Annotated in this window: 47 protein-coding genes and 1 pseudogene (2 of these 48 cut by a window edge); 27 read left to right on the top strand and 21 right to left on the bottom strand. The window is 69.0% G+C overall.

Annotated features, from left to right (window positions below; translation table 11 throughout):
• From DAT35_RS46300 to DAT35_RS46270, 7 genes are all read left to right on the top strand, one after another.
• Positions 1 to 554, top strand: the 3' portion of a protein-coding gene (locus DAT35_RS46300; RefSeq protein WP_233262104.1) for a phytoene/squalene synthase family protein. Its footprint begins 487 nt before the window's first position; 554 of the gene's 1,041 nt are visible here — the last part of the coding sequence; its start codon lies beyond the left edge, outside the window; it ends in the stop codon at positions 552 to 554.
• Positions 555 to 635: 81 nt separating this feature from the next.
• Positions 636 to 2,078, top strand: a complete 1,443-nt coding sequence (locus DAT35_RS46295; protein ID WP_108075760.1) for an alkaline phosphatase — start codon at positions 636 to 638, stop codon at positions 2,076 to 2,078.
• Between the two features lie 36 nt (positions 2,079 to 2,114).
• Entirely contained in the window at positions 2,115 to 3,536 is a 1,422-nt protein-coding gene (locus tag DAT35_RS46290) for a sigma 54-interacting transcriptional regulator (protein ID WP_199243209.1), read from the top strand.
• An 84-nt stretch (positions 3,537 to 3,620) separates the two neighbouring features.
• Positions 3,621 to 7,532 carry an SUMF1/EgtB/PvdO family nonheme iron enzyme gene (locus tag DAT35_RS46285; protein WP_108075759.1) on the top strand — a complete coding sequence of 1,304 codons (3,912 nt, stop codon included), beginning with the start codon at positions 3,621 to 3,623 and terminating at the stop codon, positions 7,530 to 7,532.
• A 119-nt stretch (positions 7,533 to 7,651) separates the two neighbouring features.
• Positions 7,652 to 9,364, top strand: coding sequence for an ADYC domain-containing protein (locus tag DAT35_RS46280; protein ID WP_146210154.1), 1,713 nt, complete (start codon positions 7,652 to 7,654; stop codon positions 9,362 to 9,364).
• Positions 9,365 to 9,522: 158 nt separating this feature from the next.
• The gene (locus DAT35_RS46275; protein WP_146210153.1) at positions 9,523 to 11,130 is read left to right on the top strand and encodes an ADYC domain-containing protein; all 1,608 of its coding nucleotides are present in this window, start codon (positions 9,523 to 9,525) and stop codon (positions 11,128 to 11,130) included.
• Positions 11,131 to 11,232: 102 nt separating this feature from the next.
• Positions 11,233 to 12,696, top strand: a complete 1,464-nt coding sequence (locus tag DAT35_RS46270) for a mechanosensitive ion channel family protein (RefSeq protein ID WP_108075756.1) — start codon at positions 11,233 to 11,235, stop codon at positions 12,694 to 12,696.
• 53 nt (positions 12,697 to 12,749) lie between these two features.
• Here DAT35_RS46270 and DAT35_RS46265 read toward each other — a convergent pair whose 3' ends face one another.
• The 3 genes from DAT35_RS46265 to DAT35_RS46255 form a co-directional block, all read right to left on the bottom strand.
• The gene (locus DAT35_RS46265; protein ID WP_108075755.1) at positions 12,750 to 13,172 is read right to left on the bottom strand and encodes a hypothetical protein; all 423 of its coding nucleotides are present in this window, start codon (positions 13,170 to 13,172) and stop codon (positions 12,750 to 12,752) included.
• A gap of 176 nt (positions 13,173 to 13,348) precedes the next feature.
• Positions 13,349 to 14,050, bottom strand: coding sequence for a head GIN domain-containing protein (locus DAT35_RS46260; RefSeq protein ID WP_158502157.1), 702 nt, complete (start codon positions 14,048 to 14,050; stop codon positions 13,349 to 13,351).
• Positions 14,051 to 14,148: 98 nt separating this feature from the next.
• A complete protein-coding gene (locus DAT35_RS46255) occupies positions 14,149 to 17,037 on the bottom strand; it encodes a serine/threonine-protein kinase (protein ID WP_108075753.1) in 2,889 nt (962 codons plus the stop codon).
• Between the two features lie 96 nt (positions 17,038 to 17,133).
• Between DAT35_RS46255 and DAT35_RS46250 the strand changes: the two genes are divergently transcribed.
• The 5 genes from DAT35_RS46250 (at position 17,134) to DAT35_RS46230 (ending at position 22,781) form a co-directional block, all read left to right on the top strand.
• A complete protein-coding gene (locus DAT35_RS46250) occupies positions 17,134 to 17,700 on the top strand; it encodes a hypothetical protein (protein WP_108075752.1) in 567 nt (188 codons plus the stop codon).
• 68 nt (positions 17,701 to 17,768) lie between these two features.
• Positions 17,769 to 18,203 (top strand): GFA family protein, encoded by a 435-nt coding sequence (locus DAT35_RS46245; protein ID WP_108075751.1) that lies wholly within the window; start codon positions 17,769 to 17,771, stop codon positions 18,201 to 18,203.
• Between the two features lie 441 nt (positions 18,204 to 18,644).
• Entirely contained in the window at positions 18,645 to 19,430 is a 786-nt protein-coding gene (locus tag DAT35_RS46240; RefSeq protein WP_146210152.1) for a hypothetical protein, read from the top strand.
• Positions 19,431 to 19,433: 3 nt separating this feature from the next.
• Positions 19,434 to 20,063, top strand: coding sequence for an ankyrin repeat domain-containing protein (locus tag DAT35_RS46235; protein ID WP_108075749.1), 630 nt, complete (start codon positions 19,434 to 19,436; stop codon positions 20,061 to 20,063).
• A gap of 654 nt (positions 20,064 to 20,717) precedes the next feature.
• A complete protein-coding gene (locus DAT35_RS46230; protein ID WP_108075748.1) occupies positions 20,718 to 22,781 on the top strand; it encodes a PilZ domain-containing protein in 2,064 nt (687 codons plus the stop codon).
• Positions 22,782 to 22,817: 36 nt separating this feature from the next.
• Here the strand turns inward: DAT35_RS46230 and DAT35_RS46225 are convergent, their stop codons facing one another.
• The 10 genes and pseudogenes from DAT35_RS46225 to DAT35_RS46185 form a co-directional block, all read right to left on the bottom strand.
• The gene (locus DAT35_RS46225; protein WP_146210151.1) at positions 22,818 to 23,918 is read right to left on the bottom strand and encodes a hypothetical protein; all 1,101 of its coding nucleotides are present in this window, start codon (positions 23,916 to 23,918) and stop codon (positions 22,818 to 22,820) included.
• Positions 23,915 to 24,730, bottom strand: coding sequence for an Imm49 family immunity protein (locus tag DAT35_RS46220; protein ID WP_108075746.1), 816 nt, complete (start codon positions 24,728 to 24,730; stop codon positions 23,915 to 23,917). The genes DAT35_RS46225 and DAT35_RS46220 overlap by 4 nt, the downstream gene beginning before the upstream one ends.
• A gap of 6 nt (positions 24,731 to 24,736) precedes the next feature.
• The gene (locus tag DAT35_RS46215) at positions 24,737 to 25,312 is read right to left on the bottom strand and encodes an imm11 family protein (RefSeq protein WP_108075745.1); all 576 of its coding nucleotides are present in this window, start codon (positions 25,310 to 25,312) and stop codon (positions 24,737 to 24,739) included.
• 13 nt (positions 25,313 to 25,325) lie between these two features.
• On the bottom strand, positions 25,326 to 26,210 hold the full coding sequence (locus DAT35_RS46210) for an AHH domain-containing protein (protein ID WP_108075744.1): 885 nt from the start codon (positions 26,208 to 26,210) through the stop codon (positions 25,326 to 25,328).
• Positions 26,211 to 26,235: 25 nt separating this feature from the next.
• Entirely contained in the window at positions 26,236 to 26,703 is a 468-nt protein-coding gene (locus DAT35_RS46205) for a DUF4150 domain-containing protein (RefSeq protein WP_108075743.1), read from the bottom strand.
• 12 nt (positions 26,704 to 26,715) lie between these two features.
• Positions 26,716 to 28,044, bottom strand: coding sequence for a TIGR02270 family protein (locus DAT35_RS46200; RefSeq protein WP_108075742.1), 1,329 nt, complete (start codon positions 28,042 to 28,044; stop codon positions 26,716 to 26,718).
• A gap of 2 nt (positions 28,045 to 28,046) precedes the next feature.
• On the bottom strand, positions 28,047 to 28,217 hold the full coding sequence (locus DAT35_RS59500) for a hypothetical protein (RefSeq protein ID WP_158502156.1): 171 nt from the start codon (positions 28,215 to 28,217) through the stop codon (positions 28,047 to 28,049).
• 87 nt (positions 28,218 to 28,304) lie between these two features.
• Positions 28,305 to 28,541: pseudogene (locus DAT35_RS62545) on the bottom strand (DUF6484 domain-containing protein); the annotation flags it as partial.
• 174 nt (positions 28,542 to 28,715) lie between these two features.
• Complete coding sequence (locus tag DAT35_RS46190; RefSeq protein WP_108075740.1) at positions 28,716 to 29,546, bottom strand: N-acetylmuramoyl-L-alanine amidase; 831 nt, start codon at positions 29,544 to 29,546, stop codon at positions 28,716 to 28,718.
• Positions 29,547 to 29,675: 129 nt separating this feature from the next.
• On the bottom strand, positions 29,676 to 31,145 hold the full coding sequence (locus DAT35_RS46185) for an MDR family MFS transporter (RefSeq protein ID WP_108075739.1): 1,470 nt from the start codon (positions 31,143 to 31,145) through the stop codon (positions 29,676 to 29,678).
• A 161-nt stretch (positions 31,146 to 31,306) separates the two neighbouring features.
• On the opposite strand from DAT35_RS46185, the gene DAT35_RS46180 reads away from it, so the two are divergent.
• The gene (locus DAT35_RS46180; RefSeq protein ID WP_108075738.1) at positions 31,307 to 31,813 is read left to right on the top strand and encodes a YkgJ family cysteine cluster protein; all 507 of its coding nucleotides are present in this window, start codon (positions 31,307 to 31,309) and stop codon (positions 31,811 to 31,813) included.
• A 1-nt stretch (position 31,814) separates the two neighbouring features.
• On the opposite strand, the gene DAT35_RS46175 is transcribed toward DAT35_RS46180, so the two are convergent.
• Positions 31,815 to 33,272: a hypothetical protein gene (locus tag DAT35_RS46175; protein ID WP_108075737.1), complete on the bottom strand. Its 1,458-nt coding sequence runs from the start codon at positions 33,270 to 33,272 to the stop codon at positions 31,815 to 31,817.
• Between the two features lie 201 nt (positions 33,273 to 33,473).
• Here DAT35_RS46175 and DAT35_RS46170 point away from each other — a divergent pair, with 201 nt between their 5' ends.
• On the top strand, positions 33,474 to 33,896 hold the full coding sequence (locus DAT35_RS46170) for a hypothetical protein (protein ID WP_108075736.1): 423 nt from the start codon (positions 33,474 to 33,476) through the stop codon (positions 33,894 to 33,896).
• 9 nt (positions 33,897 to 33,905) lie between these two features.
• Here DAT35_RS46170 and DAT35_RS46165 read toward each other — a convergent pair whose 3' ends face one another.
• On the bottom strand, positions 33,906 to 34,463 hold the full coding sequence (locus tag DAT35_RS46165) for a Uma2 family endonuclease (protein ID WP_108075735.1): 558 nt from the start codon (positions 34,461 to 34,463) through the stop codon (positions 33,906 to 33,908).
• Positions 34,464 to 34,679: 216 nt separating this feature from the next.
• On the opposite strand from DAT35_RS46165, the gene DAT35_RS46160 reads away from it, so the two are divergent.
• Positions 34,680 to 35,054, top strand: coding sequence for a hypothetical protein (locus DAT35_RS46160; protein ID WP_108075734.1), 375 nt, complete (start codon positions 34,680 to 34,682; stop codon positions 35,052 to 35,054).
• A 31-nt stretch (positions 35,055 to 35,085) separates the two neighbouring features.
• Here the strand turns inward: DAT35_RS46160 and DAT35_RS46155 are convergent, their stop codons facing one another.
• Positions 35,086 to 35,688 (bottom strand): malonic semialdehyde reductase, encoded by a 603-nt coding sequence (locus DAT35_RS46155; RefSeq protein ID WP_108075733.1) that lies wholly within the window; start codon positions 35,686 to 35,688, stop codon positions 35,086 to 35,088.
• Between the two features lie 190 nt (positions 35,689 to 35,878).
• On the opposite strand from DAT35_RS46155, the gene DAT35_RS46150 reads away from it, so the two are divergent.
• The gene (locus tag DAT35_RS46150) at positions 35,879 to 36,229 is read left to right on the top strand and encodes a helix-turn-helix domain-containing protein (protein WP_108075732.1); all 351 of its coding nucleotides are present in this window, start codon (positions 35,879 to 35,881) and stop codon (positions 36,227 to 36,229) included.
• A 91-nt stretch (positions 36,230 to 36,320) separates the two neighbouring features.
• Here the strand turns inward: DAT35_RS46150 and DAT35_RS46145 are convergent, their stop codons facing one another.
• A complete protein-coding gene (locus DAT35_RS46145; protein WP_108075731.1) occupies positions 36,321 to 36,881 on the bottom strand; it encodes a hypothetical protein in 561 nt (186 codons plus the stop codon).
• A gap of 177 nt (positions 36,882 to 37,058) precedes the next feature.
• On the opposite strand from DAT35_RS46145, the gene DAT35_RS46140 reads away from it, so the two are divergent.
• From DAT35_RS46140 to DAT35_RS46110, 7 genes are all read left to right on the top strand, one after another.
• Positions 37,059 to 38,150 (top strand): glucose 1-dehydrogenase, encoded by a 1,092-nt coding sequence (locus tag DAT35_RS46140; RefSeq protein ID WP_108075730.1) that lies wholly within the window; start codon positions 37,059 to 37,061, stop codon positions 38,148 to 38,150.
• Positions 38,151 to 38,330: 180 nt separating this feature from the next.
• Positions 38,331 to 38,927: a head protein gene (locus tag DAT35_RS46135; RefSeq protein ID WP_108075729.1), complete on the top strand. Its 597-nt coding sequence runs from the start codon at positions 38,331 to 38,333 to the stop codon at positions 38,925 to 38,927.
• Between the two features lie 154 nt (positions 38,928 to 39,081).
• The gene (locus DAT35_RS46130; protein WP_108075728.1) at positions 39,082 to 40,710 is read left to right on the top strand and encodes a hypothetical protein; all 1,629 of its coding nucleotides are present in this window, start codon (positions 39,082 to 39,084) and stop codon (positions 40,708 to 40,710) included.
• Between the two features lie 14 nt (positions 40,711 to 40,724).
• Positions 40,725 to 41,357, top strand: a complete 633-nt coding sequence (locus DAT35_RS46125; RefSeq protein ID WP_108075855.1) for a hypothetical protein — start codon at positions 40,725 to 40,727, stop codon at positions 41,355 to 41,357.
• A 340-nt stretch (positions 41,358 to 41,697) separates the two neighbouring features.
• Positions 41,698 to 42,342 (top strand): cyclase family protein, encoded by a 645-nt coding sequence (locus tag DAT35_RS46120; RefSeq protein ID WP_158502155.1) that lies wholly within the window; start codon positions 41,698 to 41,700, stop codon positions 42,340 to 42,342.
• 106 nt (positions 42,343 to 42,448) lie between these two features.
• Positions 42,449 to 44,299 carry a glycoside hydrolase family 15 protein gene (locus tag DAT35_RS46115; protein WP_108075726.1) on the top strand — a complete coding sequence of 617 codons (1,851 nt, stop codon included), beginning with the start codon at positions 42,449 to 42,451 and terminating at the stop codon, positions 44,297 to 44,299.
• 121 nt (positions 44,300 to 44,420) lie between these two features.
• A complete protein-coding gene (locus tag DAT35_RS46110; RefSeq protein WP_158502154.1) occupies positions 44,421 to 49,262 on the top strand; it encodes a CHAT domain-containing protein in 4,842 nt (1,613 codons plus the stop codon).
• Between the two features lie 18 nt (positions 49,263 to 49,280).
• Here the strand turns inward: DAT35_RS46110 and DAT35_RS46105 are convergent, their stop codons facing one another.
• The 4 genes from DAT35_RS46105 to DAT35_RS46090 form a co-directional block, all read right to left on the bottom strand.
• Positions 49,281 to 49,943, bottom strand: coding sequence for a TetR/AcrR family transcriptional regulator (locus DAT35_RS46105; RefSeq protein ID WP_108075724.1), 663 nt, complete (start codon positions 49,941 to 49,943; stop codon positions 49,281 to 49,283).
• A 60-nt stretch (positions 49,944 to 50,003) separates the two neighbouring features.
• Positions 50,004 to 50,834, bottom strand: a complete 831-nt coding sequence (locus DAT35_RS46100) for an alpha/beta fold hydrolase (RefSeq protein ID WP_108075723.1) — start codon at positions 50,832 to 50,834, stop codon at positions 50,004 to 50,006.
• 122 nt (positions 50,835 to 50,956) lie between these two features.
• Positions 50,957 to 52,246, bottom strand: a complete 1,290-nt coding sequence (locus DAT35_RS46095) for an adenylate/guanylate cyclase domain-containing protein (RefSeq protein ID WP_108075722.1) — start codon at positions 52,244 to 52,246, stop codon at positions 50,957 to 50,959.
• Between the two features lie 44 nt (positions 52,247 to 52,290).
• The gene (locus DAT35_RS46090) at positions 52,291 to 54,042 is read right to left on the bottom strand and encodes a hypothetical protein (RefSeq protein ID WP_108075721.1); all 1,752 of its coding nucleotides are present in this window, start codon (positions 54,040 to 54,042) and stop codon (positions 52,291 to 52,293) included.
• A 182-nt stretch (positions 54,043 to 54,224) separates the two neighbouring features.
• Here DAT35_RS46090 and DAT35_RS46085 point away from each other — a divergent pair, with 182 nt between their 5' ends.
• From DAT35_RS46085 to DAT35_RS46070, 4 genes are all read left to right on the top strand, one after another.
• Positions 54,225 to 55,361 (top strand): restriction endonuclease fold toxin-2 domain-containing protein, encoded by a 1,137-nt coding sequence (locus DAT35_RS46085; protein ID WP_108075720.1) that lies wholly within the window; start codon positions 54,225 to 54,227, stop codon positions 55,359 to 55,361.
• A 38-nt stretch (positions 55,362 to 55,399) separates the two neighbouring features.
• Positions 55,400 to 55,765, top strand: a complete 366-nt coding sequence (locus DAT35_RS46080) for a hypothetical protein (protein ID WP_108075719.1) — start codon at positions 55,400 to 55,402, stop codon at positions 55,763 to 55,765.
• A gap of 190 nt (positions 55,766 to 55,955) precedes the next feature.
• Positions 55,956 to 56,831, top strand: coding sequence for a DUF2381 family protein (locus DAT35_RS46075; RefSeq protein WP_108075718.1), 876 nt, complete (start codon positions 55,956 to 55,958; stop codon positions 56,829 to 56,831).
• A protein-coding gene (locus tag DAT35_RS46070; protein WP_158502153.1) for a serine/threonine-protein kinase crosses the window boundary here: on the top strand, positions 56,828 to 57,274 show its 5' end (the start). It continues 1,446 nt past the right edge of the window; 447 of the gene's 1,893 nt are visible here — the first part of the coding sequence; its start codon is at positions 56,828 to 56,830; its stop codon lies off the right edge, out of view. The genes DAT35_RS46075 and DAT35_RS46070 overlap by 4 nt, the downstream gene beginning before the upstream one ends.

The raw sequence follows: 57,274 nt of genomic DNA, 5'->3' as shown, positions 1-57,274 counted from the left end.
GCTACTACGTGGCGGGGACGGTGGGGGAGATGCTGACGCGGCTGTTCGCGTGGTACTCGCCGGCGATCGCCCAGCGGGCCGGAGCGCTGGAGCCTCGCTCGGTGGCGTTCGGCAACGCGTTGCAACTGACGAACATCCTCAAGGACGTGCGCGAGGACCTGGAGCGGGGCAGTTGCTGGCTGCCGAGGACGTTGTTGGCCGAGTACGGACTGACGCCCGAGGCGCTGCTGGAGCCCGGCAGGCGGGGCGAGGCGATGAAGGCGCACGGCAAGCTGGTGGCGGTGGCGCACCGGGAGCTGCGCAAGGCCTTCGAGTATGTGATGGCATTGCCCCGGGAGGAGAAGGGCATCCGGCTGTTCTGCCTGTGGCCGCTGTTCCTCGCGGTGATGACGCTGCGCAAGCTGTATGGCAACCGGGCGGTGCTGGAGCGGCAGCCGGTGAAGGTGTCGCGGCGGACGGTGAAGTGGGTGGTGGGCTCGACCAGGCTGCTGGTGGCACAGGACTCGCTGTTGAAGCTGATGTTCTCGGCGCTCACCGCCCCACTGCCCGCCTGACGGAATGGCGGGATTGTGGATAACTTGGGGATGGATCAGCCCGAGCCACTTATCCACAAGATATGAGCCAGGAGTGACGACATGACCTTGAGTGCCGCGAGCGCGGTGACGGTGGGACCCATCGTCGGGCACACCACGGATACCTCGGTGCGCCTGTGGGGGCGCGGAGACCCTCAACGGACGGTGGGCTATCCGCGGCGCTGTCATGGGATTGCCCAGCTCCTGGCGGCCGGCTCCAAGACGATCCTCCAGGCGCGCTACTTCAAGCTCCTGCCCGAGGACGACTTCACGGGCAGCGTGGACTTCAGCGGCCTGGAGCCGGGAAGGTCTTATGACTACCGCATGGGTTTCTTCCACGCGGACGCCGAGCCCTTCCAGCTCCTGCCGCCCCAGGGCGTGGACCTGTCCCAGGCGAGCACGGGCTCCTTCCGCACCGCGCCTCGGCCGGGCCCCGGGCCGCTGTCGTTCGTGTTCGGCTCGTGCCGTCATCCCGGGACGCAGCTGGACACCTCTGAGGCGCCCGAAGACAGGGGGGACCGCGTCTTCCGGACCCTCCTGTCCCAGATGGAGGGGGGTGTTCGCACGGACGCGCTGTTGATGCTCGGAGATCAGATCTACTCGGACGTGGGGCGCGAGGACCGGACGTGGCGCGAGTACTGCGACAACTACCGCACCAGCTTCCGCCGGCCGGGGATCCGCTCGCTCATGTCTCGCGTGCCGACGTACATGATGCTCGACGACCATGAGATCGCCGACAACTGGAGCGCCGATCTCCTGTATGACCCGAAGCTCTCGCAGGAGGAGCGGGTCCGCAACAAGTCCCGCTACTTCGGGGCGATGATGGCCTACCGCTCCTACCAGGTGGTGCACGGGCCGGTGCTGGTACGCGAGGGACAGCCCGAGCGCACCAATGCCTTGCATGGTTATTGGTACACCTTCCAGCTCGGGCCGGCGCGCTTCTTCATGATGGACACGCGCACCGAGCGCTTGAACCTGGCCGCGCCCCCGCAGATCATCAGTGCGGAGCAGCTCGAGGCCTTCAAGCAGTGGCTGCTGGAGGACCGCGAGGGATTGAAGTTCGTGGGCTCGTCGGTGCCCTTGTTCCCAGACGTGAAGCTGTCGGGCGAGCTGGAGTGGGAACGTAAGGACAAGTGGGCGGGCTTCCTGCTGCAACGCCAGAAGCTGCTCGAGTTCATGCGCGAGGAGCGCGTAAAGCGCGTGGTGTTCCTCTCGGGGGACGTGCACGTGTCCTTCTGGAGCGAGCTGCGGAGCACCTCGCGACCGGACTTCCAGGTGCTCTCGCTCGTGTCGTCCGCCTTCAACGCGCCCATGTTCGTGCCACCCTTAGGGATGTTCGAGAAGGAGGGCATCCTCGATGGTCAGGCGGACTTCGTGGTGAAGCGCAGCGGGGGCTATACGGCGAAGAGCAACTTCACCCGCGTCACCTGGAACGAACCCGAGCTACTCGTCGAGGTGTTCGAGCGCAAGGGCGAGAAGACCGCCGAGGCCCGCTTCACGCTCTGATTTCCGGCCGGAGGGCACGCTACAATCCCCCTCCCTATGAGCGGTGAAGACCAGACCTGGACGCAGGACCGGGTGCACGTGCACAAGACCGTCAATCGGTTCCGCCTGCTCGTGGTCGACGGGACGACCTCGTCCATGATCGACCTGCCACCCACGGGCGTGTTGATCATCGGCCGAGCCGCCGAGGCGGATCTCCGCCTCACGGACCGCTCGGTGTCCCGCCAGCACGCCCGGCTCTTCCTGGACGGCGGTGAGGTGCGCATCGCCGACCTGAAGAGCCACAACGGCTTGCGCGTCAACGGCCAGCCTCTCGGTGAGACGGTCACGCTCCAGCCGGGCGACGTGGTGTCCATCGGCGAGGTGCACCTGGTGCTCTATGCCGCATCCGACTCGCCCACGCTTCCCAGTCAGGGCGCCCACGTGACGCCGGCCACCCACCTCGCGCTCGGCGAGCGCACCGTGGTGGTGGCCGACCCGGCGATGTTGCGTCTGTACGAGCTCATCCGCCGGCTCGCGGCGAGCGAGCTACCCGTGCTCATCCTCGGAGAGACGGGTTCGGGCAAGGAGAACGCCGCCTTCGCCGTGCACCATTGGTCTCGCCGCTCGGACAAGCCCTTCGTGGCCCTCAACTGCGCCGCCATCGCCGAGACGCTCGTGGAGAGCGAGCTGTTCGGTCACGAGAAGGGCGCCTTCACCGGGGCGGCGGCCTCCAAGCCGGGTCTCCTCGAGACGGCCGATGGCGGTACCGTGTTCCTCGACGAGGCGGGCGAGCTGCCCCCGGCCGTGCAGGCCAAGCTGCTGCGAGTGCTGGAGACGCGGCGCTTCCTGCGCGTGGGTAGCACCCGGGAGCGGGAGATCGACATCCGCATCGTCGCCGCCACACACCGCAACCTGGAGAAGGAGGTGGAGGCCGGACGGTTCCGCAAGGATCTCTTCTTCCGGCTCGGCGTCGCCACCGTGGTGCTGCCCCCGCTGAGAGACCGGCCACGCGAAGTGCGGGTGCTGGCCGAGCACTTCATTGCCGCCGCCTGTGCCGCCTCGGGACGTCAGCCGCTGTCGCTGGCTCCGGAGACCCTGGCGGTGCTCGAGCACTACGGCTGGCCGGGCAACGTGCGCGAGCTGAAGAACGCCATGGAGTACGTGGCGGCCACGGTGACGGAGGCGGTGGTGGAGTCGCGACACCTGCCCGAGAAGATCCTCGCCGGGCTGACGCCGCCCCTGCCTCCCGAGGGGGTGCCGCAACGTCCGCCCGAGCCTCGAGCCGCTGCCGTGGGCGCTTCTCCGGAGGCCGCGCCAGCCCGCCGCGCCGTGCCGCTCGCCGAGGAGCTGCGGGAGCTCGAGCGCAACAAGATGATTGAAGCCCTGCGCGCCACCGGCGGAGTGAAGGTGCGCGCCGCCGAGCTGCTCGGCATGCCGGTGCGTACCTTCACCTTCAAGTGCAAGCAGTACGGGCTGTGACCCGCCCTCCAGGGCCCGTGGGTTCATCCCCCGGGTGGCCCTGGAGAAAGCCATCATTGCCCGCGAGCGGTGGAGCGACGGAGAATGCCCCTCGTGGGCGCCTCCGCTCCCGAGTGGGAGCCACCATCATCGTTCGAGGAGTACCGCCTCATTCGCTCCCTGGGACAGGGGGCCATGGGGCAGGTGCATCTGGCCCGCGACACGCTGCTGGATAGACTCGTCGCCGTGAAGTTCCTCTCCGGCATCGCTCCGGACGAGGGCCAGCGCGAGCGCTTCCGCAACGAGGCGCGCGCCGTCGCCAGGCTGCAGCACCCCAACATCGTCGCCGTCTACCGCACGGGCGAGGTGCGGCGCCGTCCCTACCTGGTCTCGGAGTTCATTCGCGGCAGCAGCCTCGACAAGCTGCCGTGGCCCGCCTCGTGGGAGAAGGTGCTCGACCTGGGCATCGGGCTGGCGCGGGGACTGGCGGCGGCGCACCGCCGGGGAGTGCTTCACCGGGACATCAAGCCCGCCAACGCCATGCTCACCGAGGACGGGGAGGTGAAGCTGCTGGACTTCGGGCTGGCCAAGCTGCTGGACGCCTCCGACGGCGTCCGGGAGGTGGTGCCGCGGCCTCCCGAGGTGTCCTCGCGCGAAGAGCAGGCGGAGGAGGACGGAGCCGCGACGGTGTCGGGGCCAGGGCGGCTCGCGGTGGAGGCCTCGCCCACGGGAGAAGCGGACGGGTTGGCGACGGTGTCGAGGCCGGGGCGGCCCGTGGAGGAGGAGCCGCCGGAAGCCGAGGCGGGGCAGCTCATGGGCTCCCTGACGGCCCCCGGCGCCTGGGTGGGCACGCCCCGGTACATGGCGCCGGAGATCTGGCGCGGCGAGCCGGCCTCGCCCCGCAGTGACGTGTACTCGCTCGGGAGTGTCCTCTACGTGTTGTGCACGGGCCACGCTCCGCACCAGGCCCGGGAGCTGAGCGCGCTCAAACAGGCCGTCCTGAGCGAGCGTGCCCCCGCGGTGGCCTCGGAAGTGCCCGGCCTCGACCCACGCCTGGCCGCCATCATCGACCGGTGCCTCGAGCCCGAGCCAGCGCACCGCTTCGGCTCCGCGGAGGCGCTGCGCGAGGCGCTGGAGACGCTGCGCGAGAGCGGACACGGTGAATGGGCGGTGACGGAGCGGCCCTACCCGGGGCTGCATGCCTTCTCCGCCGAGGAGCGCGGCGCCTTCTTCGGCCGGGGAGCGGAGGTGAGCGCCCTGCTCGACCGCTTGCGCGCCGAGCCCTTCGTGCTGGTGGCGGGCGACTCGGGCGTGGGCAAGTCCTCGCTGTGCCGGGCCGGCCTGCTGCCGCGCATCGCCGAGGGGGCGCTCGGGGGTGGTTGGACGGTGGTGCCGTTGGTGCCGGGGCGGCACCCGCTGGCGGCGCTGGCCCATGCGCTGGCCGCGTTGCCGGGCCTGGACGAGGCGCGCGCGGCCGAGGAGCTGTGCGCCCGGCCTCGCGAGCTGGGACGGCTGCTGCGGGCCCACTCCAGCGCCAGCGGGACGCTCCTCTTCGTGGATCAACTCGAGGAGCTCCTCACCCTGGCCGTGCCAGAGGAGGCGGCCCTCGTCGCCGAGTCACTCGGGGCACTGGCGGAGGGAGTGCCCGGCGTGAAGCTCCTGGCCACCGCGCGCGGCGACTTCCTCACCCGGCTGGCGGCCCTGCCCGGCCTGGGTGAGGTGCTCTCCGGGGCCCTGTACCTGCTGAGGCCGTTGTCGGAGGCGGGGCTGCGCGAGGCCATCGTCGCGCCGGCGCGGGCCCGGGGCGTGGGCTTCGAGTCGGAGGCGCTGGTGGACGCGCTGGTGGAGGCAGGGCGCGCGGAGGGAGCGCTGCCGCTGCTCCAGTTCGCCCTGGCCGAGCTGTGGGAGGCACGAGACGCGGGGCGGCACCTCATTCCCGCGGCGGCCCTGGAGGTGCTCGGTGGCGTCGCGGGGGCACTGGCCCGCCATGCCGACGGGGTCCTCGCCCGGTTGATGCCAGCCGAGAGGCTCGCGGCCCGCCACCTGCTGCCGCGGCTCGTCACCGCCGAGGGCACACGGGCGCGGCGTACGGCCTCGGAGTTGCTGGCCGGGGACGGGGCGGAGCAGAAGCGGGTGGTCCTGGAGGCGCTGGTGCGAGGGCGTCTGCTGGTGGCGCGCGAGGACCACGGCGAGGCCACCTACGAGGTGGCCCACGAGGCGCTGCTCACCGGGTGGGAGCAGCTGCGGAGCTGGCTGACGGGTGATGCCGAGCGGCGGGCGGCTCACCAGCGCCTGGAGCGGGCGGCGGCGGAGTGGCAGCGGCAGGGCCGTCCGGCGGATGCGCTCTGGGGCGCGCGGCCGCTGGCGGAGGTGGAGTCGCTCTCTCCGGGCGAGCTGGCGCCTCGGGAAGCTGCCTTCCTTGCCGCCTCGCGCCGCGCCGTACGCAGGGGCCGTCTGGTGCGCCTGGGCGCCCTCGTGGCGCTGCCGCTCGCCCTGGCGCTCACCTACGGGGGCAACCTGCTGTTGCTGCGCCTCGAGACAGCGCGCGAGGTGGACCAGCACCTCGAGAACGCGCGGCGCCTGCTGGAGGGGGCGCCTCGGGACAGTGCCGCCGTCGAGGCGTTGCGGCGCCAGGCCTTCGCCGCCTTCGATGCCCGAAGGAAGGTGGAGGCAGAGGAGGTCTGGGCTGGCGCCCTCGCGAAGACCGCCGAGCTGCAAGAGCGCAGCTACGCCCCGGCGCTCCAGGAGCTCGAGAAGGCGCTGCTGAAGGATCCGGGCCGCGCGGACACGCGGTACCTGCTGTCCGGTGTCCTCTACGAGCGCCTGCTGCTGGCCGAGCGCGACCACCAGGTTGCCCTGCGACGGGATCTGCTGCGCCAGCTCGAGCTGTATGACGAGACGGGTGAGTATCAGCACCGGCTCCAGGCACCGGCCCGTCTGGACATCGAGACCCTGCCAGCGGGAGCCACCCTCTCCGTGGAGCGCTACACCGACGAGGGCAGGTACAGCCGGCCTTCCGCCCCCCGGCCGCTCGGGAGCACCCCGCGAGCGGACCTCGAGCTGGAGCCGGGCTCCTACCGTCTGGTGCTCCGCCTGCCGGATCGCCCTCCCGTCCTCTATCCCGTCCTCCTCGCCCACGGGGAGCACGTGCGTCTGCGCGTCCCCCTGCCTGCCACCGTGCCCGAGGGCTACGTCTACGTGCCTCCCGGCCGGTTCCTCTTCGGCAGCAACGACGACGAGCTGGTGCGGCGCAACCTCCTGGGCGGATTGCAGCCGATGCACCCGGTGCGCACCGGGGGCTTCCTCATCGCCCGCCACGAGGTGACCTACGGCGAGTGGTTGGAGTTCCTGCGCGCGCTGCCTCCCGCCGAGCGGGAGCTCCGCCGCCCCCGGGTGGGCAACTTCTTCGGGACCGTCGAGCTCACCGAGTTGCGGGACGGTCACTGGCAGCTCTTCCTGCAACCGCCGACCCACGTCTACCGCGTCCGCGAGGGCGAGCGGGTGCACTACCTCGAGCGCGAGCGGCACATCGAGCAGGACTGGCTGCGCTTCCCCGTCACGGGCATCTCCCAGGACGACGCCCGGGCCTATGCCGGGTGGCTCTCCCGTTCGGGCCGTCTGCCCGGAGCGCGGCTGTGCGAGATGCACGAGTGGGAGAGGGCCGGCCGGGGTGCCGACGCGCGCCTGTATCCCCAGGGCGACCGCCTCGAGCCCGGGGACGCCAACTTCGACCGCGCCTATGGGCAGAAGGCACTCGCCTTCGGCCCCGATGAGGTGGGGAGCCACCCCGCCTCCGACAGCCCCTTTGGCATCGCCGATCTCTCCGGCAACGCGTGGGAGTGGATCCATGTGGCCGCCGAGCCCCAGGCCGCCTTCTACTCGGGCGGCAGCTTCTACCAGGACTTCATCAGCGCCCGGGTCAACAACCACGTGGATGGGGAGCCCTCGCAGCGCTCTCCGCTCGTGGGCCTGCGCATCTGCGCCGATCCTCCCGTGCCCGACCCCGCCGACCCCTGAGCTCCGAGGACCAACCTCCTGGCAGACCGCTTGCAACCGGGAATCCCCGGGATGAGCGATCGACGCTCGGGGAGGTACGAATGGACTCGAGGAAGTCTCAGGCAGGAGTGATGGGGGCCGTGCTCTTCACGGTGCTCGTGCTCGGAGCGGGTACCGGCCGGGCCGAGCTGAGCGAGGAAGGCCACCAAGGGCAGCAGGGGACGCGCGTGTACGCCACCCTGAACGACCGGTTCGAGCACGCCGACATCCCGATGGACTCGGCCCAGTATGCCTACCGCCCTCTGCTGCTTGCCACGCCCACGCAAGTTCCCTTCCTGGCCAGCCTCGACCGGGGACAGCTCAAGGGAAAGCTCTTGGGGGAGGTCCCGGCGCCGCTGCTGGGCAAGGTGCTGGCTGGAGCCGACTTCACCCAGGTGAGCTTCGTCGTGTACAAAAAGGGCCTGGAGCCGGTGACGTATCAGATCGTCCGGGCCCGGGAACACACCAACGTCTATCCCCCCTACGCCAGGTCGACGACCCTCTGGCAGTACCAGGTGCGGTGGTCGTCGGGCAGGGCCAGCGGTGATGTGTGTCCTGGCGGCACGAACGGGTGGGCGCTCGCGCTGCCCGGCGGTTGGAATCAGGGCCAGAATCATTCCCGCACCACGGTGTTCTCCTTTGCTTGTCTGCCCATCCAGAACTCGGACGGGACGTATACCGGGGGAGGCGTGGCCGCGAAGTGTGTCGATTGGGGTTACTCGCCCTGGAACACGGGGAAGTTCTCGAGTGATCTCGAGGCGAGCAGCTACCACACGGCCTGCGTCACCATGGCCACCGCGGACTACTGCGGCGAGGGCAAGACCAATACCGTCAACGGCACGCCGATCATCATGTTCGACGCGCAGAATGTGCAAACCCAGCCGTCGGGCACGCCGTCGCAGGACCCACGCGTCTCACCTGGCCCCTTCGGGCCTGACCGGAAGTACCTCTTCGAGGCGGCGTGGGCACTGGACGCCACGAACAGCGATCTCCGCTCGATGCGTGCCAGGGCGGTGTGCCTGTCCAAGAAGCGCTGGTCCACCATGCCGTTGGGGGGCTCGTGCGCCAGCACCCTGGTGGATCCCCGCCGGACGGGTCTGCCCTTGCCCCCGTTAACCTACGTCCCTCCCGTGGGGAGATACTGCGAGGACATGTCCATGGCCGAGCTGAATGCCCGTGGCGCGGTGCTGTTCTCCTACTCGCAATATATCGATGCCGGGCTCTACCGCTTCAGGAAGCCCACCGGCGATGGCACGTACCAATACCTCACCACGGCGCACGTGGGCATCGAGGCCGTGCAGGGCTCGTACATCCACACGTACTCCCCCGCCGTGCCCGGCCTCTCGGAGGCGGAGGCGGCTCAATACCAGCTGGATGTGAACACTGTGACCGAGGCCTGGACGGGCACGGCCTTCGAGGGCCCCGTCCTCAGCCCCAAGGTGTCGTGCACGGATGTGGTGCGTCTGGGGGCGAGGAAGCTGCTGCGCTACAAGAACGGCGACACGGGAGCCTTCGTCACGCTCGTGCCTCAGGAGGGTGAGCAGGTGGAGATCGGACCCGGTGGCTCGACGCTCGACGAGCCCGAGGCGGGCAACGACTGCGCGGCCGTGTGCCCCCAGCAATGCGCCAGCCTCGAGGGCTATGTCTACGGCGGGAGCCTGGGTGGCAACTTCCAGCCGCTCCAGCTCTGGAGCGACACGTCCACCGGCGGCTACGTGACGACCACGGGGAACCCGCCGGCGGGGTTCAACGAGGTGGCGAGCGACCTGATGGGCTACCTGCCCGCCCTGAGCGACTACGCCGCCATGCCGTGACAGGTGAGGCCGCGGGCAGGACTTGCTGGCAACTCTTGCCGTGTAGGCGGCAAGCCTTGCCCGCGAGCCTCCGGGCACCGGGTCATGGAATCCTGGCAAGCTGCTTGCAAACGGTATTTCCCGGGACGAGCCTTGGATGCTCGCGGAGGAAGGTACCGATGGACTCGAGGAGATCTCAGGGAAAGGTGATGGGGGCTGTGCTCTCCACGGCGCTGATGCTCGGGGCGGGCACCGGCCGGGCCGATCCGAGTGATGAAGGCCACCAGGGGCAGCAGGGAACGCACCTGCACGGCACCGTGGGCGACAGGTTCGAGCGCGCCAGCATCCCGCAGAACAGTGCGTACAACCGAGCCGGCCGGCTCGACTCGGCCTGGATCGAGGACGGACAGCTCGTGGGGGTGCAGCGGGGTGAGAAGCTGGCGGGCGAGAAATTCGCCGATGTGTCCTTCTCCGCGACGGTGCAGGGTCAGCTCGTGACGTTCTCCATCACCCAGGCAAGGAAACACAAGAACGTCTATAGCGGCGTCGAGTCGAGCACCGTCTGGGAGTACCAGGTGATGTGGGGTACAGAGACCGAGAAGGGGATGCTGTGCCCGGAGGGCGCTCCGGCCCTGGCGCTCCCTGGCCTGTGGAGCCAGAAGAGTGCCGCGCTCTTCTACAACAACAGGGACTGGTTCTCCTTCGCTTGCGTGCCCATCCGGAGGGACGATGGCAGGTCCGCCCCCGTGTACTTCTTTGGAGGAGTGGCCGCCAAGTGTGTCGATTGGGGCTATGCGCCCTGGGTGAACAGGGATTCGATGCCAGGGCCCGACCTGACGGTCGAGGAGGCCTTCAGCTACCATGCGGCCTGTACCGCCATGGCCTCCGCCGACTACTGCGGTCAGGTCGCTCCCAATACCGTCGATGGCACGGCGATCGTCATGTTCAATAGAGAGGACGTGGTGACGGACGCGCCGTCCTGGGACAAGTACAACGGACATGTCCTGGATGGTCCGTTTGGCTCCAGCGAGAACTTCTTCCTCGAGGCGGCGTGGACGGCGCCTCCCGAGTATTTCAATGATGGCAGCGTTTCGGGCCTCGCGGTTCGTGGCAGGGCGCTGTGCCTGAGCAAGAAGCGCTGGTCCACCCTGCCCATCCACGGCAGCTGTCCCGTGGACCTGGTGGATCCCCGCGTCGACGGGAGCACCGTGTCCCTCTGCGAGCAGCCCTCCGCGGGGGAGCTCGTGAGTCGTGGAGCGATGCTGTTCTCGTACTCGACGTTCATCGATGCCGGGCTCTACCGTTTCAAGCATTCGCAGACCGGGCAGTTCATCACCACGGCGTCGGTGCACCTCGATCCCAAGGGCGCGTACCATCCGAATGTGGGCGTGGCGGATGAGGGTGAGTACTGGTTGGATGATTCCCCAGACGCCCGGCGCGGCTTCCAGGGCCCCATTCTCAGCCCGAATGTGCCGACATCATTTCCAGGCCTGAAGTTCGCACGCGAGCTGTGGCGCTACCGCTTCAAGGATGCGCAAGGCTTCACGCGTTTCATCACAGGGGTGGACAGCACGGGGGTGCCCGCGAATTTCGTGGAGAGAGTTCTCGAGGGTTACGTCTACGCCGATTCGCAGCCTCCCGTGGTTGCTCCCAATGCACCCAGGCTCCACCTGTGGGAGAACCTCAATCACGAGTACGCGACGTCCATCGATGGGATGCCGGGCTACTCCCATCGTGAAGTGATGGGGTACCTGCCCGCGCTGAGCGACTACGCCCAGATGCAGTAGCCATGGGCCACCGTCCTGATTGCGGAGCGGGCGAAAAAATCCGTCCGCTCCCGTGACTCCCCGTGCCTTGACCCTCCCGGTAGCGCCGAGCACTCTCGCGCCGTGCTGACCTTTCCGGAGAGTCATCTCGCCCTGACGGTGGGTTCCGTCCTCACGCTCGTCGTCGTGGGAGCGCGGGCGGTGAGCTCGGACTCGCAGTTCCGCAAGGACCTGGGTGGGGCGCTCGGCTTCCTGGTGGCGTTCCTCGTGCTGCGCGCGATGGACGGGGAGCTCGGCGCGCTCCTGCACCCCCAGGCGCGGCAGGTGCTGCGCGTGGCGTGGATGCTCACCTTCTCCTTCGGTGCCATCCGCACCACCGTGTCCTTCGGCCTGCTCCTGCTGCGCCTGCGCTCGCGCAACCCCATCCCGAAAATCCTCCGGGACGTGCTCGATGTCTCGCTCTACATCGTCGCCGTCCTCGTCATCCTCAAGACGCAGCTCGACGTCGACCTCACGAGCCTGCTGGCCACCTCCGCCATCGTCTCGGTGGTGCTCGGTCTCGCGATGCAGGACACGCTGGGCAACCTGTTCGCCGGCCTGTCCCTGCAGCTCGAGCGCCCCTACCAGGTGGGCGACTACGTCACCATCCGGGACGTCACCGGGCGCGTGGTCCAGATTGCCTGGCGCGCCACGCGGATTGAAACGGGCCGCAAGGAAATCATCACCCTTCCCAACAACGTCTGCTCCAAGGAGGCGGTGAAGAACTACTCGCGGGGCGGGCTGCCCGTGGGGGTGGATGTCTACTTCCACGCCTCGTACGACCGGGCGCCCAACGAGGTGAAGGCGGTGGTGCTCGAGGCGCTCCAGCACGTGCCGCTGATGCTGAGAGAGCCCTCGCCCATCTGCCGCGCGTGGAGCTACGACGAGACGGGCATCCGCTACCAGGTGCGCTACTTCGTGGAGGACTTCGGGCACGCCGACTGGGTGATGGAGGAGGTGTACACCCGCATCTGGTACGGCTTCCGGCGCGAGGGCATCGAGCTGCCCTATCCCAAGGGCAGGGCGCAGCCGGGCGGTCCTCCGGCGCCCGACTTCCCCGAGGAGGTGGTCGCCGAGATGTTGCGGCGGGTGGACCTCTTCAAGGTGTTCAAGGAGGAGGAGCGTGCGCGGCTGCGCAAGGAGATGGTGCCCAAGCGCTTCGCGCGGGGCGAGCACATCATCGAGCAGGGCCAGCACGGCAACACCTTCTACCTGGTGGGCCGGGGCGAGCTGTCGGTGTGCGCGGGCGGTGTGGAGGTGTCGAGGCTGTCGCGAGGCAACTACTTCGGGGAGATGTCGCTGCTGACGGGCGAGCCGCGCGCGGCGACGGTGGTGGCGCTCACGGACGTGGTGCTGCTGGAGCTGGACCGGCCGGTGTTCGCCCGGCTCTTCGACGAGCACCCCGAGCTGGCGCCGAAGCTGTCGGGGATGCTGGCGCACCGGCGCACGCAGTTGAACGCGGTGCTGGCGGCGTCGGGAGAGAGCCTGCCCATCTCCGAGGAGCACCACATCCTCGACCGGCTCAAGAACATCTTCCGGCTGAGCTGACGCCGCGGGGTCCGGTCCTCCCGGGGGCTCCGGGAGGACTCGGGCCCGGAGGACTACAGGTACCAGGTGGCCGTGGCGGTGCAGCTCACGGGGTCATCCCCGTTGAGGATGTCCACCCACACGGTCTTGGTCTGGCCCTTGGCGAGCGCGAACGAGGCCGTCCCCGTGACGCTCGAGTGGTAGAGGTACTTCGCCGTGTACTTGATGGTGGCGCCCGCGGGCACGGCGGTCGTGGCGGAGGTGTTGGTGATCTCCAGTCCCACGAAGGGGTAGTTCGGCACGCACTTGAGGTTGAGCGTGACGGGCTTCTCCTCGGGGATGCAGCCGTCGATGGGGCAGGCCTGGGCGGACACGGTGCCCTCGGCGGCGGTGGCGTCCTCGCCCGGGAGCGTGTCCTCCGGCGAGCCTCCGCAGCCCACCGCGAAACCGAAACCGACAGCGACGAGGGAGAGGCACTTCAGCGTCTGCGCGTTCATGGTGACCGACCTTTCTGAGTCGTTGAGGTGTCGGTCAGGGCTTTAGCAACCCATGTGCCGACGTCCGGCCAGCGCCCACGGCCACCAGAAACGAGAAGGGTGGAGGCGCGGAACCCCCCCGGCTCCATGCCTCCACCCCGGTACCTCGTTCCGCGAGTCCCTACGTACCTGAAGTGCTACTCGTACTGAACCTCAGAACCACCGGAGCTGTTCACCTGAACGCTCTGCGGGCGGGTAGAGGCCTTGACCGTGGAGCCGCCGGACAGGGCGCCCGAGATGCGGCGCTCGGGCGAGGCCTCGACGCGGGTGCCTCCGCTGGCGGTGACCTCGAGCGACTCGGCCTGGACCTTCCGGGCCTCGATGACCGAGCCCCCGCTGCCTTCAATCTCCAGCTCCCCCGTCCGGCCCTTGAGCTTGAGCTCGGAGCCCCCGCTGGCCGCCACCTCAAGCTTTTTCGAGTCCACGCCACGGATGTTCAGCTCTGAGCCCCCGCTGGCCGCCACCTCGAAGGTGTCCGAGCGGGTAGCCTCCGCCTCGACGTGGGCACCGCCGCTGGCCGCCACGCTCTCCACGCGAGGGCTGGTGACGTAGAGGCGGACGTTGCTCGTGCCCCCCCAGGAGAAGAGCTTCGGGCTCTTCTGCACCTGCGTCGTCAGCACGCCGTCCTTCACCTCGAGCCGCACCCGGGCCAGGTCGTCCTTGTCGCCCTCCAGGCGTACCGACTTGGGGCCCGGCTTCACCTCGGCGTGGATGCCGTGGCTCACCGCCACGCCGTGGAAGTCGGGGACGTCGACCTGCCCGCCCTTGGCGGCGTCCTGGGCGAGGACGGGAGCGGATACCAGCAGGGCGACAGGGACAATCAGGGTGCGGAGCATCATCTCGTGGACCTCGGGAAGGGAGAGGCGCCGTGGGGCCTCGTGTCGTCCGAGGGTACGCACCGCTGCCAGGGCCATTGCAGGCCCGGCGGCCGGGCCGCTCACTCCCGGGCGAGCTTGGCGAGGGGCACGCGGATGGAGGTGATCTCTCCCGACTTGATTTCCACCAGGAGTTTCAAGGGTTTGCCGTCAGGGCCGACCAGCCGCAGGGTGTGCTTGCCCGAGGGGAGGGACACCCGGAAGAGCGGTGTCTCTCCGAGCAGGCGGCTGCCCAGATACACCTTGGCGTACTGGTCCGTGGCGAGCGTCAGGGAGCCGTTCTCTCCAGGGGCCTCGGCCGTGCCCGCGCGCTCACGCTCCAGCGCCTGCCAGGCCCGGTCCGCCTCGTTGGCGTCCGTCACCTGCTCGGGAGAGGCCTCCACCTCCGTGGGAGCGCTCGCACCCCGCTTGCGGCGGGGGCCCGCCGTCACCTTGCCGCGCTTGGCCGGCTGCGAGGAATCCGAGGCACTGGCCTGGGCCGCGGGTGCCTCGTCCTTGGGCGGGGCAGCCTGGGGAGGCACAGGAACGGCCTCGGGGGCTTGTGCCTGCTGTGCCTGTGTCTGTGCCTGCTGTGCCTCGGCCGGTGGTGCCACCGCCGGTTGTGCCTGTGCCTGCTGTGCCTGTGTCTGTGCCTGCTGTGCCTCGGCGGGTGGGGCCCCGGCCGATGCTGCCCCGGCAGGTGGTATCTGGGCCGGTGGTGTCTGGGCAGGTGGTATCTGGGCCGGTGGTGTCTGGGCCGATGCTGACCCGGCCGGTGGTGCCGGTGCTGGCGATGCCTTGGCGGAGGAGTCTTCCCGCGCTGCCGGGGCCTCGGGTGGGGGAGGAAACAGCCGCGAGGACAGAAGGCCCCCATCCAGCCTCAGCACGACCAGGACGGAGGCCCCGCCCAGGACGAGCAGGAGGAACAGCACGGCCCACATCCCACCCCGCCGCGTCCGGGCGGGCTCGGGCGGTGGGTTGCCGGAGGCGGTGAGCTCCTCCTCGGGCTCTCGCGGAATCGCCGGGCGGACCACGGGCCTCGGGCGATTGGGCGAGGTGAGCTCCTCCTCTTCCGCGGGTTCGTTCCCGGGCGCGGAGGGGTGCTTGAGAAAGGGGACGGTGGGGAACTCCGGCCCGTCATCCTCGGGCTCCACCTGGCGCGGCCGGGCCAGGGGCGAGCGCATGAGGGGGATGGTGGGGCCCTCCTCCTCGATGGGACCCGGCGGGGGCGGCGCCGCGGGAGCGGGAGGAGCGGAAGGCAGCTCGAGCGCACGGGCGGGCGTGGTGACGGCGTCCAGGTGGGACAGGGACGGCCGGCGCGCGGGGCGCGAGGGGTTGTACCGGGGAACGGTGGAGTCCGAGGTGACGGGCTGCTCGCCGGTGGGAGTGGTGCGCGGGGGCCGGATGATGGCTGTCTTCTCGGGCACCTCCGGCTCCCGTGCCGGGGACGACACCGAGGGCAGGGCCTCGGAGCGGCCCAGGCTGCGAGCGCGGGGGGGAGCCGGCTCGGGCGGCGCGGTCCGCGTGGGCTCCGGAGGAGGAGGCGGCGGAGGGCGGACGGGGGCCCGGGGTGACTCCAGCGCGGGCGAGGCGGGCGTCGTGGGCAGCTCGGAAGTGCTCCGCGTGCGGGCGCGAGCCGTGGCCTGCACTGGCCGCTGCACGCTCGTGTCCTCGGGGGGAGGCGGAGGCATGGCCATGGCCGGAGGAGGCGGCACGGGCCGGCTCTCTCCCGAGAGCGCCGCCGGAGGCCGGGTCACCACGGAGTACGAGACGATGTCCGTCTGATCGGAGAGCGGGGCCGGGCCGGGCACCTGGAAGTTGGGCGCGGAGATGGTGGGCAGGCGCGGGGACGGAGCCACCGGTGGAGCCGTCCTCGGAGCGGCCACGCCCGGCGGAGGCGGCGGGGTGGGCGCGGGAGGGGGCGTGGTGGCCGGCGCGTCCTTGTCCGAGAAGAGCTGGGCGAGCTTCACCTCGCCCGTGGTGGCCCTGCCGCTGGCCAGCAGCTGGCGCGTCTGCTCACGCCGCTCGGCGAAGAGGCGCCGTATCAGCTCTCCGCTCTGCTCGGGCAGCCAGATGAGCGGGCCCACGGTGCGCTCCAGCTCCCGGGCGAACTCCAGCGCGGTGGCGTACCGGTCCACGCGCTTGCGCGCCAGCGCCTTGAGCACGATGGCGTCCAGCTCGGGGGGAATCGCCTTGTTGACGCGCGAGGGCTCGGGGATGGGGCCGCGCAGCACCGCGTTCACCACCACCGCGGGCGCCTTGCCCGGGAAGAGCCGCATGCCGGTGAGGCACTCGTGCAGCACCACGCCCAGGCTGAACACGTCACTGCGCGCATCCAGCGGCTCGCCCAGAATCTGCTCCGGCGACATGTACCCGCTGGTGCCCTTCACCATGCCCACCTGCGTGCGGCTGGCGCCCGCCAGACTCTTCGCGATGCCGAAGTCCAGCAGCTTGGTGACGCCCTCGTACGTCACCATGATGTTCTTCTCGGCCACGTCCCGGTGGATGACGGGCGAGGGCTGGCCGAGCGCGTCCGTGAAGGTGTGCGCGTAGTGCAGCGCCAGCGCCGTGTCCCTCGCGGCGGCCAGTCCGAAGCCCATGGGCATGGGCTCGTTGGCGGCGCGGCAGGCGCGGGCCACCTCTATCAGCGTGGCGCCCGGCACGAACTCCATCGCGAGGAAGAGCTCGTCCTTGGCCACGTCCAGGTCGAACACCTGGGCGATGTTCGGGTGGTTGAAGGCCGCCGTGACGCGCGCCTCGTCCAGGAACATCTGGACGAACTCCTCCTGGCCCTGGATGTCCGGGAGGATCTTCTTGAGCACCACCGGTTTGTGGAAGCCGGCGAGGCCGCGCCGGGTCGCGAGCAGGATTTCCGCCATCCCGCCAGTGCTGAGGCGGCAGAGCACCTCGTAACTACCCATCTGCCTGCCGCGCACATCATCCGGCGCGAGGGGGAGCTTCGACCCAGCCATTCGAGGAAACCCAGCTTATATGGCGGGCGGCTTCCACGCGAAAGCCAACGGCGTGATTTTCGCGTAGGAACGCAACCCTACCGGGTTTCCACCTACATGACCGACGCTCCCAGCACGAGAATGCTCGCCCTGTTCCAGGGGGCGGGAATCCAGTTCGAATCCGCCGAGGACGCCTGGCGGCGAGCCGAACACCTCTACCCGCTCCTGGGGTGGCTGACGGCCCGGTTTCCCGACGAGAGGGCCTTCGGGACGTGCGCGGAGTGGCTGCGGCTGTGCGCCTCGCGCATCGAGGACGCCGCACCGGCCGCCGAGCTCTTCGCCCAGGCGCGCTCGGGCGCTCACCCCCGGCAGGCCCACATCGTCGCGGGCAAGCTGGGGGACCTTCGCAACGAGTGGATTCTGGCGAGGAAGCCCGCGGCCGCGGCGTTCGCGGACGCCGCCAGCCACCTGTGCGAGGTGTGGGCCGCCGTGACGACGGGTGAAATGGATGCCGAGACCGAGCCCTGGGCCCGGGGGAAGGCCGCGGCCGGGGCCATGGTGACGGCCTGGCTGTACCAGCAGGGACTGAAGGAGGACGACAAGGCGGAGAGGGAAAAGGCGCGGATCGCCCTGACCGGGCTTTTGCGGACGGCCCGGGCGGCGGGGCACCCGGAAGAAACCTGACATACCCCTGTCACGGGCGGTGCCTAGAACGCGCGGAGTCGATTCACTTCACCCCGGAGAACAACGTCATGAGCGCGACCGCCCAGAAGAACAACCCCCACCTGAAGAAGTACGCCGGAGGCTGCCACTGTGGCGCCGTGCGGTTCGAGGCGGAGCTCGACCTCAGCGGCCCGGTGAGCCGGTGCAACTGCTCCATCTGCACGAAGGTGGGGGCCTCGTCGATCAACGTGAAGCCGAGCGCCTTCCGCCTCGTGTCGGGCGCGGAGCACGTGAGCGAGTACCGGGTGGGGAACAGCCAGAACAGCCGTTCCTTCTGCAAGCGCTGCGGCATCCAGTGCTTCGGAGGGGGGTATGTCGAGATACTCGGCGGTGACTTCCGCTCCATCTACGTCAACTGCCTCGACGACGTGGACCTCACCACGCTCACGTTCCAGTACTGGGACGGCCGCCACGACAACTGGGGCGCGGGCCCGCGCAGTCAGCCCTGGCCGGCCCGGGCCTGAAGCTCGGCCGCCAACTCGTTGTTGTAACGGCACACAACCAATCGTCCCGGACACCGGGACCCAAGCCTCGCGCTGCAGGTGCCCTCCCGCGCGAGGTTCCGCGCTCTGGGAACCGGCACTATCAGATTACGCTCGCATGCTCCGAACAGCCTCACCAGGACCCTCCAGGTCCTGAACAGGTTGGAGGATGTATCCATGTGTTTCCGAGCGTGCCTTGCACTTCTGCTCGTTGTCTCCGCCTGCGCGAGCGCACCCGCCCCGCCGTCGAGGTTACGGCCCGACGCCTTCGTCCCGACTCATCCCTCGCACTCGCGCATCCAGCTCGTGTCCGGGCAGATGGACCCGCGGCAGCAGTCGCGGATTGGAAAGGCGGACCTGGAGCAGGCCAGGGCACTGCTCTTTCGAGCGCGCACGGACCTGGAGCCGCGTCAATGGGAAGCGTTGGACGGCAAGCTCACCGCGGCGGAACGAGCTTTTGAGCGCTTCTCCAGAGCCGCGAAGACGAGCGGGCAATCTGCCGAGGTGTCGAGGGGGGCGGAGGGGTTCGTGCAGGCTGGACGCGCCAGGACGGTCGCTGAAACGCTCCCCCGTGTGGGCACGTTGCTTGCGATCCTCGTCTTGCTCTATCCCTCCAGTACCGCCTCAGCGGAGATCGACCGCCGCCCGGAGTGGGTTGACGCTCAGCGGGAGTACGAGGCGCGGCTGCTGGATGTAGCGGAGGAGTCGCGGTGGCTCATGGATGAATTTGAGCGTCAGGAATCAGAGGAGGTCGTGCCGGACGTTGATTCGGACCCGGTTGCGGCGGTCACTGCTCCCACCCATTGGCGGAAAAAGACCAATCCGGCGACGGGTAGGAACTACACCAGCGTGGAGGAGTACGACCGGGTCCCCCGCCACGCGGAGCAGACCTGCAAGAACAGCCGGCTCGACGAGCTTCAGGCGGAGAAGGATAAGCTCAGCGCGTCAATCCCCCCCTTCAATCCGAAGGCGCCCAGATCGAAGAACAAAGAGAAGCTGGACAAGGTGCCGTGCTCCAGGATCCGGCTGCGTCTTGAAGCGATGAAGAGAGTTCTGGAGAAGCGGTGGGAGATTGAGAACGAGTGCTTTGGAGGCAAGCCCGATCCAGGCCACGATATAACAATGGCCGAACTCGAACAGGGCATCGAGAATACCGAGAAGCTCGAAAAGCAGAATTGCGCCCCGGGTCATCCGATGGCGGAGCTGTGAGCCATGTCGAAAGAACTCTTCGCGGCGATCGAGCAGCACGATACAGCCCGGGTCAAGGCGCTGCTGGCCGGGGGAGCCGATCCGAACGAGCCGCAGCAGGAGTGGCCGGGGTTGCTTCCGCTGCAGGTGGCCATCCACGCACTCGACGATGGAGGCGAACTCGATGTGCTCCGGGCGCTCCTTGAGCACGGCGCGGACGTCAACGCATGGGATGCCGAGCGGGACAGGACCCCCTTGTTGGAGGCGGTCTGCGAAAACCAGTTGGCGGCAGTCGAAGTGCTCCTGAAGGCGGGGGCCGAGCCCAACGTGCGCAGCAGTGAAGGGGACACGCCGCTGCGGGCGTGCGCGGAGGTGGGCAATGTGGGAATGGCTTCTCTCCTGCTGAGCGCGGGGGCCACCCGGACGATCAACGACTGGGGCGGGTTGACCGGATGCACCGCGCTCGGTATTGCGATATCGCGGCTGGACATTCCGATGATGAGACTGCTTCTCGACGCGGGCGCGGATCCAGATGCCCCGGACGATAACCGCCAGCCCACCCGCGACCGCCTGCCGCCGCGTGATGAATCCGATTCCCAGACATGGGACGCCGCGTTCGAGCTGCTGGGAGGAGCGAAGGGTCGCAACCCGTAGGATGGAGGGCGCGCGCCTCCGGCTCACGGAGGTGCCGCCCAATGGGTACGACCCCCGGAGCGGGGTTCACGCTGCCGAGGGTGACCCCTCACCGGTTCTGAAGCCTGGAGAGGTGCTCCTTCCGGGCGCTCTGTCGGCAATGGGACCCTGGCCGCGCTCCTCGAGCCCTGGCGGACTGCTTCGACCCGGCCAGCCAGGGAAACCCGGCTTCCAGCGCGGGTCGCTCCACCATGAAAACCAGCGGCGTGATTTTCGCGTGAGAGCACAACCCCAGCGGATTCCACCTACATGTCCGTCATGGGAAGCCTCGCCTCCGCGTGCGCGTGAAGCCAGACAGGTCCGCTGCTTCTGTCTCATTCTCGAGAATCGCTAGAAGACGCCAGGAGAGGCGGACTTCCCGCGCCCTGTGTACGGCAGGGACTGTTTGCAATCCCTACCGGGTAGACACCGCAGGTGTTCACTGCTCATCGCGTCCCGGAGGCGGGGTTGGTCCGCAACGCTTCCACCGATCCCACCCCCCAGTGCGGCTGCAACCCCTGAGGCGTGTGTCCACATTGGCGGAATCGAAATCCCATCCAGGTGGCCAATACAACGGTGGAACCGAAAACCTTCAATGCTCCAGTAATTAGGCTCTCCAAGACAAACGGAGTTCCCATGGCGAGGGACAAGGTGGAGCGCATGCGGGCCCGAGAGAGCGTCCTGGGCTACCGGATGGGGCCCGGACTGCTGGCGGTGGCGGCGGTGGAGGGTGAGCTGTCCTCGGCGGGGAGACTGGTGCAGCTGTCGCCGGAGCACCTGACGCTGAGCCTGTCGAGGCCGACGGCGCTGCGGCCGGGGCAGACGGCCAACGTGGTGCTGGGCCTGGGAGCGGAGCGGACGTCGTTGAAGGCCGAGGTGATGAATGTGCACGTGCCGGGGCCGGAGGCGCCGCCGGAGCTGAGCCTGCGCTTCGTGGCGCCGGCGCTGGATCAGGGGCGGCACATCGTCTCCATGCTGGAGGGGTGGCGCGACAAGGGCCAGCTGGAGACGCCGCGCGCGAGCCCCATCTGGAAGGAGCGGCTGACGCGGGCGGATCGCATCGGCCGCATCTTCGAGGCGCTGACGGCCCGGCGGTGCCAGGGCATGGCGCGCGCGAGCTCGGGGGATGTGGAGCTCACGGCGGCGCTGTATGACAAGTACGACGGGAGGGTGTCGTGGGAGGCCAGCGGGGTGCTGCCCTCGGGGCCCTTCGCGGTGGAGGTGTTCGGTTACAGCTCGGTGCTGCACTTCCTGGTGGAGCACGCCGTGTACGAGGACGGGCTGTGGAGCGTGTCGCTGCCGCGCGAGGTGATGCGCTACCGCCACCGCAAGTTGCGGCGGGCGTCGGCGTGGGGTGGGTGCGCGGTGCGCTTCGCTCATCCGCTCTGGCCCCAGGTGCGGGTGGAGCGGGAGCTGATGGACATCTCCTACGAGGGCCTGTCCTTCTCCACGGAGCCGGGAGCGGACCTGCTCTACCCGGGGCTGATGCTGCCGGAGGTGGTGGTGGCGCTGCCGGGAGGCGAGCCCGTGAGGCTGCGGGCCGAGGTGCGCAACATCACCGGCACTGGGCTCGGCCGGCGCTGCGGCATGCGGGTGGAGCCCGCGGACGAGCAGGAGGGTGCGCGCTGGCGGCGGCTGGTGGAGGAGCAGAGCCATCCGAACACGCGGGTGAGCGGGGAGTGGAACCGGGGCACGTGGGAGCTCTTCGAGCGCTCGGGGTACTTCCGGCTGTCGGGGAAGACGCCGGCGGACTTTGAGCGCATGCAGGCCGAGTACCGGGAAGCCCACGAGCGGCTGGAGGGTCACCCGCGGCTGGGCTACCGGGTGGTGAGGCCGATGCCGGGAGGGGAGACGGTGGAGGCGAGCCTGTCATGGCTCAAGCCGTACTCGGGGAGCTGGCTGGGGCACCAGCTGGCGCGCCAGCAGCCGCGCAATGAGAAGTCCCGCAGCACGGCGCGGGACGCCCTGCGGGACATCTATCTGCGGGGCTTCGAGCCGGCGCAGATGGACCCGGAGCTGAAGTGGTTCCTGGCGTACTGCGAGGCGAACGTGAAGTGGGTGAAGTTCACCACGTTCGACTTCGCCGAGTGGTACCAGCACACGGGCCAGGCGTGCATGGTGCCCTTCCGCTTCATGGAGGCGGACGCGCGGCGGGAGTGGAGCCTGCCCGAGGGCTTCAGCCTGGGGGCGCCCACGTACGAGGAGAAGCAGGCGCTCTTCGAGAGGCTGAAGCAGACGCGGCCGGAGGCGTACCGGGAGGCGTTGGACCTGGTGCCGGAGCGGTTCGACCTGGCCGAGCTCAAGCGCCAGTGGGCCGAGGCGAAGCTGACGCGGGAGCGGGACGTGCTGGTGGCGCGCAAGGACGGGCGTGCGCTGGCGGTGGGGGTGCTCGAGACGGCGCACGCGGGGCTCAACCTGTTCCACGTGCTGGACGGGCTGCGAATCGTCCCACTGGTGGATGAGGCCTCGGCGCAGGCGCAGGAGGCGATGCTGGCGCTGCTGGCGGGAGCGGCGGCGTGGTACCGGGCGCGCGGGCTGGACGTGTTCGTGCACTACGTGGAGACGGAGCACACGGGGTACACGGAGCGCGCGCAGCTCAAGGATTTGGGGGAGGGTCGCATCTGGATTCTCTCCGCGCAGCTCCTCCCGGACTTCATCGAGCACCTCCACGAAGCGACGACGCCTCGCGGAGACCCGTGAGCCTCGAGCTGGGGGGAGGCGTGGCAGGCGGCCATTTCACGAGACCGCCGTGGATGCCTTGGCATGGCCGAGGAGGACGGCGGACACCTGACCGTTGTCCGAGAGGGCGCACACCAGTGCGTGCTCACCGGACGCATGCTCCCGGAGGAAGGCCCACGCCGAGGCCGCCAGGGCGACCGGAGCGCCCGCCGCTCCGGTTTCTCCCAGGGAGTCGGCGGGGAGGACGGTGCGGCATCGGAGAAGGTCCAGCTGGCCGGCGAGCAACACCTGGGCGTGGCCCCACACCTGGGCCTTCCACTCCTCGCCATTGAGATCGAGGAACAGGTCGCCTCGAAAGGGGTGGGGGGTGTGAGCGGGCAGCACTCGCTTCACCGCATCCGCCAGCACCCGTCCGAGTCGAGCAGGAATGGAGCCGGGTTCCGCGGGTCCATCCACCACGGCTGACTCGACGTGCACGATGGCGGAGGCCTCGCGGGTGCGGGCTGCCGCGGGAGCCTCCACCAGGAGGGCGCCTCCGGCTTCGCCCGGCATGAGGCCCACGGGCCACCGAGGGGATTTGAGGCGTCGGTGATGGGCGAGCCATGTGAGGCTCATGGGGTCCACATACGAGTCCGCCGCGAGCACGAGGACTCGATCCACACGCCGGCTCTCGAGCATCTCTCTCGCCTGGAGGAGCGCCCCGGCCAGGGCGCAGTGGCCCAGAGCCAGTGCCCTGGCATTCTCCTTCCGGATGGGGACCTCCAGCAGGGAGAGGAGGGGTTGGACATAGGATGTCTCCAGCGCATCCGGTAGGTCCTCGAGAGACCAGCCGAAGCGGTCCGGGTCCACGAGGGGGGTCAGGGCAAGCAGACCCGTGCGGTGCCAGAAGTCCGGGCGGGTGGGCGGTTGCGCGGCGTGGAGGAGATCCTCGAAGGCTCCAGAGGCGAGCCGTACCCACGCTCCTGTCTGGAAGAACCCCTCCGCGAATGAGGCAACGGGGTAACCGGTGATGGGCACGGCTTCCCCGGACCCGTCGTCCACGACGAAACCACCGAGGGGACCAGGGCGCGAGAGTCCAGCATGCAGCGCGGCACAGGAGCCCACGACACCATGGCCGATGGAGGTCACCAGCCCGAGCCCGGTCACCGCGAGCTTCATGGCGTCCACCGCGTGGAGCTCGTTGCGCCCGGGGGTCCCGCGGGAAGCAGGTGGCGCCAGGCGTCCGCGGAGGGCAGACGCGCGCGGTGGAGGCGGCGGGCCACGGAAGGCGCCAGCGGGTAGTGCTCGTCAGGAGTGAAGCCGGCGCGCTCGGCGAAGCGCAACAGCGCGAGCACCTCGACGGACAGGTGCGCGGTGGTGGGCACGTCATCCGGGTGCATCCGCTCGGCGAGCACCTTCTTCCTCAGCTCCCGGGTGCGTAGGTCGAGGAAGTGGCCGAGGCCCTCCTCGAAGAGGGAGGCATCGCGCGTGAGGAGGGCCCGGCACACGTCGAGCCGAGGGTCCTCACCGTCGCCGAGCACGGCGGCGTAGCGCGCCAGCAGGGCCTCGAGGTGGGCGGTGGGGGCCTCCAGGGAGAAGCAGTCCATGAGGAAGCGGACGTAGAGAAAGTCATCCTCGTATTCCTGGCCCTGGTGCCAATGGGGACGGGAGTGGCGGGCGATGCCCAGCTCTGCCTCGTGGTCACCACAGGCAACGGCATCGAAGAAGGGCTCGGACTGGCTCGTCACCTTGACGGTGTCGTCATTCGCCTGGAGGAAGAAGAGGAAGGCCCGGGCCGAGCAGGAGAGATGTTCGAAGAGCGCCTCGGGCAGGCCGGTGAGGAACAGCTTGCCAATGCCCAGGCGCCGGTAGAGGGTGCAGACGGCGACCATCTGGGAATGGGTCACCCGGCCAGAGAGGACGCGGGGCAGCACGTCCTGGAGCTGGAGGAGGCAGGATTTCTCGACGAGCGGCAGCGGCGTCTGGACCATGGGGAATCAAGACTGCTCCATCTGCGTGAGATAGACATTGGTGGGGTTGAGCTGGCGCAGCTCGTCCACCAGCTTGTGACTGAGCACTTTGACGTATGGGTCTTCCTTGATGCGGAAGAAGTCCGGCGCGGAGCGCAGCTTCTGGGAGTCGAGAACCGGCTTCCTGACACGGACGATTGCTCCTGGGAGCTCCTTTGAGTATCTGATTTCACTCTTCTCCAGATTCAAGCAATCAAAGGTGCCCAGGGGGTTGATGAGGAAGTAGTCACGGCTGGCTTCCCGTTTCTTGTGGTCATAAAGGGTGAAGTTGAGGCACTCCATGGGCACCCCGGTGCGCTCGAACACCTCCATCAACCTGCGCTCCACCACGATATAGGTTCCCGTGTTCGCGATGAGCGAGGGAAGCTTGATGCCGGGGAACTGGTCACTCATGTACCATGTCGCATCCTGCGGATACTTGTCGCCCATGGCATATCCCTCGCCCATACGATGCGAATACATGTTGGTCCCCTCGGGTTCATCATCGAGGATGCAGTAGCTCATATCCACGGTGGGGCTCGTATTGATGCGGAAGTAGTCCATGATGGTCCTTATGTCAGCCTCTCATCGGAGGCATGTCCGAGATGGGTGAGCCGGGATGTGCGGTCCCGAATTCAGTCACACTCTTGTAACAGTCCCTTGAGAGTTCCTCGAGTTCTTCCTTCGAGAGCTTGAATTGTGAGGTATCGCAATTCTTGCGCAGCTCGTTGTCACATGCCGTCTTGTATCGATTGATGATGGGTTTGAGGCGGCCAAGCACATTCATGTTGTACGCCGCGTGGTTGAACTTGGGACAATCCTCGATGACCCAGGAGCCGTCCTCCAGGATGAGGTGGCGGGGCAGCCCCAGCACGCGTGCCACCTCCATGTCCTGTGGTAGGATGATGACGTTGACATGGTGGTTGATGTTGTATTGGGCCCTCAGCAACGCCAGCCTCACCAGCATCTGGCAATCCGCGTCCGGGATCTTCGCGATCGTCTCGTTGAGGACGCCCTTGGGAATGAGGTGGTGCGAGTTGTGCCAGTAGGGCCACGTATCCTTGGTGAAGTTCTTCCCGCGCCGGATGTGCTGGCCCCCCGGATTCTTCATGGTGTCGCGGTGGGGGCCATCCAGGTGCCAGTCCCCCTCCTGTGGCAGCGCGACGAGCGTGCTGTACTGGGAAGGCACCAGGTTCTTCTTTTCGCTCAGGTAGGCGGACGTCGCCAGGAATCCCTGGGGGGCGCTCTTCGTGCGCACGCCCGCCGTGGGTGTCTTGTCATAGAGGCGCTTCCGGTTCTCCTTCGACTCCGTCAGCGCCTGCCACCGGTAGGAGCAGGAACTCGGCCTGTAGCGGGACTCGTGCCCCGTCAGGCATGCCCCATTCTCCGTCCCCTTCTCCACCTCCACGTGGGGAGTCGTCCCGTCCGGGTTGGTGACGTGCTCATCTGTCGATCGACCCATGGCACTCCTCCGGTTCGCGAGCTGCCTATTCCACCTCTTCCTTGCACATCAGGCAGCACGGGTCCTCGGGGGCCTTGCCCACCGTCACCACGGGCGGCTGCATCAGCGGAAAGGGAGGCGTGTTCTTGTCGTTGTGCAGCATCAAATCCAACGCACGTGCCACGTTCTTGCCTTCGATCTTCACGTCGAAGGAGTAGTTGACGAACTCGGCCTTGCCCTTCGTCTTGCTCGAAGCCACTCCGCCGCCGGCCGTCCCCGCCTCGTCTCCCGTGCTGGTGCTGAAGCTCGAGTCCTTCAAACACACCGGATTGCCCTCGACCTTCACCGTACTGCTTCCCTGGGCCGTGTCCGCCGAGCGGGCCACGTTCGAATAGGGAATGGGCACGGGGCCACCCGGGCCGGGCGTCTTGCACACGTCCGGGAATGCCACCGTGGTACCGTTGCTGTCCTTCGTCACCACGGACATCGTGTTCACACCCACCGAATTGCTCATGGGGGCCCTCCTTCAACGGCTCATCCAATGGACGAAGGGGCGCAAGGCCGGTCCGCCCCGCCACTCGCGCGCGCTGGCCATCTGTCGGTGCTGCACGCGCGCCCAGGTTCGCGTCTCCACCCCATGCTCCCCCGCGCTACGAATGCTCAGCTCCAGGGCCAGGGTGGGCCTCCTGCGCATGGGCGCCTCCTCCAACACCTCGAGCAGCCGCGCGGCCGTGAAGGGTCTACCGTCGAGGTAGCGCGTGCCCGCCTCGAATGCCTTGCGCGCTTGCATCCACCACCGCTCCACCTCGGAGGTCTCGGGCATCGGTAACTCGTCGTCCGGCCCGGGGAGGAGCGGCGTCCGCAGGTCCTCCTCCAGCGGAGGGATGGCTTCCTCCTCCGTGCGCGGCAGGACGTAGCGGCCTCGCAGCTTCAGCCCGGTGATGGCGCAGAAGGCCTCGCCGGCGAGTCCACCCAGCAGGGAGTCGCCCAACCAGGCCCTGCACGCCTCGGCGGCGATGAGCCGGCCGGAGAAGCCCAGCGCCCAGAGCGTGTCGCGCCGCAAGAGTGGCACTTCCAGCAGTTTCACCAGCCGCGCCACGTCCTCCTCCTCGCCGCCCAGGGCCAACAGCAATCGTGCTGTGCGTCCCAGGGCGTCCGGTGCCTCGGCGGAGTCCTGGCAGGCCCGCCACATGGAGCGCTGGCCCTGAACCAGCCCCGCTTCCAGTGCCGCCGCTCGCACCACGGGGGCCGCGGAATCCAGTCCCCTCCGGACCCGTGCTCCGTCCGCATCCCACGGCCAGCGCCTCGCCGCGCGCAGCGCCGCCAGCCTCACCTCGGGCGTGGGGTGCCCCAGGGCTCGGGTCAATACCGCCGCTCCGGGAGCCTCCTGGCGCACTGTCAGTGCTTCCAACACCGCCCCCCGCACCTCGGGTTCCTCCTCGGCCTCCAGCAGGGGCAGCAGGTGCGCGGAGAGCCGGGGGCAATCGCAGACGGCCAGCACCTCTCCCACCCATTCCCGCCGCTCTGCTCCTTCCCCACGCAGTTGCTCCAGGACCGCGTCGATGTCGGCCCCCTCACCTCGCGCGAGCAGCGCCAGCGCCGCTACCGCCACCCGTTCGCGGTCATCCTCCCGGAGGTTGCGGTGCAGGAGCCGCTCGGCCACGGCCGGGAGGGTATGGGCCAGCACGTCCACGTACGCCCGCAGGCGCTCCTCATGGACATCGGCCACCCGCGCGAGGGTGAGCTCCGGCGAGTGCAGGTAGGACTCGCGCTGCATCCACTGGAAGCGTGCCTCGTCGAAGCAGTCCTCCAGCACGTCCCAGCGCGGAGTACGGTCGGGGCGCCGGGCCCGCATGGTTAGTTGATTTCCACCTTGCCGCCCTTGATGCGCTGCAATCCACGCGAGCGGGAGTCCACCTGGAACCCTTCCAGGACGATGCGCCCGTTGCGGCGCAGGAGGATGCTCGCGTCACCGCAGCGCAGCTCCAGCTCGTCCCGGGCCTCGATGACCACGTGCCGGCCGTCCACGCGTGCTTCCCGAGGAGTAGTTCCCGCGAGCGGCTCTTTCCGTGTGCCTCCCCGGCCCGTAGATACGCGGGGGCGCAGCAGCGTGACGAGCACTGGCCGCGATGGGTTGCCTTCCTCGAACAGGAGCAGCGCGCCCTGGCGGCCTTGCACCGCGTCCTCGAGTGCGGTGCCGTCCACGAGCGTGCCGCACTGGGCGGGTATGGGGCGATCGAAGGGGTTTCCCTCGAAATCGACCAGGGGCCCACCGTCTGCGTCCACGGCTGCGACCCAGCCCACCCGCGAACCGTGGATGCGGCCACAAGCGTCCGCTGACAGGTTTGACATATCAGCGGGGAGCGAACCAGGAGCGGCCATGTCCTGAATCCTTTCGAGATGAAAGGATTCTAGCGTGGCCTTTGCTCACACGCCGTCCGGCTCCCACGAGCCTGTCAGCTTCCGGACTTCATCGAGCATCTCCACGAGGCGACGACGCCTCGCGGAGACCCGTGAGCCAATGGCTCAGGAGATGCCCTTGCGCAGCCGGTTCCAGTCGAAGTTCGCGGCCGGGTCGCTCTTGCGGCCCTTGGGCACGGCCACGTCCTTGTGCCCGACGATGTTGTTCGCCGGCACCTTGTACTCCTGCTTGAGGTAGCCCACGAGCTGGGTGAGCGCCTTGTACTGGGCGTCCGTGAAGGCCGTCTTGCCGCTGCCGTCGTTGACGATCTCGATGCCGATGGAGCGGCCGTTCACGTCGGTGGGCACGCCGTGCAGCTCGCCCTTGCCCGCGTGCCAGGCGCGCTTCTCGTCGCCGACGAGCTGGTAGATCTTCCCGTCCCGGTCGAGCATGTAGTGCGCGGACACCTGGCTCTGGGGGTTGCGCATCCAGGCCAGGTCGCCCTTGCCGTCGTTGGAGCCGGTGTGGTGCAGGACGATGGTGTCGATGTCCGTGCCGCCGCGCTCGTTGGAGTTGGGCGAGGGAGCGCTGATGACGGGAGGCTTGGTGAACACGCCCGGCTTCGGGTCCGGCTTGGTCGGGCCCGAGACCGAGCCGAGGGCGCTCTTGAGCGCCGCCTGGGTCTTGGGGCCGTAGACGCCGTCGGCGGTCAGCTTCTTGGCCGTCTGGAACTTCTTGAGCGCCGCTTCCGTCAGGTTGCCGAAGATGCCGGGGCCGGTGGCGGCCTGCTCCTTCGTCATGTAGCCCAGCTTCACCAGCGCGTCCTGGAGCTGCTTCACGTTCGCGCCCTGGTCCCCCTTCTTCAGGCCGGCCGGGGGCGCGGACACCTGGGTCGCACTGGCAGCGGTGGTGGTGAGACGGGCAGCGACAGGTGAAGAGGATCCGCGGACTTGCATGAGGGCCTTCCGGAGTAACGGGTCGAAGGATGGGTCCGTACTGCTGGACTCTCATGTTATCGGAGGGAGGCGCCGGAAGTTGCGCCCCCCCTTCACTTTTTCGTTACACCCCTCTGCCCCCGTCACGCCTCAGTGAGGCGCGGCCGCGTCGGAGACGGAGAGGGACATGTCCTCGCCGCGCTTGACGCGGGGGAAGAACAGCCCGGCGGTGAAGGCGGCGGCGGCGAAGGCGCAGATGAGCCAGAAGTTGATCGTCAGGCCCGAGCCGAGCGCTCCGCTCAGCGACTGGAGCACGTCCGGAGGCAGGCCGCGGCCATGCTCGGGGCCGATCAGCTCGTTGGCGGCGGAGATGGGCACGCGCGGATCCTTCACGAGCTGGGACACCAGCACGCCGCCCATCAACCCCACCCCGAGCGCCCCGCCGATGGTGCGGAAGAACATGTTGCTCGCGGTGGCCACGCCGCGCAGCTCCCAGCCCACGCTCGTCTGCACCGCGATGAGCAGCGAGGTGGCGGTGAAGCCCAGGCCGATGCCGAACAGCGCCATGGCCAGCTCCGGAATCAGCAGGGAGGTGTGCGGCTTGAGCAGCAGCGCCATCAGCCCCGTGCCGAGCACCGTCAGTCCGAGCCCTCCGACGATGAGCGGCCGGAAGCCCGTCCTGAGCAGCAGCCGGCCCGCCACGAGGCTCGCCAGCGGCCAGCCGACGATCATCGGGGTGATCATCCCTCCGGCCAGCGTGGGCGAGCCGCCCAGCACCCCCTGCACGTACAGCGGCACGTAGGTGGTGGCCCCGAACATGGCCGCGGAGAAGAGCGCGCCCGCCGCCGAGGAGATGGCGATGGCGGGAATCTTGAAGATGGACATGGGGATGACGGGGTCGGCCACCTTGCGCTCCACGAGCACGAAGGCGACGAGCAGCACGGCGCCCACCGGGAGCGCGAGCAGGTTGCGGCCGGTGCCCTGCACGCCGATGAGCAACGCCACCACTCCGGCGGAGAGCAGCAGCGCTCCGGCGTAGTCCAGCTTCTGCGGCTTGCGCTGCACCTGCTCGTGGTAGAAGACAATCAGAAGGCCCAGGGCACCCAGCCCCACCGGGACGTTGATGAAGAAGACCCAGTGCCAGGTGAGGTACTTCACGATGAGGCCACCGGTGAGCGGGCCCACCAGCCCCGCGATGCCCCACACCGCGCTGAAGACGCCCTGCACCTTCGCGCGCTGCTCCAGGGTGTAGAGGTCTCCCACGATGGTGAGCGCGATGGGCTGCATCGCTCCGGCGCCCAGCCCCTGCAGCGTGCGGAAGGCGATCAGCATGCCCATCGACGTGGACAGGCCACTGAGGATGGAGCCGAGGAGGAACAGCCCGATGCCGAACAGCAGCACGGGCTTGCGCCCGTAGAGGTCCGCCAGCTTCCCGTAGATGGGCACGGTGATGGTGGAGGACAGCATGTACGCGGTGAAGACCCAGGCGTAGCTCTGCAGCCCTCCCAGCTCGCCCACCACCGTGGGCATGGCGGTGGAGACGACGGTCATCTCCAGCGCCGCCATGAAGAGACTCAAGGCCAGGGCGGAGGTGGTCAGGGGGCGGTGGGTGGTTCTCATGCTGTCGGATCGGCGCTGAAAGTGCCCCCCTGCTTAACGAGGAGGATCCACGGTCGCCAGGAGCAAGTAGAGCGGCCGCCTACCTGTCCGAGCGCCCGCTCGCCCGGTGCCGGTGTCCCACGGACTCCGAGTGGGACTCACCTGGAGTAACCTCGCGGGCCGTGTCCCTCTCCCGCCTCTGCCAGCGCTGCGGCCTGTGCTGCGATGGCAGTCTCTTCTCTCACGTCCCGCTCCAGCCCGAGGAGGCGGGGCCCGCCCGGCGTCACGGGCTCGACGTGGAGGAGCTCGTGGGGGGCGCGCCCGCGCTCCGGCAGTGCTGCACGGCCCTGAAGAACCGCCAGTGCACGCTCTACGCGCAGCGCCCCGAGCGGTGCCGTGCCTACGGTTGCCGCCTGTACCACGCGCTGGCCTCGGGCCAGGTGTCCGTCGACGAGGCATTCTCGGTGGTGGACCAGGCCCATGCCCTGCTCGCGGCGTTGGATGAGAGCCTCCCGCCCGATACGGACGTGCGCCCGTCACCGGTGATGGAGCGCGCCCGCTTCGCGGACCTGTCCGAGCACGGGCTCTCCCCGGAGACCCGCGCGCTGAGGGAGCGCACCGAGGCTCTCCTGGACGCGCACTTCCACGGGGGCCCGAGGCACTTCGGCGAGGGCTCCGGAGAGCCCTGAGTCACGCGGAGGCCTTGGCCGCGGACTGGAGCTCCTCCAGCGTGTGCTTCCAGTGGAGCTCCGTGAGCTCGCGGCCGAGCTTCCGCTGCTGACTCTCGGCCCGGGTGACGGCCTGTCCCAGACGCTCGGTGTCCCAGGTGGCCGCCTGGGAGGGGGAGAAGATGTCGGCCACCTTCCGCAGCAGGTTGCACACGCGCTCGACATCCGCCCGGGAGGTTTGCGTGGCCTGCTCCAGCCGCTGCCGGGAGTCCTCGAGCAGCGGCTCGGCCACCAACTGCTTCAGCTCCTCGGCGGTGCGCACCCGGGTGCCCTTGCCGAACAGGCCCGCCAGCATGCCTCCCACCAGGGCCGCGCCCAGCATCGCCCAGCCTCGATGCTTGCGCGCCACGCCCATCAGCAGCGCGGCCCCCACGCCCAGCAGCCCGCCCTTGCGAGCGAAGCTCCAGTCGAAGAAGAGCGCGCTCGGCTCGATGAGGCGGCCGAAGCGGTCCGCCAGCGTCAGCGTTACCGGGCCGTCCACGTCTCGCGCCAGCTCGCGCGCCAGCACCTGGTCGAGCCGCTGGCGCAGCTCCTTCAACCGGGGCTCGATGCGAGTGCTCATCTTCTCGCGGAAGGCCTGGGTCAGCGGACGCTGGGCCTCGGGCAGCCGGGGCTCCAGCTCGCGCAGGCTCTCCTCCACGAGCCGGGGCAGCTCCTCCCCCAGCCGCCGGATCTCCTCCGCGAGCAGCTCGTCCAGGCACAGGTGCAGGCGCGAGAGCGTCTCGGGCCGGAGCTTCGCCAGGTCGCGCAGGCCGAGCAGCGCGTGCAGGTCCTCCAGCAGGGTGCTCCAGTCCTTCAGCGCCTCCTCGAGCAGCGCCTTCTGCCGCAGGGCCAGTTGCTCGGCCAGCGCCAGGAGGAGATCCTCGAGGCTTTCACTCCCAGCGTTGGAGACGGCGAAGACCGGGAGCGTCCGGTGGGGCACCGCCTCCTGCAGCATCTCGCGGAGTTGCTCGAGCACGGCGTCCAGGGGCAGGTCCTCGGGGAGCTCGTCGAGGCGCGTGAGGACGACCTGGAGCGAGCCCTCGGGGAACACCTCGGCGAGCTGCTGGAGCCACCCCAGCACCTCGGGGGAAGGGGGCTCGTCCACCGGGAGCACCAGCAGACAGTGCTCGGCCAGCTCACCCACGCCGAAGCCTCCCGCTTCCGCGTCACCGGGCTCCTCGGAAGAGTCCTGGATGGCGGGCACTTCGACCTCGAGCCACTTCCACGGCAGGTCCGAGCCCAGGGCCTGGATGAGCGCGCTCTTGCCCACCGCGGCGGTGCCGGCCACGGCCACCACCGGCCGGGCCATGCGCTCCAGGTCCTGCGAGTCCCGCTCCAACTCCTTGGCGAAGGGCACCTGCTCGAAGAGGGACTTCCGCTCGGCGGCCAGTCCCCGTGCGATACGTGCCTGCTCCCGGATGCGCTCCTCGTGCTTCATGGCTTCCTCCCGGCGGCGCGCAGCGTAGCCCAAGGAGCAGCGCCCCTGGCGCCTTCAATCACCCGGATGCATGTCGTCATTCCGGGCGGCAGGGCGGAGCGCCTGAAGGGACGGGTGCTCCCCACCCCTCGCACCCTCCTCCCTTCGTGCCGATGCATGTGTCTCACGGAGCACTCCGCGCCGTGTCGGGAGGAAAGCGCGATGAAATCCTCGTTCAGGTCCGGCAGGCTGCTCGGCGCGTTGCTGTTGCTCCCGGCGCTGACGGTGATGGCGGGTGAGGAGAAAGCTCCGGCCTCGGGCGACAAGCCTCCCGAGGGGCTCATCCAGGCCAATGCCGAGTTCATCTGCTTCTTCATGAGTGAGCTCGCGGGACGGCCCAAGCCGAAGAACTGCGAGGAGGACGCCGCGCGGGAGCTCACCCAGGCCTATCCCTCGCTCCCGCAGGAGCAGCGCCAGCAACTCGTGGAGGTTCAAGCGTCCTGGCCGGGTTTCCTCGAGGAGTGGCGGTCGCTCAATGATCTCCAGAAGGCCGCGCTCCGCGCGAAGTGGGCGGAGGTGCTGCAAGAGCAGGAGCGGCAGCAGGGCACTGGCGGCTCCGAGCCTTCCCCTCCACCCACGAAGTGACGCTCCGGCTCACTCCTCCCAGAGGAGGGCCAGCTCCAGCTCAAGTGCTTCGAAGGGCTCGGCGCGTGGCCGGGCCTGGTCGGCATGGGTGGCCAGCAGCAGGTAGTGGGAGCCCTCCAGGCGGAACACCTCCAGCATCCGCGCGACTGGATCCACCAGCCATACGTGCCGCACACCTTCGCGCGCGTACACTGGCAGCTTCGCTGTCCTGTCGACCGTCCGCGTGGAGGCAGAGAGCACCTCGCACACCCAATCGGGAGCGAGCGTGAATGCTGCCGTGCGCGGAGTCCGGGGCATCCTCTCTCGCCGCCAGCCCGCCACGTCTGGTACCAGCACATCCTCTCCGAAGTGCAGCTCGGGCTCGAACAGCAGGCGCCAGCCTCCGGGCCCGCCCTGCCCCCTGCCAAAAGGCCCGCCGAGTGTGATGAAGAGCTCTGAGGCCGCCACCGCATGCGGAGCAGCCGGCCGGGGGCTCACGTACAGTTCGCCCGCGATCAGCTCCGCCACCCGATGCGGGGGCACCGCCTCCAGATCTTCGTAGGTCGCCTTGCGTTTCTGGCCGCCCATGCCCGGAGCATGGGTAGCCGAGCGGGTCTCTTCAAGGGGTATCCAGGGTGCACTGCTCGATAGGCTGTCCATGCGAGCAATCTAGACCCTACCTCTGACGTAAGGTAGCCCCCACCTTCCAGACACGTCATCCTGGAGGTGATGGCTCATGCCGGGAGGGCCCGTGCCCGCCGCCTGGTGCTATCCTGATGGCTACACCCGCCAGGAGATCGCCCCATGGCCGACATCTTCAGCGCGTATGCTCGACCGCAGTGGAATGTGAGCCGAGTCCTGAAGCGCGCCGGGCTGGTGTTCCTGGCGTGGCTCGTGTGCCTGTTCCTGCTGAGCGACATCACCTCCGCCGATGCTCCCTTCGTGGTCATGGGAGGACTCGTCGTCTGGGGACTCTCCATGGTGGGCGGGTACCTGTTCCCGAACCGCTGGATGTTCCGCATCGCGCTCGTCGGTGCGCTGCTGACGGGGACGGGGATGCTGGCGTTCGGGATGGGCCGCGACTGTTTTTGCGAGCCCTCCAACTCGCTCGTGTCCGGACTGCGCAGGGCCCTGACGGGAGGGCCGGAACCCGAGCCGTTCAGTCTCGCCTGCTACTAGCTCCGGGTCGGGCCCCGCGCGTCCGGACCGCTCAGTCGATCCGGCACGCCTCGTCGAAGTCCAGGCGCGGATTACGCGGGAACAGCTTCTGCGGATCCCCATAGCCCAGGTTGATGAGCAGGGTCGACTTCCACTTCCCATCCGGGAAGAAGGCCGCGTCCACCTTGGCGGCGTCGAAGCCACCCATCGGTCCGCAGTCGAGCCCCAGAGCCCTCGCCGCGAGGATGAGGTAGCCCGCCTGCAGCGTGCTGTTCTGCAAGGCCTGCTTCTGCCGGACCTCCGCGGGCAGCGCCAACATCTGCGTCTTCCAGTCCCGGGCCGGGAAGAGCTTGGGCATCTTCTCATAGTACTCGGTGTCGTAGGCCACGATGGCCGTCACGGGCGCGCCCAACGTCTTGTCCACGTTGGCGGGGAACAGGGCGGGTTTGAGCCGCTCCTTGGCCTCGCGGCTCTTCACGAAGACGAGCCGCAGGGGCTGCGCGTTGGCTCCCGTGGGCGGCATCCGCACGAGCGCATAGAGTTCGCGCAGGACGGAGTCCTCCACCGGCCTGTCGAGCCATGCGAAGTGGGTACGCGCCTCGTGGAAGAGCAAATCCAGCGCCGCCGGGTCGAGAACAGGTCTCTGCACTGCCATGGGAGTGTTCCTGCGTGAAGGAGTCTCAGTCGGGCCGGCCTCGGCCGCCGGCGCGGTCACTGGGGTGGCCACGCGCCCCTTTGGTAGCGAGGCGGCTTCCCCTTCGCAAGTTACTTTAGAAAAGTAAGTGCCTCCGCCGCGCGCGGTGGCCATGGCGAGGGGCAGCGCTATATTTGCTGGGGGAGGCGTGATGGAGAACGACCCGCCGAGCTACTGTGGGCACTACGAGAAGGCCATCGGCCTGCTGGGCAAGCGCTGGACGGGCCTCATCCTGCACATCCTGCTGGAGGGGCCCCGCCGCTTCTCCGAGCTCAGCGTGCAGCTGGGCGCCATCAGCGAGCGCATCCTGTCGGAGCGGCTCAAGGAGCTGGAGAGCGAGGGCATCGTCGAGCGGCATGTCGACTCGGGGCCGCCCGTCCGGGTCGAGTACCGGCTGACCGACAAGGGTCAGGCACTCTGGAAGGTCGTCGACGAGATTCGAAGGTGGGCCAGGCGTTGGGTGGATGTGAAGCCCGCCACACGCAAGCGCAACTCGGCTTGAGCTCCACCCGCGTGGGGGAGCCGCATGCAGTCCCATCCCACAGACGTGAGACTGCAGGAGGGCGCGGCCGGGGCCCGGTGCGAGGCGGCTGCTACGCCACGGGAGATGCGGCTTGCGTGCGCTCCTCGCGGCGGCGGCGCACGGCTCGGAAGGTGAGCCACAGCCCGAAGAGCAGTACCAGCACCGCGGCCCCGGTGAACAGCATGCCCAGCCGGCTGGCGCGCAGCCGGTCGTCGTGCCACATGGTGAAGCCGGGCGACTCGGGGTTCCGCCGGAAGTGGTTGACGGAGATGACGGCGCGGTTGGCCTCCCGCTCCTCCGCCACCCAGTGGTAGGCGATGGGGAACTCGCCGCGCGTGGTGACGAGCACCGGACGGTAGATGTTCTGCTGCTCACCCCGGGGGCTGCGGTCGCGCTCGACACGGGCTCCCTGGATTTCCGCCAACGTGAAGGTCTCCGGCGCTTCCCGGGTGAGCCAGCCGATGCGGGTGAGGGTGCAGGGCCCCCCCCGCTGACACTGGAGCTCGATGCGGGCCTTCGTGTCGAGGAAGGCCAGCCCGAAGATGAAGAAGGGGATGGAGAGGACCAGGACGCCGATGGCGCCGATGAACAGCGAGCGTGAGGGGGTGACGGGGGGCGCGGAGTCGCTCACGGGCCCCTCATAGCCCGGACGGGACAAGGGGGCACGCGGGAACTCGCGGGAATGGCTCCGTTGACCGGTGCGCATCCGGGCGGGCGCGAGTGTCCACCGCCCGGGCTCCGGCCACCCGGGAGGGTGCACGCGCGGTGAATCCAGGGCATCGACAGGGGACGCACAGGAGGTGGCTGCATGAAGGCGGTGGCGGTGTTCCCGAAGGGCCGCGAGGTGAAGGTCATCGACGTGCCGGAGCCCCGGCTGCGCTCGCCCACGCAGGTGCGGGTGCGCACGCTCGAGGTGGGGGTGTGCGGCACGGACAAGGAGGTGGTGGAGGGCCGACATGGCAAGCCGCCGGAGGGAGAGGAGCACCTCATCCTCGGGCACGAGTGCCTGGGCGAGGTGGTGGAGGTGGGCGAGCAGGTGAAGGGGCTGGAGCCGGGGGACCTGGTGGTGCCGCGGGTGCGCCGGCCGTGCCCGAGTCGGGAGTGCCGGGCGTGCCGTGCGGGGGCCCCGGACTTCTGCGTGACGGGCGAGTACACGGAGCGGGGGATACAAGGGGCGCACGGCTTCGCGGCGGAGCTCTTCGTGGAGGACGCGAGCTACCTGCACCCGGTGCCGCGCGAGCTGCGCGAGGTGGCGGTGCTGACGGAGCCGCTCACCATCGCGGAGAAGGCGCTGCGGGAGGTGGAGCGGGTGCAGGCGCGGATGCCCTGGCGGAGGCAGCCGGGCAGGGCGGTGGTGCTGGGAGCGGGGCCGGTGGGCCTGCTGGGGGCGATGGTGCTGATGCGGGCGGGTTACCAGACGACGGTGTACTCGCGCTCGCCCAAGCCGAACCCGAAGGCGGAGATGGCCGAGTCACTGGGAGCTCCGTACATCTCCGCGAAGCAGCACCCGGTGGAGAAGCTGGTGGAGGAGCGGGGGAGGGCGGACGTGGTGTACGAGGCGGCGGGCGTGGCGAGCGCGGCCTTCGAGGTGGTGAAGGCTTTGGCACCCAACGGGGTGTTTGTCTTTACAGGCGTGACCGAGAGCGAGAAGGCGCAGTTGGATGAGGGCCTGCTGATGAAGCAGATGGTGCTCGAGAACCAGGTGCTGCTCGGCACGGTGAACGCGGCGGCGGCGGATTTTGAGATAGCGTTGGAGGACCTCGGACACTTCCGGTCGAAGTGGCCTGGAAGGGTGGAGCGGCTCATCTCCGCGAGACACCAGCCCGAGGACTACGCCGAAGTGGTGCGAGGCGAGAAGGGTACCGATATCAAAGACATCATCGTCTTCACGCGGGGGTGAGGAGCGGGGGGGCCTGGTACTACGGCTTATAGGTGCGCAGCAGTTGCGCTGTCGCCCTGAAGGCGCAGGGGGCGCGACGTAGGTCAGGAAGTAGAGAATGGAAGATGACTGCGGCGCGATAGCGTATATACGTCACTTGCATTGCCTTGATTACAAGCCCCATATCGCAGCGGTGGCACTGTGACGATTTTCGACCAGATCATTGAAGCGCAGGAACTCCTCGGCAAGAACCGCGAGAACGCTCAGTCACCAGAGGAGAAGGAGTTGTTTCTCCTCGCCATCGACGCGCTCTGGTTCATCTGGAGGAATGGTCAATCGTATGAACTCGAGAATTACCGTAAGGAGGTCGAATCCAATGCTCCTCGCGGAGTAATCGCCTCCTTCAACACGCGGGGCGAGGCGGAATCCTGGCTCAATGCACAGCCTGAGCCACCTGATCTGGCCTGTGTGCTGATCGCTGACAAATACCATATCGTCCTGTCTTCTCGTGACCGTAGCCGCCGCTCGCTCGTCCCAGATCCCGAAATTGAACTCCATATCGAGGAGATGACGCGAAACGGTCTTCCCCCGGCAGTGGCCACGTTCGACACTCGTGACGAGGCGAACGTCTGGTTCAATAGCCAGGCCGAGCCCCCAGCTCAGTCCGTCATACGGATTGGCGGTGAGCACTACCTCGCGGTGTATTACCAAGACATCCATCACCGTGTCCTCTTCCCCTTCTCGATGGTCGAGCGACTCCACGAAAGGCGAAACAAGAGAAAGAAGATGGAGCTGTGAGCACACCTTGAGCACACCTGCTGATGGCCTTTCGTAGGTGGTGCCAGCGCCATACTGCTCCTACCCTTGACCAACTTGGCGGCTTGACGGACACACCCTCATTTTCATGTAATTCCGGAGCGACGGCATTTCGCGTCACCTCCGGAGGTGCGCCGTGTCCACCCGTTTCCCCGGCGCTCGCCCTATGGGCGTGCGGCCAGGCTCCTGCGTTGGCGCCTGGGCTCTCATCGTCCTCTTTCAGTTCGCGTGTGCCACGAGCACCCCACGGAGCAGCTTCGGGGGTTACCGCTCGGAGCCCGGCCTCGAATCCGCCACGGTGTACGTCGTGGACTTCATGGAGCCCGGTGCCGTCGCCACCCGGCCGGTGCCCATTCCCAGGGCCGAGTTCCAGCAGGCCGTCCTGCGCCTCTCCCGTGACGTGCGGCTGGGGGCGAAGACGCCACGGCAGGCCGCCCATGAGTTGCTGAGTCTCTTGGGGACACCACCCGACGACTCCAAGGTGGCCGCGACGGGCTACTGGAAGCTGGAGCAGCACCGCGGCGAGGGCGTCACCTGGATACTCGAGCGCCAGGAGGGACTCGTTGTTCTCACCCCCCAGGCCGAACAAGCCCTCAAGGAGAAGTACCTCAAGTGGTGTGAGCCCCGGGGCGGTGGCGACTGTCTGGGCCTGCTGGACGATGACCCGTACCTGCGCACGGACGACCGGCGCACACTGGCCCTGGCCCTCGCTTTCGGCAACGTGCTCGACGAGACGCGTGCAGCGCTGGGGCGAGAGCTGCTGAATGCGCAGGCGCTCGTCTCCATGGTCGTCTGGACGGTCGCTCTCTACTGCATGATGTGGGTGGTGCCCGAGCCGACGACCAAGGCCCTGGCCGCCGGCATGACCCTCATCCTGATGGGTTACCTGGGCCTCAAGACGGTGTACGAGCTGATGGACGGCTGGGCCCGCATGGCCGACACGGCGTACCACGCCACCACCTTCGAGGAACTGCGCGCGGCAGGCGAGGAGTTCAGCAAGGTGCTGGGCGAGGACGCGGCGAGGGCCATGATTCTGGCGGTGTCCACACTCGCCGGGCACACGCTGGGGCAGGTGGTGGCGCGAGTGAAGTCACTTCCGCGATTCAATCTCGCGGGAGCACAGTTCGAAGCGCAGGGCGGTGCCGCTGTCATGGCGCGCCTGGAGGCCACGGAGGCGGCGCTCGCGACGGAGGGGGCCCTGGCCAAAGCGGTGGCGGCGGCGGAGACGGTGGCCACCTCACCGCAGGGCCCCATGGCCGTGGTGATGCTCAAGAAGGGGCGGGTGGGTGGTGGGGAAACGGCCCCTGGGGGCCGCTCCGCCGAAACCGTCATCCGTCACCGGGGCGGCAACCGACAAGTGGAGCTCAGCGATGGCCAGCGCTGGCACCTGCCACGCGGAAAGTCGGCTGCGGACATTCCCGCCGAGGACATGGTGGGTGACATGCTCCAGGAGGCCGTCACCAAGGCCGCGAACGAGTGGGGGCCCCACAGGCTTTCTGGCGCCGAGAAGCGGGCCATTAATGAGGCCCAGAGGAAGGGTGAATACTGGCTGTCGCGACTGCTGGAGCGAGAGGCCCGGGGGCGTTTCGTGCACGCCAAGGTGGAGGCACAATTCAAAGGCAGCCTCCGGTTCAACCACCAGGGCGTCGACGTGGTTGATCTGACGACCAACCGCAAGTACGAGATTCTCTCCGGAACGGAGTCGAACCTGGCACGGCACGGCAGGCGTATGGCGGGCGAGTTCTTCCGGATGCTCACCTTCTGAAAGGGGCGGTGGCCATGGACCGGTTCGGTAACGTTCTCTTCGAGAACAAGGAGATTGAAAACGAGCGGCTGGAGTTGATGGATAAGGAGGCGCACTACTTCCTGGGCCCCAACCTGACGATGAAGGACTGCACCCTCGTGCTGAAGGTGTCCGCCCGGCGTCTGTTCTTCGATGGAGCGCGCTTCGTCAACTGCACCTTCGAGGTGAGGCAGGAGCTGAAGAACCACCAGCAATGGGCGGCCGCGTCCCTGAAAGGCTGCCGGTTCAAGGGGCGGCTGACGGGGTGCGATTTCGGGTACTGGCCCGAATACATGAGCCTGCCGGGGTTTCAGCACGGCTCCATCGAGGACTGCGACTTCACCGAGGCCCGTCTAGATGGTTGCCGCATCATGGGCTGTGACCCTGCCACCATTCGCTTTCCCAAATGGCCCTGCTTCACCATCCTGGACCCCATCGGGCGAGCCCCCGAGCTGCGCAGCATCAAGTGGCCGGGCCTCGTCGGCGACGTCATCGTGGATGATCTCCACACCCATCCGCCTCGTACCAAGGCCCTGACCTACTACGCACCCATCCTGGCTGAGCGGCTTGAGACTACGCCCGAAGAGATCAGCGCCGTCATCGAGAAGTTCGACTGCATTCTCTACTGACGGGCCGTGCTGAAGGCGCGCGGGGCCCTCGCGAAGAGCCACCCCGCCGCAGCAGCACGAAGTAGCGACAACTGCCGAGGGGAGGGGGCTGGCCTCCTGCGATCTGCAACGCCGTGACCTCGCGTACGAAACGCGCCGACAGAGGCGGCCCCCCAATCAACCCATCCACGCTGACAGGGCTCGAAGTGCGCCCCGCCTGTGCGCAGGTCAGCGTCTTCACGCGCGGGGGACAACCGGGAGACACTGTGTCCCTTCCCTCCCCATGCCCCCCGGGAGCAGGCTAGGGTGGGCGTTTCTCGACCCCCACGGACGATCCGCGTCCCCGAAGAGGAGGCAGCACATGGACATGGAGGGAGCCTGGCTGGACATCTCGGTGCCGTTCGGCGAGGAGCCAACCGCGGAGGCCCAGACTCAACCGAGGGTGGGGCTCCCGGAGTCCGCCGCCGAGCAGGCCGAGTGGCTCAAGAAGGCCGCGTGGATGGGCACGTACGTGACGGCGCCGCCAAGTCTCGAGCTGGACCTGGAGGACACGGAGCGCTTGCCCCTGAGCGCCACGGTGGGCCGGGCGCGCGTGCTGCACTTGGATGATGTGGACTGCATCCGCGCGGACTCGCTCGCGGACTACGAGCCGAGGCCGGGAGAGCGCTTGTTGCTGCGTACACGCAACTCGCCGAGCGAGTGGTGGAAGCGCCCGCACGCGGACAACTTCGTGATGCTGTCCGAGGCGGCGGCGCGTCTGCTGGTGGAGCGCCAGGTGGCCTGTGTGGGCGTGGACTACGTGTCTCGAGTGGGCTTCCACGCGGAGGCGCTGGCGGTGCACCAGCAACTGCGCGAGGCCGGCGTGTGGCTCATCGAGGGGTTGGACTTGAGCGAGGTGAAGGTGGGCGTGCACGAGCTCGTGTGTCTGCCCTTGAAGGTGAAGGCGGAGTGGGGCTCGCCCGCCCGAGCGTTGGTACGGGCGATCCGCTCCCCGGCCGCGGGGTAGCCAGGCGGGCGAAAGCCGCTCGCCCACTGGATTCATACATCTCCTGAACGCGCCGGGGCTCCCGAGTAGGAAATCTCCAGGGCTCTCCAGCGCGGGGAGGAGTGTCATGGACGGGGACAAGACGTCGCGGCCTCCAGCCATCGAGGACCATGGGGTCATCGGCGACTTGCGTACGGTGGCCCTGGTGGCGACGGATGGCACGCTCGACTGGCTGTGCTTCCCGTATTTCGACAGCCCGAGTGTCTTCGGAGCGCTGCTGGACCGGGAGAAGGGCGGCCACTTCCGCATCTGGCCCGAGCTGGACGGCGGGCGGGTGGTGCGCAAGCAGTTCTACTGGCCGGACACCAACGTGCTGGTGACGCGCTTCTACTCGCCGGACGGCGTGGGCGAGCTCGTGGACTTCATGCCCCTGGGCAGGGGGGACCGCGTCCGCGAGGTGGTGCGGCGCATCCGCGTGGTGCGCGGGGAGATGTCCTTCCACATGGAGTGCTTGCCCGCCTTCAACTTCGGACGGGACTCGCATGCGGTGCGGCTCATCCGCGGCGGGGCGAGCTTCCTGTCGGACGGGCTGAAGCTGACGCTCGCCACGTCGGCGGAGCTGGAGACGGATGGGCGGCGGGTCTCCTCTCGCTTCTCGCTGCGTGAGGGCCAGTCGGCGGTGTTCTCGCTGCGCGAGGGCGCTCCCGAGTCGTGTCATGACCGGGTGTTGGGGCACGAGGCCTCGGAGGTGCTGTTCCGCTCCACGGTGGAGTATTGGCGGCACTGGCTCGCGGGGTGCAGCTACACCGGGCGGTGGCGCGAGACGGTGCATCGCTCGGCGCTGGTGCTGAAGCTGATGACGTTCGAGCCCTCGGGGGCCATCGTGGCGTCGCCCACGTGCAGCCTGCCCGAGTCACCCGGTGGCGCACGCAACTGGGACTACCGCTATGTCTGGATTCGCGACGCGGCCTTCACCGTGTACGCGCTGCTGCGCATTGGTTTCCGCCAGGAGGCGGGTGCCTTCATGCGCTGGTTGGAGAAGCGCATCGCGGACCTGCCACCGGGTATGCCCCTGCCTCTCATGTATGCGCTGGATGGGGGCGAGGTTCCGGGCGAGGAGGAGTTGTGGCACCTGGCGGGGTCTCTGGATTCCAGGCCCGTGCGCGTGGGCAACGGGGCGGCCCACCAGTTGCAGCTCGACATCTACGGCGAGCTGATGGACTCGGTGTATTTGTATAACAAATACGGGGCGCCCATCTCGTATGACTTCTGGAGGCACCTGCGGCGGCTGGTGGACTGGCTGTGCGAGCACTGGCAGGAGCGGGATGAGAGCATCTGGGAGGTGCGGGCGGGGAAGCAGAATTTCGTGTACTCGAAGATGATGTGCTGGGTGGCGGTGGACCGGGCCATCCGGTTGGCGGACAAGCGCAGCTTCCCGGCGAATCGCGCGCGGTGGCTGGAGACGCGCGACGCCATGTTCGAGGAAATCATGCAGAAGGGCTGGTGCGCGAAGCGGGGCGCGTTCATCCAGTCGTATGAGTCGATGGCGCTCGACGCGGCGAACCTGCTGATGCCGCTGGTGTTCTTCCTGTCGCCGGTGGACCCGAGGATGCTGTCGACGCTCGACCTCCTGCGCAAGCCGCCGGCGCAGGGCGGGCTGACCTCGGATGGGCTGGTGTTCCGCTACGACTTGGATGTGGCGAGGGACGGGCTGTCGGGGCGGGAGGGCACGTTCAACCTGTGCACCTTCTGGCTGGTGGAGGCGATGACGCGCGCGAGCGTGACGCGGCCGGATCTGCTGGAGGAGGCACGGCTCACCTTCGAGCGCATGCTGGGCTATGCGAACCACGTGGGACTGTTCGCCGAGCAGACGGGGCCCTCGGGCGAGGCGCTGGGCAACTTCCCGCAGGCGCTCACGCACCTGTCGCTCATCAGCGCGGCATACAACCTGGACAAGGCGCTCGGCCACCGGGACTGAGGGGAGGATGCCTCCTCGGCTCCCCAACGGCCCATGGAGCTTCGGCCGCCGTGGCCGCTCCCGGCTCGGCCTCGCTCGCCTGACCCCTGTCTCCGGCCTCCGGCTGATAAGCTGCCGCCCCGTGCAGAACGAGCCCCTGGTGCTGACGCTGGAGCTGTCTCGCAAGGACAGCTCGGCCGAGCCCTTCGCCTTCCACTTCCAGAAGCAGGAGTACCTGCGGCGGCGGGCGGATGGTTCTTTGCGCAGTGCGTCCTTCCCCTGGAGCCAGGGCCTCCTCGATGACCTCTCCCGTCTGGAGCGCAGGGACCTGGACCTCGGCCTCATCCAGCGCCTGGGCCATGAGCTGCGCCGCTTCCTCGAGGGGCTCGACTGGGGCCGGGACGAGGCGGAGCTGCACGAGGCGCTCAGCCAGCAGCGCGAGGTCCACCTCACCGTGCGCTCCGCCGCCGCCGAGATGCATGCGCTCCCCTGGGAGCTGCTCATGCTGCGCGACTCGGGGCAGCACTTCGGCCAGCACAAGGGCTGCTCCCTTCACTACGAATGGACCGGCGCCAGCGAGCCGCCTCGGACGGAGGTCACCTCCCCCTCCGAGGGCCGCATCCTCTTCGCCTGGTCCGGCGCCGGAGGAGATGTGCCCGCCTCGGCCCACCTGCGGGTGCTGCGCGACGCCTGCCGCAGGAGCGGCCTTCCCTTCGACGAGGCGCGGGATGTGCTCGCGCAGGTGTCGCTCGAGGCGCTGTCCCGGGAGCTGGACCGTTCCCGGAGTGCTCGCGAGCCGGTGAGCGTGCTGCACCTGCTCTGCCACGGCGGGCAGAAGGGCGGCACCGACGGGCTCATGCTCGAGGGTGACAGCCCGGGGCCCTCCAAGAGCTTCGTCGACGCCCACCGGCTGGGCGAGGTGCTCGGGCCCCATGCTGGCACCGTGCGGATGGTGGTGCTGTGCGCCTGTCAGGGCGGCCATGAGCGGCTGGGCAGCCCCCTGGGCGGTGTGGCCCAGGCGCTCCACCGCGCGGGGATTCCCGCCGTGGTGGCCTCGCGGCTGCGGCTGTCCACCGAGGGCTCCCTCCTGCTCACCGAGTCCCTCTTCGGCTCGCTGCTGGGCGTGCCCGTCTCGCCGGAGGCGCCGCTGGAAGCTCCCGGCTCCGTCGAGGCCGCGCTGGCGGCGGCGCGCGGACGCCTGCGCGAGTCGGGGCTCATGGAGTGGGCCTCGCTGCAGCTCTACGCCCGGGCCAGGCCGAGCCCCGGCCTGCGTCCCCTGGCCCTCCGACCCTACCGGGGCCTGCTGCCCTTCGAGCCGGAGCACCGCCGCTTCTTCTTCGGCCGCGGCGAGCTGGAGGCCGAGCTGGTGCTGCGCGTGCGCGCGGCCATGGGCGGGTGGGGCTCGCGCTTCCAGGTGGTGGCGGGTGCCTCGGGCAGCGGCAAGTCCTCGCTGGTTCGGGCGGGACTCGTGCCCCGGCTGCGTGCGGACACGCGCGACGCCTGGGATGTGGTGATGATGCGGCCCGGCGAGGCCGGCTCGCGGTGGACGTCCGGGACGGCGGGCCCGGGCCGGTTCAGCTCGCTCGGGAGGTTGCGGGCGCTGCTGGCCGGGCTCCATCGTCCGGAGGGCGCTCCCCCGGCGCGCACGGCCACCGTCGCGGAGGTCCTCCAAGAGGCGAGGCTGCTGCGCGCGGCCCGTCCGGGACGCTGGCTGCTGCTGGGGGTGGATCCACTCGAGGAGCTCTTCACCGAGGTGCCCCTGGCCCGGGAGCGCGAGGCCTTCGTGCGCGCGCTGTGGAAGCTCGCCCACGCCGAGGCCTCCCGGGTCATCGTCGTGTCCGCGCTGCGCGTGGAGGCGCTCGGGCGCTGCGGCGAGGTGCGGGTGGAGCCTCGGGGCCCCCGCCTGGACGAGGTGGTGTACTCGGGCGAGCACCGGCTCTTCGTCGGCCCGCTCCGGGGCGAGCCGCTCGTCCAGGGTATTGAAGGGCCCGCGCGGACGGTGGGGCTGGAGCTCGAGGCGGAGCTGGTGGAGCAGCTGAGGCGGGACGTGGAGCAGGAGCCCGGAGCGCTCCCGCTGCTGGGACATGTGTTGGACAGGCTGTGGGAGCGGCGCTCGGGCCGGCTGCTCACGCGGGCGGCCTATGAGGAGCTCGGCGGGGTGGCGGGAGCGCTGGCCCGGACGGGAGACCAGCTCTACGCGGAGCTGTCCGAGGCCGAGCGGCACCAGGCGCGCCGGCTGCTGGTGCGGTGGGTGGAGCCCCGGGAGGAGGCGGGCCCGCGCGCGCGGCGCTGGGGGCTGAAGGAGGTGCGCCCGGAGCAGGAGGCGCTCGCCGCCGCGTTCGACGCGGTGGTGGAGAAGCTGGTGAGGCGCCGGCTGGTGGTGAGGGGCGTGGACGGGGACGGTGGGGGCGCGGCGCCGGAGCCATGGCTGCGGATTGCCCACGAGTCGCTGAGCCGCCGGTGGGAGCGGCTGGTGGGGTGGGCGCGGGAGGAGTGGGAGCGGGAGTCCCGGGCGCGGGAGATGGACGAGCGCGACAAGCGCGAGGAGGCGGAGCGGTGGCGGGTGGCGCTGGACGTGTCGCGCGTGCTGCGGGCCCGGTGGCTGATGGAGGGGGACCCGGCGCTGGCGGCGCGGGTGCTGCGCGAGGTGACGGAGCCGGAGCGGACGCCCGAGTGGCACCAGGCGGCGCTCGAGGTGCTGCAGCGTGGCGGCGTGGAGCCCGTGGTGCTCCAGGGCCATGATGGGAAGGTGGAGCTCGCGGAGTTCAGCGCGGACGGACAGTGGGTGCTCACCGGCTCGGAGGACGGGACGGCGCGGGTGTGGAGGGCGGATGGCACCGGCAAGCCCGTGGTGCTCGCGGGCCACGAGGGAGGCGTGTGGTCCGCGGAGCTGAGCGCGGACGGCCGGCAGGTGCTCACCACCTCGCAGGAGGGGCGGGTGCGGATGTGGAGGGCGGATGGGACGGCGGCGCCCATCCTGCTCGCGGGCCACGAGGAGCGGGTGTGGCCCACGGAGTTCAGCCCGGACGGGCAGCGGGTGCTCATCGTCTCCGAGGACGGGACGGTGCGGGTGGCCCGGGTGGAGGGAGCCGGCGAGCCCGTCATGCTCCGGGGCCACGAAGGCGGCGTGAGGACGGCGACGTTCAGCGCGGACGGGCAGCGGGTGCTCACGGCGTCGGAGGACGGGACGGCGCGGGTGTGGAAGGCGGAGGGCGGCGGCATACCGGTGGTGCTCCGGGGCCATGCGCGGGGCGTGCGGAGCGCGGAGTTCAGCGCGGACGGGCAGCGGGTGCTCACGGCGTCGGAGGACGGGACGGCGCGGGTGTGGCGGGCGGATGGCACGGGCAAGCCGGTGGTGCTCGCGGGCCATGCGGGAGGCGTGGCGGCCGCGGCGTTCAGCCCGGATGGGAGGCGGGTGGTCACCGCGTCGGAGGATGGGACGGCGCGGGTGTGGAAGGCCAACGGCAAGGGGGCGCCCCTCATGCTCGCGGGCCATGCGGGCGGTGTGTGGTCCGTGGCCTTCAGCCCGGACGGGCAGCGGGTGCTCACCGCGTCGGGAGACGGGACGGCGCGGGTGTGGAAGGCGGATGGCACCGGGGAGCCCGTCATGCTCGTGGGCCACGAGGGCGGCGTCTGGTTCGCCGAGTTCAGCCCGGACGGGCAGAAGGTGCTCACGGCGTCGGAGGACGGGACGGCGCGGGTGTGGTGGGCGGATGGCCGGGGAGCGCCGGTGGTGCTCGCGGGGCACCTGGGGGGCGTGTGGTCGGCGGAGTTCAGCGCGGATGGGCAGCGGGTGCTCACCGCGTCGGGGGACGGGGTGGTGCGGGTGTGGAGGGCGGACGGCCGGGGCGAGCCCGTGCTGCTCCGGGGCCACGAGGGCGAGGTGGGCTCCGGGGCGTTCAGCCCGGACGGGCAGCGGGTGGTCACCGCGTCACGGGAGGGGACGGTGCGGGTGTGGAGGGCGGACGGCGCGGGGAAGCCCGTGGTGCTCCAGGGCTATCTGGCGGTGCTGTGGCCCGCGGAGCTCAGTCCGGATGGGCAGCGGGTGCTGGTGCGCTCGAGGGAGGGGACGGTGCGGGTGTGGAGGGCGGACGGGACGGGAGAGCCCGTGCTGCTGCGCGGCCACGAGGAGGAGGTGTGGTCCGCCGAGTTCAGCCCGGACGGGCAGCGGGTGCTCTCCAAGTCGCAGGACGGGACGGCGCGGGTGTGGAGGGCGGACGGGGCCGGAGCGCCGATGGTGCTCGCGGGCCACGAGGGAGGACTGAGGAGCGCGGAGTTCAGCCAGGACGGGCGGTGGGTGGTCACCGTGTCGGAGGAGGGGACGGTGCGGGTGTGGAGCGCGGAGGCCGCCGGCGAGCCGGTGGAGCTCGCGGGCCCAGAGGAAGAGGTGGAGCTCGCGGCGTTCGGCCCGGACGGGCAGCGGGTGCTCACGCGCTCGAAGGACGGCACGGTGCGGGTGTGGAGCGCGGATGGCACGGGCACGCCCGTGGTGCTCCGGGGCCATGAGGGACGGGTGGAGCTCGCGAGGTTCAGCCCGGACGGGCAGCGGGTGCTCACCGCGGCGCAGGACGGGACGGCGCGGGTGTGGAGCGCGGATGGCACGGGCGAGCCGCTCGTGCTGCGCTGCCCCGAGGCCCGCACGCGCTTCACCTTCAGCGCGGACGGCCAGCGCGTGCTCTCCGTGTCGGAGGGCGGGACGGTGCGGGTGTGGACGATGGAGAGCGCGGGGGAGCCCGTGGTGAGCCTGCTCCATGCGCAAGAGGTGGGGGCCGCGGAGCTCAGCGCGGATGGCTCGCGCATCCTGCTGAGCACGGACCAGACGCTGTACCTCTGGAGCGTGGGGACGGAGCGGCTCCAGGCCCTGCTGCGCGAGGCGGCTCCGGGCTGCCTCACGCCGGAGCAGCGCCAGCGCTACCTCCTGGAGACTCCCGAGGAGGCCCGGGTGGGCTACGAGCGGGCGCTTCGCGGCGGCGCGGCCCGGTGAGCGGGCGGACCCTCCGGCTCAGCCCCGCTTCCCACTCCCTTTAACCTTCAAGGCCCGCGGCTTCTCGGAGGCGGAGGCCGCTTCCTCGTGCTCCGGCGCCACGCCGTGCCACAGGATGTCCACCATCTGCGCCAGCCAGGGGTTCTCCTCCTCCGGAGGGATGGGCTCGTTGGTGATGTGGGCGAGGAAGTAGCGGTACTGCAGGCCCGCCAGGAACATGCCTGCCATGACGCGCGGGTCTCCCTGGCGCAGGCGGCCCTGCTCCTGGGCCCGGCGGAACCAGCCCGACACCGTGTCGAAGGTGCGCGCCGGGGGCGGCACGCCATCGTTCGAGGCCCGCCACTCCTCGGGGGTGATGCCCGCCTCGCGCAACACCGAGAAGGCCGGCACCATCTCCCGGAAGAAGGCATCGATGGCGCCCGCGATTTCGCGGAGCTGCTCCGTCAGCTCGCGCTCGTCCGGACCCTCGGTCATCAGGTCCAGCCACGGCGGCGTCTTCGCCACCCCGAACGCCGCCATGAGCAGCTCGCGCTTGGTTCCAAAGCGCTTGAGCAGCGCCGGCCCCGACACCCCCAGACGCGCGGCGATCGTCTCCGTGCTCACCGAGGCACCGTGCTCGATGAAACACGCGCGTGCCGCCTTGAGAATCTCTTCGTCCAGGACCTGTCGGGGACGTCCCATGCTCTGCCCGTTGAATTGGTTAGCTATCACTAACTAACTAACCTTTCGACGGGTACGGAATCAAGTGGGGAACGGAGACAACCCTTCACGGCGGGTGCCCAGCCGCGCGTCGAGGAACCTGCCGATGCGGGCGGCCATCTCCTCGGGGACCTCCAGGAGGGGGAAGTGGCTGCGTGCGGGGAGTTTCTGCACCTGGAACCAGGGGTGCGAGGAGGCGAACGAGCGCTGGCCCTCCAGCCAGGCGGGGTCATCCGGCTGGGCGTAGAGGTGGAGGGTGGGGACGGGAGGCGAGAGGGAGGCGAGCGCCTCCACCGGGCTGCCGTACTGGGCGTACACCTTCCCAATCTCCCGCCCGGCGCGCTTCCACATGTCCTCGCCGAAGGAGCCCATGTCCTCGTGGACGAAGCGGATGATGTCCGGCGAGTTCACGCCGTGCAGCCACAGGGAGAAGAGCCCGTCGCGGGCCTGCTTCCACTGGGGCGACTGCAGGGCGCGCACCGCCTGGAGGAAGGCCGGAGGCGGCTCCAGCACCAGCCAGTCCAGCAGCACGAGCGCGGGCACGCGAGCCCCCAGTTGGCGCCGCAGCTCCATGGCCCACCAGCCGCCATGGGACAGGGCCACGGGCACCACCTGGCGCGCGCCACTGGCGTCGATGACGCCGCGCAGCACGTCCACCACGGTGGCGTTGTCGAAGTCAGGGACGGGCTGCTCGGAGTCGCCGTGGCCGGGCAGGTCCACCACGAGCGTGCGCTGGAGCGTCGCGCTCCAGGGCGCGAGCTTCCGGAACACGTCTCGGCTGGTGCACCAGCCGGGAATGAAGAGCAACGCGGGCCCTCCCTGCCCCACGTCGTCATAACGGATGCGTACCCCACCCACGAGCGTCTCGGCCATGTGCGTCTCCCCCCGGGCGGCCTCGGAGCTGTCCCTCTCGCCGCCAGGGGCGAGTCATCCTCCGGGCGGCCACGGAGGGACAGCGGACCGCGGTGCGGTGCCGCCGTTGGCTGGCCGTCACTTCAAGCGACCGGGCTCGAGCCGCGCTCGGGGATGCCGAAGAGCTCGAGCTGCTGCAGCCGGCCCTTCACCGCGTGGGCGCCGAGCGGCTCGAAGGTGGCCTCGTCTCCGAGCGCCTCGCGGCACTCGCGGGTGAGCAGCAGCGCGCGGCCGAGCGCCTTGGTCAGGTCCTGCACCCGCGAGGTGGTGTTCACCGTGTCGCCGATGACGGTGTACTCCTGGCGCTGGGCGCCGCCCACGTTGCCCACCACGGCCTCACCCCGGTGCAGAGCCACGCCGATGCGCAGGTCGGGGAACTCGCCCCGCTCGCGCATGAGCTCGGCCTCGGCGAGCATCTCGCGCGCGGCGGCCAGGGCGCGCCGGGCATCGTCCGGCTGGTGCGTGGGCGCCCCGAAGACAATGAGCATCCCGTCCCCGAGGAACTTGTTCACCAGTCCACCGTGGGCCGCCACAATCTCACACATGCGCCCGAAGTAGAGGTTGAGCAAGCGCAGCGTCTCCTCGGGGGACTGGGACTCGGAGAGGCGGGTGAAGTCGCGGATGTCGGTGAAGCAGATGGTGACGGCGCGGCGCTCACCGCCCTCGGGCATGCGGCCGGAGAGCAGGTGCTCCATGACCTGCTCGCTCACGTGCATGCCGAGCAGTCCGCGCACGCGCTCTCGCTCGACGGCGCTCTCGGTGAGACGCACGAGCAGCCCGCGCATGGAGCGGCTGGCCACCATGCCGAGCGCGCCGGAGGTGACGAGGAAGATGGACTTGGCGAGCGTGACGTAGAAGTCGAAGGCGCCCGAGGCGAGGAGCTCCGGCGAGGCGGCGGGACGCAGGACGAACTGGACGAGCACGAGCAACTGCGCGGCGGCGGCGAGCCCGGCGAAGAGACATAGGCGGGGCTGGAGCCGGGGCGTGGACATGACGACACCCACGGCATAGAGGGCGGGCCCGCCCGCGGACAGGGCGAAGGCGGGGCCGTTGACGCGCAAATCCAACAGGGCGACGACGGTGCCCATGGACACGTCCACGAGCGAGGAGGCGTAACGCATCCACGGGCGGTAGCGGCCGGCGCGCATGAGGAGCGCGACGCAGGCATACCAGGCGAAGAAGAACAGGGTGGCGGCGAGGATGATGCGCGGGATGGGCGAGCCCGAGGCGATGGAGGCGAGCACCAGCGCGGTGGCGATGGCGGAGGCGGTGGTGGCGACATGCGCGACGCGGGACTCGAGCTGGAAGACGGTCTGGCCGAGGAGGGCATCGAACCCGCTGGGAACGGGAGGAGAGCCGGGAGGGGCGCGCATGTGGAGGCGAGGATAACGCCAGGAGGAGGGCGCGGGGCAGCGGGTCAGTGCCGGGAGGAGGGAGCGCGCGAGCCCACGGCCTCATCCAACTCGGCCTGAAAGGCGCGGTGACGGCGGAAGCTCTCCCGGAAGCCAGCGAGGAGCAGGTTGCCACGAGCCTGCTCGCCTTGCAGCCAGAGGACCTCGGCGGAGGCGACGAGCAACGTCGCGGCCTTGCCGTAGCTGCGCCGGTGCTTGTTGCTGACGATGGAGCTCACGCGCTTGCGGGCGATCTCCAGACTCCACTCGAGCATCCGCTCGTGCTCGGAGGGCTCGAGCGAGAAGGCGGGGAGGACGTCGGCATACGCCCGCGAGAGACGGTCGCGGAGCACCGCATCATGACGCTCATCACCCGAGTACCAGTCGCCAGCGTGGGCGCCCGACTCGAGCGCCTGATGCCAGAGCCGGTCCACGTTGCGAGGCAGGGCCCCGAGGGGCTGGCGAGACAGGAGCACGAGGAAGGCGGGGACGACGGTGCCCTGGGGGTTGTCGCCATAGGTCCACCCGAGGGGACTTTCCTTGGCGGCAATCGCATGAGCGGATTCCCAGTCGAGCGCGAGCAACCAGGCATGAGCGAGCAGCCGCCGGTCGACATGAGCGGGCGCCTCGAGCCGGTCTTCATCATCGAGGAGCACGGCCATGGAGCCCGAGGGCCTGCGGGGTTTCTGGAGGACCTCCTCGAGATGACGGGCGGCCTCGCGCATCACCCGGGAACGCTCGGACGCGGAGGAGCGGGAGTCGCGCAGGTCGAGCATCCGCGAGAGGGTGGGCCGGGAGACGAAGGCCTCCCAGCGAGCGGAGCGCACGGTATCGGCTTGCCCGAGACGCGCGGCGGCCGAAACGAGGAAGTCGGCGATGGCGGCGCGGAGGGGGAGACCGGAGGGGAGCACCTCGAGGGCCTCGCGGGCGGTGGTGAGGACCTTGCGTGGAGGGCCCTCGCGCTCGAGCGCGGCGAGCAGCTCGACGAAGGCGCGAGGGTGGCGGGAGGGCTCGGAGAAGGCGAGCTCGCGCAGGCCGCGAGTGCCCTGGGAGAGACGGATGGCCTCGCGCAACCAGGCATCGGCATCGGGGCCGTCCTGCTCACGAAGAAGGGAGACCCAGTCGCGGAGAAAGACATCGGAGTCGGGGAGGGGCTCGGAGGAGATGTCGAGCCAGTCCTGCATGAGGGGCCTGGGCCCGCGGGGGAGGAGCGAACGCACACGGCGCATCTGCTCGAGGAGGACGGGGGCGCGCTGCTCGGGGGGAGTGGTGAGGTAGACGGCGCGGAGGTAGCGGGCGCGGGCCTCGGGGAAGTCCACCTGGGAGAGGTGCTCGGGGCGGAGACCGCGGCCGAACTCGTCCTCGTAGGTGAGGAGCTCGAAGAGGGCATGGTAGGCCTCGCGGGCGAGCGGGTACTGCCCACGCTCGGAGGCCTCCTGGGCGTGCGAGAAGAGAGCGGTGAGGGGCTCGAGGAGCTTCGCGTAGGGACCGAGGATGTCTTCCTCGGGCCAGAGCTCCTCCCATTCCCTGGCCATTTCCGGGAGCGAGTGGGAGAGCTCGGCGATGTCATCGAGCAACTCATGTTGGCCGAGGAGCGCCTGAGCCCCGGAGTCCGAGGGCTCCTGGAGGGATTGCAGGAAGGAGAGGCGTTCGGAGGGCCGCACACGGCTGGCGAGGACGCGGAGGAGGACGCTGAGCTCATCAGCGGAGCAGGCGGCCAGCCGGGTCTCGAAGGCCTCGCGGAACTCCTTGAGCGGCAGCTTCTCTGGGTGAGACAAGTGGACTTCAGCCATAGGTAGTCAGAATATGACCTCCGCCGTCATATCCTGCCACATGCCCTCGATTGATGCTGTCGGCCCTTGCCTGCTCTTCTGCCGAGGTACAGGGCGCTCTACGCCGTCAGCCGTCTAAGGTCACCCCCCGGGAGAGCGCGGTGAACGGCTTCCTGAAGGCGTAGCACATGGTCGATTGGTGGCTCGAAACGAGTGTAGAAGAAGCCATGAGAATCGTTGCTCTCTGTCTGGGCTTGCTGCTCGCAGCGCCTGCTGCTGCCCACGCTGTCGAGGATGAGTTGTGCGGGCCAGTTCTGGTGCCTGTTGCTCAGATGGCCCGTGGGGAGAAGTTGTGCCGGACTTCAGCGCGCGCCTTCTCGGAAATGCCAGCGGCCGGAGCTGCGGAACTCCGCACCCTGCTTACCCCCGAGAATCTGGTCACCATGACGGCGCTAACCTCCGTGTGGCTGGGCACCCAGGGCGTGCCCGTGGTGGGCGAGGCCGTGGACCTGGCCCTGGCGTCGCTCGGAGTCGTGCTTCTGTCCGTGCAAGCGGGCGATGTGTCCAGGGCGCTCTGGACGTTTGCCAACCGCGCCCTCTCTGCGCGCACGGACGTTGACTTGAAGGAAGCCTCCTCGTCACTGGCCTGGGCCGTCTCCAAGGTCGGTGTGAATGTAGTGGTTTTCGTGCTCACGAAAAAGATGGTGAGCAGGGTGGCCAGACCTCGTGTGCCACCGAACGAACCTCCGCTCGTCACGCCCGAGGGGGTGGTAGCCCCCAACGCGGGTGCTACGGCTGCTCAGGCCAACACGTTTGCTCCGGCAGCGGTGGCGAGCGGGGTTCTCTCACAAGGCACGAGTAGACCGCAAAGCGGTGCGCAGGCTGCGGTGCCGAAGAAGGTGGACCCGAATGCGTTCATGGAGTGGATCGCGAAGGCGCGGAGGATTCTCGTCCGCGAGAACTCGCCAGCAAGTCGTTATCAGGTCAGGCAGGCTGGAGCCGAGGAGTTCACCGTATCGGGTGGAGGCAAGGAGGTACGGGCAGACGGCGCTCGCGCGAGTGATGCCCACCTTCTGGAGGTCAAGCACGTCGACAAGCCGGAAACCAGTCCCTATGTTCCCGGTTCGAAGTGCAACGAGGATGTTCGCGAAATGGTCCGGCTCGAACTATTCGGACAGCTCCAGCGGTACGCAGCCGTCATCGCTGATGCCGCAACTCCTGTCGTAGGTCTCGAAATCATTACCAATGATGCACGTGCAGTGCCCTATCTCGAGGCATTGATGAATCTGGCAGGCGTTCCGGGGAAGGTCGTCGTGCGACCCTGAGCAGGGCATGCCAGGAATTGACAAGGGAGATCGAACTTATGGACTACTTCCTCATGTCTCGGGACCGGCGGAGCATCGATGTCGAGAGATTCATCGACCTCCTGCGTGTCCGGTGGCCCACGAGCAGGATCAAGATCATTCCGGACCCGGAGGACCACCACAGCGTGGAGTTCGAGTTGCCCATGAAGGAGTCCACGCTCCTGGGTTCCCTCAACCGCGAAGGGTCGACCGTCATCTTCTACGGGGCCATCCGCGATTGCGCCGGGTTCGCCCTCTGGTATCAATCCGTCGTACCCGAGGTCTGTCCGCTCCTCATGTTCGATGAGGGCTATGACCGGAGCATCGGCCTCCAGCCCGATACGACGGCCGACGACATCATCCATGCGCTCAGTGATGAGAGGTGAGCGTCAACATCGTCGTGAGAGCTGTGAGGACGTCGCCTCCGGACGTCAGGTTCGCCACTGGGCACTCACCCACCGTGTCGGGAAGACCTGATTCGCCGAGTCGCTCGCACCAGGGTGACCACGGAGGTCGAGCAGTCCTTGCCCTGGCAGGCGGGCTCCTCTAGCGTGCCGTCCTCCTCACGGAGGCGTCGTGCATCCACGTACCTGGCCCGTTGCGCTCTGGGTCTTCCTCGTCACCCTGCTGGCCGTCTCCGAGGCGCGAGCCAACGGGAGGCGGATGCGGCAGGGGACCGTGCTCGTCGCGGGACAGCCGGGCGGAGCGCCGTCCGTGCTGTACGTGGCCGGGCGGCTGTCCACGCTGGTGGACTTCGAGGACCTGCTCGAACCGCGAGCGCTGCTGACGCCCGAGCTGCACGCGCGCGTCACCGTGGTGGTGGTGGGACCCCGCTCGCTGGTGATTGTTCCCGCGAGCGACCTGGCGGAGGGCGAGCGACTCCTGCTGCCGGTGGCGGGGCGGACGGAAGCGGGTGGGCTCCGCACGCTGACGCTGGCGCTCGTCACGCGGCGGGACGAGGTGGACGTGCAGGCGCGCGTGTCCTTCGCCTCACGGGAGCCCCCTCGGGTCGCCAACGAGGAGGATGGGGGCGAGGGGGCGGTGGCGAGGATGCTCCTCGAGAGCCATGAGCCGGGCACACCCCCGAGGCTGGCGCTCGTCACGCCGAAGGAGACGCTGGCCTCCAGGAATTCCGATGATGTCCGCGCAAATGTCAATTCTGTACTCCGGATGGACCAGTTCCTCTTCGTGTCCGTGTCTGTCAGAACAACTCAAGTCAACTCCAAGCCCTGGCGACTCGCTCGAGCCCGGATGGAATCCGGATGCGAGGCACTGCCGACAGGTGGGGGGCTTCCTCTTCCTGTTGTCGTCACCGCGGCCGTAGCTATAGGGCCATGGCAGTTCCACACCTTCTCTACCCTGATTCCAGATGGAGTCGGGTGCGTGTCATTGACGCTGGAGGAGGACGGTCCCCGGATGCTGCGCTTCGAGCGTGTGAGGCTTCCGCGATGACGAAGCCCTTTCACCCGGCACTGCTCCAACCCGGGGACATGGTGAGGCACTACCGGGTGGTGCGCCGCCTGGGCAATGGTGGCTTCGCGTTCGTCTTCCAGGTGGAGGAAGGGGGCCGGTTCTACACGCTCAAGATGGCCGCGCGACCGCCGAGTGATGAAGACGAGGCCCGCGAGGATGAGCGGGCCTTTCGTGAGGCGGTCTCCCTCGGTCACTTCCGCCACCCCAACCTGCTGGCCGTTCGCGAGCTGGGCCGATGGCCGGACCTGGAGGGTGGTCACTTCTTCTTCGTCACCGACTACGTCCCTGGCTCCACCTTCAATGCATGGCGCTGGGGGACACAGGCCGCTCTGCGTCGGCTGGTGACGGTCTCGAGCGAGTTGGCCCAGGTGTTGGCGGAACTGCACGAGCGCGGCGTGTGCCACCGCGACATCAAGGCCGAC

Origin of the sequence: Vitiosangium sp. GDMCC 1.1324 (assembly GCF_003044305.1) — a bacterium.
In the GTDB taxonomy this organism is placed as follows: domain Bacteria; phylum Myxococcota; class Myxococcia; order Myxococcales; family Myxococcaceae; genus Archangium.
Note: the sequence above shows the minus strand (reverse complement) of the source record. Positions and strands in the feature narration are given on the sequence as shown.

Bases quoted from the DNA above. Each gene is read 5' to 3' on its own strand.
- DAT35_RS46125 (WP_108075855.1), top strand. From the start codon at position 40,725: ATGGACCGGTTCGGTAACGTTCTCTTCGAGAACAAGGAGATTGAAAAC.
- DAT35_RS46215 (WP_108075745.1), bottom strand. From the start codon at position 25,312: ATGGACTACTTCCGCATCAATACGAGCCCCACCGTGGATATGAGCTAC.
- DAT35_RS46105 (WP_108075724.1), bottom strand. From the start codon at position 49,943: ATGGGACGTCCCCGACAGGTCCTGGACGAAGAGATTCTCAAGGCGGCA.
- DAT35_RS46190 (WP_108075740.1), bottom strand. From the start codon at position 29,546: ATGCAAGTCCGCGGATCCTCTTCACCTGTCGCTGCCCGTCTCACCACC.
- DAT35_RS46160 (WP_108075734.1), top strand. From the start codon at position 34,680: ATGGCCGACATCTTCAGCGCGTATGCTCGACCGCAGTGGAATGTGAGC.
- DAT35_RS46220 (WP_108075746.1), bottom strand. From the start codon at position 24,730: ATGGTCCAGACGCCGCTGCCGCTCGTCGAGAAATCCTGCCTCCTCCAG.
- DAT35_RS46120 (WP_158502155.1), top strand. From the start codon at position 41,698: ATGGACATGGAGGGAGCCTGGCTGGACATCTCGGTGCCGTTCGGCGAG.
- DAT35_RS46185 (WP_108075739.1), bottom strand. From the start codon at position 31,145: ATGAGAACCACCCACCGCCCCCTGACCACCTCCGCCCTGGCCTTGAGT.
- DAT35_RS46250 (WP_108075752.1), top strand. From the start codon at position 17,134: ATGACCGACGCTCCCAGCACGAGAATGCTCGCCCTGTTCCAGGGGGCG.
- DAT35_RS46175 (WP_108075737.1), bottom strand. From the start codon at position 33,272: ATGAAGCACGAGGAGCGCATCCGGGAGCAGGCACGTATCGCACGGGGA.
- DAT35_RS46210 (WP_108075744.1), bottom strand. From the start codon at position 26,210: ATGGGTCGATCGACAGATGAGCACGTCACCAACCCGGACGGGACGACT.
- DAT35_RS46260 (WP_158502157.1), bottom strand. From the start codon at position 14,050: ATGATGCTCCGCACCCTGATTGTCCCTGTCGCCCTGCTGGTATCCGCT.
- DAT35_RS46080 (WP_108075719.1), top strand. From the start codon at position 55,400: ATGGACTACTTCCTCATGTCTCGGGACCGGCGGAGCATCGATGTCGAG.
- DAT35_RS46170 (WP_108075736.1), top strand. From the start codon at position 33,474: ATGAAATCCTCGTTCAGGTCCGGCAGGCTGCTCGGCGCGTTGCTGTTG.
- DAT35_RS46150 (WP_108075732.1), top strand. From the start codon at position 35,879: ATGGAGAACGACCCGCCGAGCTACTGTGGGCACTACGAGAAGGCCATC.
- DAT35_RS46255 (WP_108075753.1), bottom strand. From the start codon at position 17,037: ATGGCTGGGTCGAAGCTCCCCCTCGCGCCGGATGATGTGCGCGGCAGG.
- DAT35_RS46245 (WP_108075751.1), top strand. From the start codon at position 17,769: ATGAGCGCGACCGCCCAGAAGAACAACCCCCACCTGAAGAAGTACGCC.
- DAT35_RS46235 (WP_108075749.1), top strand. From the start codon at position 19,434: ATGTCGAAAGAACTCTTCGCGGCGATCGAGCAGCACGATACAGCCCGG.
- DAT35_RS46275 (WP_146210153.1), top strand. From the start codon at position 9,523: ATGGACTCGAGGAGATCTCAGGGAAAGGTGATGGGGGCTGTGCTCTCC.
- DAT35_RS46100 (WP_108075723.1), bottom strand. From the start codon at position 50,834: ATGGCCGAGACGCTCGTGGGTGGGGTACGCATCCGTTATGACGACGTG.
- DAT35_RS46205 (WP_108075743.1), bottom strand. From the start codon at position 26,703: ATGAGCAATTCGGTGGGTGTGAACACGATGTCCGTGGTGACGAAGGAC.
- DAT35_RS46085 (WP_108075720.1), top strand. From the start codon at position 54,225: ATGGTCGATTGGTGGCTCGAAACGAGTGTAGAAGAAGCCATGAGAATC.
- DAT35_RS46095 (WP_108075722.1), bottom strand. From the start codon at position 52,246: ATGCGCGCCCCTCCCGGCTCTCCTCCCGTTCCCAGCGGGTTCGATGCC.
- DAT35_RS46225 (WP_146210151.1), bottom strand. From the start codon at position 23,918: ATGAAGCTCGCGGTGACCGGGCTCGGGCTGGTGACCTCCATCGGCCAT.
- DAT35_RS46165 (WP_108075735.1), bottom strand. From the start codon at position 34,463: ATGGGCGGCCAGAAACGCAAGGCGACCTACGAAGATCTGGAGGCGGTG.
- DAT35_RS46290 (WP_199243209.1), top strand. From the start codon at position 2,115: ATGAGCGGTGAAGACCAGACCTGGACGCAGGACCGGGTGCACGTGCAC.
- DAT35_RS46285 (WP_108075759.1), top strand. From the start codon at position 3,621: ATGCCCCTCGTGGGCGCCTCCGCTCCCGAGTGGGAGCCACCATCATCG.
- DAT35_RS46115 (WP_108075726.1), top strand. From the start codon at position 42,449: ATGGACGGGGACAAGACGTCGCGGCCTCCAGCCATCGAGGACCATGGG.
- DAT35_RS46200 (WP_108075742.1), bottom strand. From the start codon at position 28,044: ATGCGGGCCCGGCGCCCCGACCGTACTCCGCGCTGGGACGTGCTGGAG.
- DAT35_RS46230 (WP_108075748.1), top strand. From the start codon at position 20,718: ATGGCGAGGGACAAGGTGGAGCGCATGCGGGCCCGAGAGAGCGTCCTG.
- DAT35_RS46265 (WP_108075755.1), bottom strand. From the start codon at position 13,172: ATGAACGCGCAGACGCTGAAGTGCCTCTCCCTCGTCGCTGTCGGTTTC.
- DAT35_RS46155 (WP_108075733.1), bottom strand. From the start codon at position 35,688: ATGGCAGTGCAGAGACCTGTTCTCGACCCGGCGGCGCTGGATTTGCTC.
- DAT35_RS46140 (WP_108075730.1), top strand. From the start codon at position 37,059: ATGAAGGCGGTGGCGGTGTTCCCGAAGGGCCGCGAGGTGAAGGTCATC.
- DAT35_RS46295 (WP_108075760.1), top strand. From the start codon at position 636: ATGACCTTGAGTGCCGCGAGCGCGGTGACGGTGGGACCCATCGTCGGG.